The sequence below is a fragment of the Cardiobacterium sp. genome, assembly GCF_057314735.1.
In genome coordinates this window covers 1-57,351 of the sequence record NZ_DBHKZK010000015.1, presented here as the reverse complement: position 1 = coordinate 57,351, position 57,351 = coordinate 1, and the positions used below count along the sequence as shown (strand labels likewise).

Here is a 57,351-nt window from a genome sequence, read left to right as displayed (position 1 = left end):
CGTACTGTCTTCGGCGACGCGCCTTGTCTGAAACTTTCGGTGGATGGCTATACATTGGCTGCCGCATTATGGACGCCATCACCTTCAGCGCTTTGTTTCGCTCATTTCGTAGGGCGTGTGGCGGCATAGTCGCCACGCACGTGGGATTTTGGACATCGGAGAACGCGTGCGTGCCTGCGGCACACAGCCTACAGTCTATGACAAGCGATGCAATGTTTGTTGTTATGCGTCATGTAGTGTGCTTCATAGTGCGAAACGCCCAATATTTTCCCGCAGCGAAGCTAAAGGCGGTGACGGCAGCGGTGACAACAAACCACAGCGGCTGGTAGTACGTTGCGCCAAGCCAATGGATGCCGAGCGCGAACAGGGTCTGGTTCGCGGCGAAGCCGGTGAGTGATACTGCCAGCCAGCGCGGTACGCTGCGACACCAATGGGCACCGCTGCCACGGAAGGTGAGGCGGTAGTGTCCGGCAAAGCTGGCGCAGAAGGCGACAGCGAAGGCGATGATGTTCGCAACGAGCGGGGCGATGCTGCCGTATTCAACGGTGAGCGTCAGTACGGCGAAATGGATGGCGGCGGCAATTGTGCCGACGAGGAGGAAGAATCCTCCCTGTTTGGCGGTGTTGGCAGGCATGGTATTCGAGTTTTGTTGGTGGGTGTTCCAGGAGGGGATGTCAGGGGGACTGTTTGCCATTCATGCTGCGCGGCATTGTAGGTTGGGTTAAGGGCTGTTTACCATTTAGACCCCCCTCCTCCGCAGGGCGAAACCCGCAGCGGGCGGGTTCCGTGCGTAGGGTGTGTGGCGGCGTAGCCGACACGCACGCGGGAATTTGACATCGGCAAACGCGTGCGTGCCTGCGGCACACACTCTACAAACCAATGGTGTAGCTCACAAAATCGTCGCTACGCAACCGCATTGGATTGGGCGTGTTTACGACGGAATGGTAAACAGGCCTTAGCCAAACCTGCGAATGAAATCATCATGTTATAGTCAATTGTGAACAGCCTCTAGGCGCAGCCGATACGCGCGGTTTTTTGGTAGCGGGAAACGGTGCGTGTTTGCGGTACGCTCCCTGCAAACAAATGACGGGTATCGTAAACACGTTATAAATCATATTATTACGAAATTCCGCTATTTTCTGTATCGAGGTAGCGCCAGGCATTCCATTCGTCTTCTGTTAGCCCCAGTGCCTGGTTGAGGCGGGCGAGTGCCTGCGGCTCGTCGGCGGGCAGGCTGGAGAGCCACAGGGTTTCCGCGCCCGTCCAGATGAGGCGTCGCGGCGCGCCGCTGTCGTACAGGAAGCGGGCGATGGCGCTGCACAGGGCTTCGTCCAGTCCGCGCGGCGGCAGGTTGCGGGCGATTTCCCGTGTGTGGCCGCCGCTGGTGAGTTGCAGGCGGATGGCGGTGTTGTCGCCGTCTGCTTCGCAGTTCAGGCGGTAGCTGGCGCGGTCGTCGCCCGCCAGGCGGAGCAGGTCGTCAATGAGGTCGTGCAGCGCGGCGCTGTCCTGTTCGACGTCGGTTTCGATGCAGGCGAGGTTGGCGCTGTAGTGTTCTTCCTGATAGCCGGGGTGGTAGTAGCCTGCTTCCATGACGGCGTTCAGTACGCTTTCGTTATCCACCACGCCCCAGTCGGCGACGGCTGCTGCGAGGTCTTCCGCTGCGGGCGCCTGGGGTGCGAGGATGCCCGCCTGGTGCAGGATGGCGATGGTGTCGCGCAGTGCTGCCATTTCCGCCGGGGTGAGCGGGCGCGGCGGCGCGGAGGCAATGGCGGGATCGGGCGGGTCTATGGCGCTGTCATCAGGCAGGTCGCCGAGATGGTCTTTTTCTTCTGCCGGGTGCAGGATTTGCCAGAGCAGAAGGAGCAGGGCGAGGACGCCAAGGATGGCGGTGAACAGGCCGAACCAGCGCGACCAGTCGCTTTTGACTGCGTAGAGGAACAGGCCGCCGAGGATGAAAAAGAGGATGCCGCCGAGGACGGTTTTGGGGTTTTCGTAGCGTTGCATGGTTGAAGCGGGTTGGTTGGAAGCGGTGATGTTTTGGGTCTCCCAGTCACGGGGAGGCGGGAATTCCCGGCGGGTTCAGTCGTCAAAGGCGATGTAGGCGAGCGGAACGTGGTCGGTGAGCCAGACGCCGTTGTCGCTTTGGTAGAAGGTGTGTCCGTCGCGTTGCATTTGTCCGGCGGCAATGCGCAGCACGGCGGGTTTGCCGTGGCGCTGGCCGACTTTGTGCGCGGTTGCGGCGTCCGGCGAGAGGTGGACGTGGTGGCGTGTGCGTTTGTCGAGGCCGCCGCTTTGGCGGATGGCGGCGAGGGTGGTTTGCGCGGTGCCGTGGTAGAGGGTTTCGGGCGGGATGGCCGGGCTGTATGCGAGGTCAATGGCGATGCTATGTCCCTGGTTGGCGCGGATTTTGCTGCCGCCCGCGTCATAGGCGAAGCGCTGTTTCGGGTCGGTGGCGACGATGTGGTCGAGCAGGGTGCGGTCGAGTGCGGTGCCGTGGGCATTCATTTGGCGGATGAGGGTGGCGATGTCCGCCCAGCCGTGCGCGTCAAGGGTGATGCCGATGCTTTCGGGGTGGTGGCGCAGGACGAAGCTCAGGTGTTTGCTGATGCGGGTGCTGGGATCGGGGTTTTTCATGGGGATGGGCGGGGGTTGGTTATGTCGTTTGGGATGCGGGCGATGGTTGGCGTTTTGGCATTGCTGTGCCGGGTGGGCTTTGTTGTTGTCGACCATGAATGACCGACCTACGCGGGTTGTTTGGCCGCGATGGGAACGGGTGAAACACGCCTCAAGCCTTGCCTCCACAGGGGGAGGAGAATTTTTCTATTGTAATCAGCGCTTAGCCGCCGTTTTGCCCACGCTGGCGCAGGTAGTGATCCGCCAGCGTCAGCGCCAGCATCGCCTCCACGATGGGGCAGGCGCGCAGGGCGACGCAGGGGTCGTGCCGCCCCTTGGTGACGACGTCCACGTCTTGGCCGTTCACGTCGGTGCTGTGGCCGGGGATGAGGATGCTGCTGGTCGGTTTGAAGGCGGCGCGGGCGAGGATGCTTTGTCCGCTGCTGATGCCGCCGAGAATACCGCCCGCGTGGTTGCTCTGGAAGCCGTTTGCGGCGCGGCGTTCGTCGCGGTTTTCGCTGCCGCGTTTTTCGATAACGGCGAAGCCGTCGCCGATTTCCACGCCCTTGACGGCGTTGATACTCATCAGGGCTTTGGCGATGTCGGCGTCGAGGCGGTCGAAGACGGGTTCGCCAAGGCCGGCGGGGACGTTTTCGGCGATAACGGTGATTTCCGCGCCGATGCTGTCGCCTGCGCGGCGGATGTCGGCGAGGTAGCGGTCAAGCAACGCGGTCTGGTGGTCGTTGGGGCAGTTGAACGGGTTTTCGCGGACGTGGCTCCAGTCCACGAAATTGAGGCGGTGTTCGCCAATTTGCGAGACGTAGCTGCGGATTTGCACGCCCGCAAGGTGGGCGAGGATTTGTTTGGCAATCGCGCCAGCGGCGACGCGGATGGCGGTTTCGCGCGCGGACGCGCGTCCGCCGCCGCGATAGTCGCGGATGCCGTATTTGGCGTGGTAGGTGTAGTCGGCGTGGCCGGGGCGGTATTGGTCTTTAATCGCGCCGTAGTCGCGGCTGCGCTGGTCTTCGTTCATGATGAGGAGGCCAATTGGCGTGCCGCTGGTCTTGCCCTCAAAGATGCCGGAGAGGAGTTGCAGGCGGTCGGCTTCCTGGCGCGGGGTGACGTGGCGCGAAGTGCCGGGCTTGCGCCGGTCGAGTTCGGCCTGAATCGCGGCTTCGTCCAGCGGGATGCCTGCCGGGCAGCCGTCGAGGATGCCGCCGATGGCAACGCCGTGGCTTTCACCAAAGGTGGTAAGGATGAGGTTTTGACCGATGCTGTTTCCGCTCATAGGTGGGTTCCTTAAGTATTGGGGTTTTCGTGATTTACATACACTTGAGCGCTCAAGGTGTATGTAAACGGTTTGGGTGATGGTACGCCTGAATCGCGGGTTAATGTTCTTCAGGGGGAATGGGTTTGGCGGGCAGGGTAAAAAAGGCGGTGAGCCAGCCAGCAATGGCGCCCGGTATGCAGAATATGGCACTCATGATTTTGATAAATTCTATATCAATGATTACATCGTAAGATTTTATAACAGAGTTAATGATGTCAAAAATGGTTATCCAGGCTATGCAGGATAAAATACAAATAATCATTGCTACAAGAATACCATTATTTTCCCGGTAAATTTTATTTTTTACGATAATAAAGTCTGCCAGTAAAACGGCAGGTAGTATGATTTGTAGTAGAAGCATTGTGGCATCTTTTTCGGGACTGGCAGGGCTTAAATCATTGAGTATATACATAAGTAAAAATATCGGAATAAATCCAATCAGCAGGGCGACTACGGCAAACAGGATAAATACGCGAATGGACGGGTAGGGTTGGATGGAGGTATTCATAGGGATTCTTTGTCTTCTGAATGGTTTGTTCTGGAGGGCAATGCGATGAGTGAGATGATACGGTTTGGGTGATGGTACGCCTGACGCGGGTTAGCGTTCTTCAGGGGGAACGGGTTTGGCGGGCAGGGTGAAAAAGGTAGTGAGCCAGCCAGCGGGAATCCCCAAAGCAACGACGATTATGATAAAGACATTTGCCAAATCACCGTCTGATTTGCCCCCGTGGTGATTCGCGTACAGGGATAGTACGGCGTAAGCGATGCAAGCGCAGGCTATGCCGGATATTACGCTAATGGCAGTTGCCGTGAGAATACCGTCCGAATCCCGGTAAATTCTGTATTTTGCAATGATTGCGGCTGCCAGCAGGGCAGAAGGGATGATGAGGCAGGCAGGAAGTATCAGCAAGGATTGCGCCAGGTCAGGAATGCCTTGCAGCAGTAATCCCGCAGTCAGGCCGGGAGTTATACCCAGCAGAATGCCGCAAATACTGAATTTCCAGAAAACCGGCCATGCCGGATAAAGGGGGGGGCTGGTCATGGAGATTCTTCGTTTTTTGTATGGCTAGATTTGGCCGGTAATGTGATGAGTGATGTAGTAAATGCGGTAGGTATGGAAGAAATTAATACAATGTATGTATTTTCTATTTTGGAGAAGAATCCTTCCCAACCAAACAAAATGGATGTAATCAGAATTCCTGAAATAATATAGATGAGTGCAGCAATGAATACACCAGCAGCGTTTTTATGTAAGCGCAACAAGACAACCAAAATGCTTGTCAGAATTGCCCCAAGGGATAGCAAGAAAAGTATGCCTGTTATGGATAATGCTAGCAATATGTATCCCCAGGGAGTTAGCAGGAGTGTCATTACACCAATCAGAATACTGCATAAGGTGAATTTCCAGAAAGTCGGCCATGCCGGATAAGGAGGAATTTGTCTGGTCATGGTGATTCTTCGTTTTCTGTATGGTCTTCTTTGGCGGGCAGGGTCATCAGCGCGGTCATCAGTCCGGCGAATGCGCCGAGTCCCATCAGGACAAGCATGATATAAGCGCTTTCCGGGTTGGACAGGTGGCCAATGATGCCAAATGGAATCATGCCGAACAGGCCGAGGATGCCGCAAATTATCATGGACACGAAATAGCTGCTCGCGGAACGATAGAGCTCCAGCGAAGCGATGAACGCACCTGCGAACCAGGACAGCGGGAACACAAGGGCAAGAACCACCATAAAAAACACTGCCCCCCATAAGGGGAATGACAGCAGAAACAAGGCAGGGATACATCCGAACAGTGTGCCGCACATGGTGAAGTTCCGTCGGACGGATTTTCGCGGATAGGGATTTTCTGTTTTCATGTTTCTCTCGATATTTTTTGGAGCGTTTTATTCAAGGCGATTTGCATACAGGGTAGTGTTGCGCCAGGAGCGGGTTTCTTTTTTGGATGGCTATAAACCTGTTTGGCGTATTTGTGTCATGAAGTGAAAAACAGGAAACCATCGATATGCTCCCTTCCTCTCTGGGGGATTCTGGAACAGCTTGCACAGTAAGAAAACCGGGATGGGGGCAGCAAGCGTGAAAAATCGCCATTTTGACTCTTGAGTAATATTGCTCGCCCCCTTCCCGCTGCGGGTACTGGCGTACCCTGCGAGGGAGGGCGGACCGGCGGAATATTGGCAACGGCTGATTTTTGCCACTCTGCTGGTAATCAACATACCTTTCAGGATACTGCCTGTTTTTTCTCCGGTGCGGGCAGTGCCAGCCATGCGGTGAGCAGGCCGCAGCTCAGGGCGTAGGTGATGGCGAGTGCGAGCAGGGTCAGCATTCCGGCGAGGTTCATCAGCGCCGGGTCGTGTTTGGCGACGAGCAAGCCGCAAAGCGCCGCCCCCGCCAGGCTGTAATTGCTGAGGTGGAGCAGTCCGGCGGCGTTTTTCCGGCATTGGAGTTTTTCGTTGAGGATGGCGTTGCTGCTGGCGCAGAAGAAGGGGATGGTCAGCAGGAAGAGGAGGAGGCCGTAGGGGCTATTGTCGGCGATGGCGTGCAGGCGCGGCAGGGTGGCGACTGGCACGAAGGCGGCGAGCGCGCCGAGTGCGGTTCCCCAGGCGATGAGGCGGCCATTGCTGCGTGCGGTCGGCGTGGGATGGTGTTTGTGGTCGGGCAGCGGCAGGGCGATGAGGCCGGTGAAGATGCCGTTGGCGAGGCCGAGCGCAAGCGCGGTTTGCAGCAGGATGCGGTCGCCTGTGCTGCCGTGGAAGATGGCGTGTGCTTTGAAGGGCAGGGTGAGCAGCACGGCGTTGGCGAGGCTGATCAGGGTGGTGAGGGCGAGGCCGCGCCAGTCTTTGCCGGCCTGGATGAGCGGCAGGTGGTAGGCGGTGGCAACGGCGGCCAGTGCCGGCACGATGAGAAAGGCGGCGGCGACGAGCGGGTCGCCGCGAAGGGGCTGGAGGGCGGGGGCGGTGCTGAAGGCGCTGGCGGTGATGGCAAGGCCGATGATGAGGCCGGTGATGGTGTAGCGTCTGGCGGCGGTGGCGGGGTAGGGTCTGTCCATGATTGGCTCCGGTGGGGTAGTGGCGGGATTGTACCGGATTTGCCGGGGCTGTTCGGCGGTGTGCGGGTGGCGGTTGGTGTGTCGGCATTGTTTTGTAGGTCGGGCATTCATGCCCGACGTCTGTGTTGTCGGTCATAAATGGCCGACCTACGTCGGTGGATGAATCAGTATCGGCAATAGTCGTGAGTTCGCTACCCCCTCCCCAGCCCTTTCTCGCACTACGCGCGAGCTGTTCCAGTCCCGCTGCGGGCTTCGCCCTGCAGGGGAGGGGGAAGAACGGTGGGAGATTGGGCGGCGGTTGGCGTATGGTTTGTAGCTATGGCGGGCGTTTCTGGTCGTTGGTGGTGGGGCAAGCCCCACCCTACGGGTTTATATGGACGTCGGCGGTTGTATCGCGGGCGCTACCCCCTCCCCATCCCTCCCCCGGGCCCATGCAAAATGCGGACGCATTTTGCATGGGCCCGCCCGCTGCGCTTCGCTGCGGGGGAGCGGGCAGAGCGGCGGTCGGGTTTTATTCTGTCCAGCCGCCGCCGAGGGCTTTGTAGAGGGCGATCAGTGTCTGGTCGTGTGCCAGTTGGCTGCGGAGGTGGTTGTCGGCGTTCTGGTTGGCGCTGATGCGGGCGCTCAAGGTGTCGGCGAGGGTTTTGTTGCCGTAGCGGTAGAGTTTTTCGGCATCCGTCGCCTGTTTTTCGGCCTCGTCACGCGCTTGGGCGAGCAGGCGGGTTTGGCTGGCGAGCGCGTCGCTCGCCTGGTAGGCGTTATCGACGTCGGCCAAGGCTTGCAGCAGGGTTTGGTCGTATTGCAAGAGCGCGGTTTTCAGGCGGGCGTCGGCGGCGTCAATGTTTGCCTGGACGCGGCCATTGGTGAACAGCGGCACTTGCAGGCTGGCGCCCAAGAGGTCAAGCAGGCCTTTTTGGGTGTCGTGGCTGTCGATGTTGAGCATTCCCTGGCCGAGGAAGTTGAGGGTGAGGCGCGGGTAGAGGTCGGCTTTGGCACTCGCTACTTTGGCGGCGCGGGCATTGATTTCGGCGGCGCGGGCGCGCAGGTCGGGGCGGCGCTCTATCAGGCCTTGCGGGGTTTGGCCGGAGGGCGCTGCGGGCGGGTGGTTCAGCGCGTCGGCAGTGCTTGCGGGCAGGTGGTAGCCCTGCGGGGTTTTGCCCAGGAGGACGGCGATTTTGCGGATTTGCGCGGCGCGTTCGGCTTCGAGGGTGCTGCGCGCGGCACGGGCGGCGGTCAGGTGGCTTTGTGCTTCGGTTTTTTCATATGCGGTGGTGTGCCCGGCGCGGTAGCGGGCATCCACGTAATGCGCGAGTTTTTCGAGGGTGGCGATGTTGGCGTCGGCGAGTTGTTGTCGGGCTTCGAGGGCGCGCGCTTGCAGGTAGGCGTCGGCGACGGCGGCGGCGATTTGTAGTTGCGCGATGTGGGTTTGTTCGGCGCTGGCGAGGGCGGCGTAGCGGGCGGCGTCGGCGTCGCTTTGTTTTTGGCCGAAGAGGTCGGCTTCCCATTTGGCGCTGAGGTTGCTGGCGAGGAGGGTTCTGTGGGTGTTGATTTTGTCGCTGCGCGCCAGCGGGGTGCCGTCGAGGGGGTTGTCGAGGTCGGCGTCGAGGTGGCCGGCGTTTAGTCCCAGGCCGATGGTCGCGCCGCGGTCGGCGTCGGCGAGGTGGGCGGTCGCTTGGGCTTCTTTGAGGCGGCTGCGGGCGATGGCGAGGTCGGGGCTGTTCGCCAGCGCTTCGGCGATGAGTTGGTCGAGGACGGGGTCTTGCCAGTGTTTCCACCAGCGGCGGATGTCGGCGTTGCCGGTCGCGCGGGTGTTTTGTTCGTAGGCGGCGGGGAGGGGGACGCGGCTCGCGGTGGTGATGGTGGTGGTTTGGCAGGCGCTGAGGAGGGTGGCGGTGAGGGTGAGGAGGAGGGGGCGGGGGGGCATGGTTGGTTCCTTTTGTGTTGTTTGTTTGTTTTCAGGCGGGTTTTCAGCGGGGCCTTATCCCCTTTCTGTTACCGCGCGACGTAAATGGGGGAAGGTTTTGGGGGTTCCCGCATCGGGTTTTGCTGTTGTGCCGCTTTGCGGTAAGATGCGGCTTCCACAAATACGAGGAAATTTATGTCTGCTTACGTTGTTTTTATCCGCGATGAAATGAAAGATCAGGCCGCTTATGACCGCTATCTGCAATTGGCTGTGCCCACTCTCGCCCCGTTCGGCGGCGAAATTCTGGTTGCCAATGGTGCGCACGAGGCTTTGGAAGGTGCCGACTTCGACGGTTCGGTGGTATTGCGTTTTCCCGATATGGCATCGGCAAAGGCGTGGTACGACAGCACGGAGTACGGGCAGTTCAAATCTATCCGCCTGGGGGCAACGCTTGGCCGCGCGGTGTTGCTGGAAGGGGTGGATTAAAGCCCGGCAGTTTTCTTCCTGCCATTCGGATCCCTTCCCTTGCTTGCGGGGGAAGGGATTTTTTGTGTACCTGGTTTGGAGGGGGCGTGCGATGGTCATGGTTCAGTTCTGTTGTTCGAGCATTTTGCGGAAGCGGATGAGGGCGAGGCCGAGGAAGAGGATGCCGGCGATGCCCATGATCAGCAGTTGCGGCCAGAGTTCGTGCAACCCCGCGCCGCGGAAGATGACGCTTTGGCTGTAGATGGCGTATTGGGTGCTCGGCCAGTATTCGCTGAGGGCGCGCGCCAGTTCGGGCATGTTGCTGCGTGAGGTGGTCGCGCCCGAAAAGAGGTTCATGATGATGAACAGCGGCAGCATCAGCAGGCTGTATTGTTGCAGGCTCGGCGTCAGGGTCGCGATCATGATGGCCAGGGAGGCGATGGAGAAGAGGTAGGTCGCGGTGCCGAGGAGGTAGTGGCTGAGGCTGCCGTTGATGGGGACGCCGATGAGGCCGTGGACGATGGCAAGGAGCGAGCCGGTGGAGGCGACGAGGATGACGAGGCCGTTGGCAAGGATTTTCGCCAGCATGATTTCGCTGGCGGTGACGGGCATGACGAGCAGGTGTTCGATGGTGCCGTGTTCGCGTTCGCGGATGACCGCCGCGCCGACAAGCAGCAGGAGCAGCAGCAGGATGGCGTTGCCCAGCGCGGTGACGGGCATTTGGTAGGCGTTTTCGGCGTTGGGGTTGTAGCGGGTGCGGATGACGGGTTGTACGGGCGGCGCGGCGGCCGGGGTGTTGAGGGTGGCGCGGATTTCGCGTGTGAAGATTTGGCCGAGGTAGGCGCTGCCGATGCCGCCCTGGTTCATGCGGGTGGCGTCGATGTTGAGCAGGATTTCTGGCGCGCGGTTTTGGAGGAGGTCGCGCTCGAAGTTGGGCGGGATTTCGAGGATGAAGACGTAGTCGCCACGGTTCATGGCGGCGTCTGCTTCGGCGCGTTCGATGGCGACGGGCGCGCGGAAGTAGGGCGGGCGGATGGCGTCGGCAAGGCGGCGGCTGAAGGACGAGCGGTCTTCGTCGATGATGGCGACGGCGGCGTTGCGGATATCGGTGTTGCTTTGCGACATGGCGATGACCATGCCGGTGAACATGTAGGCGATAAGAAGGATGAGGATAGGGTCGGCGAGCAGGCTGCGCAGTTCTTTGCCGATGAGGGTCAAGAGGTTGCGGGTCATTCAGCGCTCCTGTTTTTTGAGGTTGGCGGTGGCGAGCGCGAGCAGGAGCAGGTAGTAGCTGCCGAGGATGAGGTGTTCGCGCACGAGGTCGGGGTAGCCGAGGCCTTTGACGAAGGTGCCGGTGGTGAGGTTGGCATACCACGCCGACGGCAGGATTTTGCCCATGATGTACGCGCCGCCTTGTAGTGAGGAGACGGGGACGAGGAAGCCGGAGAAGCTCATCGCGGGCATGACGGTGCCGACGGCGGTGATGAAGATGGCGGCGACTTGCGAGCGGGTGAAGCAGGAGACGAGCAGGCCGGTGGCGGTGGTGGTGGCGCACATCAGCAGGGTACCGCTGAGGAGCGCGGCCGCCGAGCCGTTGAGCGGTACGCCGAACCAGTAGCGCATCATCAGGTAGAGGATGAGGAAGCTCAGCATGGCGGCGGCGAGGTAGGGCAGTTGTTTGCCCAGCAGAAATTGCAGGCGGCTGGCGGGCGAGGCGTAGAAGTTGGCAATGGAGCCGATTTCGCGTTCGCGCACCACGCCGACCGCCGCCATCATCGCCGGAAAGAGCGACAGCGCCAGCATGAGGACGCCCGGCGCGATGGCGAGGATGCTTTTGAAGTCGGGGTTGTAACGAAAGCGCGGCACGAGTTGGGCGGCGTCCGGCGGCAGACGGATGCCGTGCGCGTGTGCCTGGTCGCGGGCGTAGTCGCCGAGGATGCTCATGATGTAGCCGTTGAGGCTGGCGGCGTTGAAGGATTCGGCGCCGTCGAGGTAGAAGCCGAGTTCGGGGCGGTCGCCGCGCAAGAGGTCGCGGCCAAAGCCGGGCGGGATGTCTATCACCATTTTCGCGGTGCTGCTTTCCAGCGCGGTGTCAATGTCGGCGTCGGTGGCGAGCGGCGGCAGCGCGCGGAAGTTGGCCGAGCCGCTGAAGTATTCGGTGATGGCGCGGCTCTCCGCGCTCTGGTCGTGGTCGCGCACGGCAAAGGCGAGTTGGCCGACGTCAAAAGAGACGCCCCAGGTGACGGCGGTCATGAGGATGACCGGGCCAAAGAGGGCGAAGAAGGTGCGGACGTGGTCGCGCAGGAGTTCTTTGCCTTCGCGGATGGCAAAGGTGCGGATGGTGGCGAGCCAGGGGAGGAAAGAATAACTCCCTCCCTCGCGGGACGCGCCAGCGTCCGCAGCGGGGGAGGGCGGGGGTGGGGGTAATGTTGCGGTGGCTTCAGCGGATGATGTTTCAGGAACGCTGATAGCGTCATTTAAGAAGGAAGCTACGCTGGTTGGTTTGCTGCCCCCACCCCGACCCTCCCCCACGGGGGAAGGGGGCAGTTTGGCGGAGGAAGCAGGCGCGGTTGGCGATTCGTTCGCCGTTGTACCGGATGACGTTTCCACATCAGAGGCGGAAATGCTGGCGCTACCCCCTCCCCATCCCTCCCCCGCTGCGCTTCGTTGCGGGGGAGGGGGTAATTCGGATGACGTTTCAGTATCGGCGGTATGCGGGCGAACCCCACCCCCACCCCCATTCCCTCCCCCACAGGGGGAGGGGGGCAGTTTGGCGGGGAAAGCGGGCGCGGTTGGCGTATGGTCTATGGTGATAGCGGGCAGTTCGCCATCGCTGTTTGGTGAACCTAAAGCGCCTTCTCCCACGGAAAGGCTCCCTCCCTCGCAGGACGCGCCAGCGTCCGCAGCGGGGGAGGGCGGGGGTAGCGATGATGATGTTTCAGCAGATGCGCCTGCTTCCACGGAAAGGCTCCCTCCCCCTGTGGGGGACTGGGACAGCTCGCGCGTAGTGCGAGAAAGTTGGGGTGGGGTTGCTGGCGGTACGCTGGTGAGTGTTTCGCCCGCCGTGTCGTAGGTCGGGCATTCATGCCCGACGTTTTTGATGTCGGCCATCAATGGCCGGCCTGCGTTTGATGACGAATCGGTATCGGCAATAGTCGTGAGGCCGCTACCCCCTCCCCAACCCTTTCTCGCACTACGCGCGAGCTGTTCCAGTCCCGCTGCGCTTCGCTGCGGGGGAGGGGGTAGAACGGCGGGGGATTCGGCACCGGCTGGCGATTCTCCCACGGGAAGACTCCCTCCCTCGCAGGACGCGCCAGCGTCCGCAGCGGGGGAGGGTTGGGGTGGGGGTAGCGATGATGATGTTTCAGCAGATGCGCTTTCTTCCACCGTAAGGCTCCCTCCCCCCGTGGGGGAGGGCTGGGGTGGGGTTACTGGCGGTACGCTGGTGAGTGTTTCGTCCGCCGTGTCGTAGGTCGGGCATTCATGCCCGACGTTTTCGATGTCGGCCATAAATGGCCGATCTACGTCGGTGGATGAATCAGTGTCGGTAATAGTCGTGAGTTCGCTACCCCCACCCCATCCCTCCCCCGCTGCGGGTGCTGGCGCACCCTGCGAGGGAGGGGGTAATTCGAATGACGTTTCGGCATCGGTGGTATGCGGGCGAACCCCACCCCCCCGGTTCCCATGAAAAAGGCTTTCGCCTTTTTCATGGGTGCCCTCCGCCCCTCCCCCACAGGGGGAGGGGGGCAGTTCGGCGGGTGAGGCGGGTGCGGTTGGCATTTCTCCCGCCTTCCCCTTCTGCGCCGCCTCATCCAGCAGCAGATACTGCACAAACGCCTCCTCCAAATTCGGCGCCTGATACTGCGCTACCAGTTCCGCCGGGGTGCCAATCGCCAGTACCCGCCCCTGGTGCATGAAGGAGATGCGGTCGCAGCGCGCCGCTTCGTTCATGAAGTGGGTCGTTACAAAAATGGTGATTTTGTCTTCGCGCGACATCCGCAGCAGGTGCCGCCAGAACATATCCCGCGCCGCCGGATCGACGCCCGATGTGGGTTCGTCCAGTATCAGCACTTCCGGGCGGTGCAGGCAGGCGGCGGCCAGTTGCAGCCGTTGGCGGATGCCGAGCGGCAACGCGGCCGGTTTGACGTCGGCGACGTCTGCCAGGTCAAACTGCGCCAGGGCGTCGGCAATCGCCGCCTTGCCGCGCGCGCCGAGGCGGTAGAGGCGGGCGTGCAGGGCGAGGTTTTGCCGCACGGTGAGCTCTTCGTAAAGCGAGAACGCCTGCGACATGTAGCCGACGCGCATCCGCGTCGCCACGCTGCCCGCATCGACCGGCGCGCCAAGCAGTTCCGCCGTGCCGCTCGTCGCCTGGAGCAGGCCGGTGAGCATTTTCATCGTCGTTGATTTGCCGCAGCCGTTGCTGCCGAGGAAGCCGAAAATTTCGCCCTGCTGGATGGTGAAGCTGACGTCATCCACCGAGGTGAAATCGCCGAAGCGCTTGGTGAGATGGTGCGCCTCAATCGCCGGTGGCAACGACGGGTTGGCGACAAACGGCGTCAAATCCAGTCCGCCCGTACCCTGTTGTTTTTCCGGCGGCAACAGGCGGATGTAGGCTTCTTCGAGGTTGGCGTGTCCGGCCATCACTTCGCGCGTCGGCGCGTTCACCAGCAGCTTGCCCGCGTCCATCGCCCACAGTTGCGCGAACGGCTCCGCTTCTTCGATGTAGGCGGTGGCGACCAGCACCGTCATCCCCGCCGTTTCCCGTTGCAAATCATGCACCAGCGCCCAGAACTGGCGGCGCGACAGCGGATCGACGCCGGTGGTTGGCTCGTCCAGAATCAGCAAATCGGGTGAATGCACCAGCGCGCAGCACAGGCTCGCCTTCTGCTTCATCCCGCCGGAGAGTTTGCCGGTGGCGCGGTCGGGAAAGGGCGCGAGGCCGGTCGCGTCCAACAGCCGCCGGATGCGGGCGCGGCGCTCGCCTGCGGGCAGGCCGAAAAGGCGGGCGTGGAAGTCGATGTTTTCATAGACCGACAGCGTCGGATAGAGATTGCGCCCCAGCCCCTGCGGCATATAGGCGATGCGGTGCGACAGCGCAAGGCGGTCGGCAGGCTTGCGCATATCGCCGCCGAGGACGTGCAACTCGCCCTGTTGCAACTGGCGCACGCCAGCAATCAGACCGAGCAGGGTCGATTTGCCGACGCCGTCCGGGCCGATGAGGCCGACGGTCAGCCCGCGCGGCAGGGTGAGGGAAAGGTCGTTCAGCGCCAGCGTCTTGCCGTAGCGGTGGCTGAGGTGGGAGATGGTGAGGGCGGTCATAAGCAGTTACCGGTTGAGCCAGCGGGCGAGGCGTGGCATGAATAGGTGCAACAGCGCCAGCAGGGCGAGGACGAGCAGCGCCGCGACGCCGCTCCAATGCCATTTCTCCGCCGCCGTCAGCGGGAAATCCTGCGCCAGCGCCCAAAACCCGTAGGGCAGCGCAAGCAGACTGGTGAGGATGCAGGGAATATAGCGCCGCCACAGCGCCCATTGCAGCAGATGGACGAACAAATGCGCGGTAAACGCCACCAGCACGCCGTACCAGAGGCGGTAATCGCCGCTCAGCGCCGCGTAGCACGACAGCAGCGTCAGCAGCACAAACAGCAGGCACACGCTGCAAGTAAAAGGCGCACCGGCCATGCGCTGCATATGCGCGAGCAACGGCGGCGCGAGGCGCGGAAAACGCTGCAACAGTGCGGCACGGTTGGCGTGCAGCCAGGGTTCGGCGCCAATCAGCTCCTCGAAATCGTGCAGCATAAATACCAGCGGCAGCGACAGGGCAAGGACGGGCAGATTCATGGGTTTCTCCGGGTTGTGGTGATTTACATACACGATGAGCGCTTGGGTGTATGTAAAAAGGGAGCTGCGCGGGTTGCTTGCTGCCCCCACCCCGGGTTCCCTTGAAAAAGGCGTTCGCCTTTTTCAAGGGAAGTCCCGCCCCTCCCCCACGGGGGAGGGAGTCTTTCCGTGGAAACAGGTGTTGCGGGTTCCGCAAATAGCGATAGCGCGATACGCCAACCGCCATCCAATCTTCCGCCGTTCTGCCCCCTCCCTCGCAGGACGCGCAGCGTCCGCAGCGGGGGAGGGTTGGGGAGGGGGTAGAGGCATTTCTTTCATATTCGATGGTTGGTTCGTGTATTCCTGAGCTGTTACAAGCATTGCTGGTGCAGCAAAGAGAGAGGGTGGGTGCAGCAAAAACGCAGCGCAGCTTCCGCTTCATGGCGTCCCCTCCAACAATTCCGCCACCGTAACCAGTGCAAAGCCTCGCGCGCGCAGGCCGTCAATCATCAGCGGCAGGGCGGCGCGGTCGGTGGCGCATTCTTCCGCGCAAAACGGATGCAGCAGGATGATGCTGCCGGGGCGGGCGGCGGCGACCGTTTGCGCGGCCATCGCCGCCGCCCCTTGCGCGCGGAAGCGGTCGGCATCCACATCCCACATCACCGTGGTGATACCGCGCTGTTTCAGCGCCCACGGCAGGCCGAGCAGCTTCTTGCCGTAGGGCGGGCGGAAATACGCCTTACCGCGATAGCCCGCGGCGCGGATTTGCGCTTCTGTATCGTCAATCTCGCGCGCGATAAAGGCGGGTGATTTCAGCAGGAAACGCGGGTGCGACCAGGAATGGTTGGCGAGCTGGTGTCCCTCGGCGACGATGCGCCGCGTGAGCTGCGGCTGCGCCGCCATCTGCGCGCCAATGGCGAAAAAGGTACCGCGCACCTGCTTCTCCGCCAGCGTCGCCAGCACCGCTTCGGTGGTCTGCGGCAGCGGTGCGTCGTCAAACGTCAGCGCGACCTGCGCCCGCCCGCCGTCGCCACGACAGACCAGTTCGCCGACAAGCTGAAAACAGCGGCTGTTCATCAGCCAGTAAACCGCCGCCAGCACGGACAGGCAGGCGAGGACGGCAAGGGTTTTGCGATAACGGCGGGGGTTCATGGGTTTCTCCGGGTTGTGGGCGATTTACATACACCTTGAGCGCTCAGGTGTATGTAAATGGGCGGGGTTTCGGGGGTGGATGCGGGAACAAATGCCTGCAATTCCGCCGTTCTACCCCCTCCCCCTGTGGGGGAGGGTTGGGGTGGGATTAGTGGCGGTACGCGCGGTGGTGTTTCGCCTGCCGTGTCGTAGGTCGGGCATTCATGCCCGACATCGTTATCGTTGGCCATATGGGCGACCTGCGTCGGTGGTTGAATGAACATCGGCGGTATGCGGGCTAACCCCACCCCCCGGTTCCCATGAAAAATGCTTTCGCCTTTTTCATGGGTGCCCTCCGCCCCTCCCCCACAGAGGGCGGGGCTTTCTCTCACGGCAACTTCACCTCCAGCGCCAGCGGCCACGGTTGCGCGCTGTCGCGGCGCAGGTAGCCGTCGCCGGTCATGCCGCCCTTGAGCAGGCGGTCATAGCGCCGCGCGACGTCCTTCGGCACGCGCAATTTGACGCGGAACACCAGCTTTTGCCGCTCGCTCATCGTCTCCACCGACTTCGGCGTGAACTGCGCCTGCTCCGCGATAAAGCCAATCTCCGCCGGGAAGACCGCGTCGATGCCGTCCAGCACGATGCGCGCCTCGTCGCCGACGCGCAGCGACGCCATCACCGCGTTCGGCACAAAGACATTCATATAAACGTCTTCCGGGTCGAGCAGGCTGATGACGCGGCTGCCCGCGCCGATGACCGTCCCCGGCTCAACCAGGCGGTACTCCACCCGCGCCGCCGCCGGACTGCGAATCGCCATGTCCGCATCGGCAGAGGCCGCCGTGTCCGCCTGCGCGGTGGCCTGCTTGACCCCCGCCTCGGCCTCGGCCACCGCCGCCTGACCCTGCGCGACCGCCGCCTGCGCTTCCGCCCGCGCCGCCTGCGCCGCCTTCACGCTCGCCACCGCGCGGTCAAAATCCGCCTGCCGCTTGGCCAGCTCCGACGCCGACACCAAATCCTCGCGCCGCATCTGCTTCGCATTGTCCAGCTCCAGCTTCGCCACCTTCTGCTGCTGCCTGTAGGCGGCGATTTCCGCGTCCGCCCGTGCGACCGTTTGCTGCGCCTGCTGTACGCCGGCACGGGCGCGCTGCACCAGCTCGGTGGCGCGCAAGGTCGCCGCCTGCGCTGCCGCCAACTGGCCGCTGCTCTGCGCCGAAGACAATTCCACCAGCACATCGCCGGGCTTTACCGCATCGCCCTCGGCAACACGCACGCGCTCCACCCGCCCCGGATAGAGGCTGGCGACATCGAGGCGGTTCAACTCCAGCCGCCCGTTGGAATGGACAACAAAATTCGGCAACGCCGCCGCCTCCTGGCGGTGATACGCCCACCAGCCGCCCCCGGCAGCCGCCGCGAGCAACACAAGCAATAAAACCTTTCTCATAAACCTCTCCAGTGATTCAAAAAAATGCGGTGCGATGCCACACCGGACTGCCCCCTCCTCCCCCTGTGGGGGAGGGGTTACTCGCGATATGTGCGGTGATATTTCAGGCATTACGCCTTGCACTCCGCATCCGCCACAAACAACACCTCCAGCGCCCAGTCAATGCGCTGCAACAGCGCCGCATCATCCGTCACCTGCGACGAAAACCCCGCCGCGAGAAAATCCGGCAACATCCCCGCCGCCTGCAACTGCGAACCGACCAGGAGCGGCGCCAGCACCGAGCCCATCAAAAACGACGAACGCTGCAACGGCGCGGCAGGCACCAGCAGCCCCTGCCGTTCGGCGCGGTCGAGCAAATCCAGCATCAGCGCGATATGGCGCATCCCGGCATAATCGCTGACAAACTCGCGCACCGCCGGCGCGGCCGCCGCATCGGCAAACACCCGCACAATCCAGTCCAGATGCGCGCGCGCAAAAAAAGCGAGAAAACGCATGGCATCGCGCAAATTCTCGCGCACGCCGCGACCGGGGCGCACCTGCAACTGCAACTCGGCAAAAGCGGCGTCGTATTTGCGCTGCAACACTTCCGCGACAAACGCCTCCTTGCTCGCAAACAAATGATGAAACATCCCCGGACTCAAACCCGCCTCGGCGGCGAGCAGCCGCACCGACAGGCGCTGATAACCGTGGGAAGGATAGAGCCGCATCCCGGCAGCGAGAAAAACCTCGCGCGCCGAATCGGACGGCGATTCAGAAAGGGCAGCAACAGACATCGGGATACCGTTCAGCTGATTGGACAAGTGTCCAAAGTATAAAACAGCCGCTGGACGGGTGTCCAGTCTTGGAATCGCCCAACCAAAAATACGAAAATAGTTATATTGGTCAACCAATCATTGTATTCAACCCCCGCCGGTGGCAAGATAGTGGCGAGAAGCGACCGCTTCCCCCGAAATCCATTCCCGCAACCCGGAGCAGACCATGAAAAAACTCATACTTTCCGCCGCAATCGCCACCGTCAGCCTCGCCGCCGTTGCCAAAGACGACCTGCAATACAGCAAGGCGACCGAACAGGCACTCAAGAGCGGCAAAATCGCCTACTTCATCGAAAGCAAAAAAGGCGCGGGCGAAAAAAACAACGCCGTTTGCGAAGACGGCCTGTTTTACAACGACCACTACCTCGCCGTGTTTGACGGCGCCACCGACAAATCCGGCAAAAGCTACGACGGCAAAAAAGGAGGTCGCGTCAGCCGCGACATCATCCAGGGCGTCTTCCAGAGCCTGCCGCCGAACACCGGAAAAGAAGAAATCCTGAAGCGCATCAACGACGAATACCAAAAATTCTACGCGGCGAACCGCGACATTGACTTCGCCAAAGAGCCACTGTACCGCCCGACGGCGACGCTCATCTGGTACAACCTTGACAGCAACGAACTGGTCGCCATCGGCGACTCCAAGGCGCGCATTGACGGCAAGAATTACAACGACGAAGAAAAACTGGTTGACACCTTAAACAGCGACCTGCGCGTCAAGACCATCAAAACCCTTGGTCTGACCGACGAGCAGGTGCGCGACAACGACGTCGGCCGCTACTACATCCTGCCGCTGTTGCAACGCCAGGCCGAATTTCAGAACAACCCGCAGGCGCCGGAAGCCTTCCAGTTCTGGGCGATTGACGGCTTCCCTATCCCGCCGGAAAAACTGCGCGTGTGGCAATTTGAAAAAGCGCCGCAAACCATCGAACTCAGCTCGGACGGCTACGAAACCTACCCGCCACAGGCGACCATCGACAGCTACGAAACCACGCTGAAAGCGGAGCTGGCGGACGACCCGATGCGCATCAAGCACCCGTCCACCAAGGGCGTGAGCAAGAACAACTACAGCTTCGACGACCGCGCCGTACTGATTTACCAGCGGCAATAGCGCGTCGGTTTCCCCTCCCCCGCAGCAAAGCGCAGCGGGGGAGGGGGTAGCGAACTCACGACTATTACCGCTATGGATTCATCCACTGACGCAGGTCGGCCATTTATGGCCGACATCGAAACGTCGGGCATGAATGCCCGACCTACGGCTATGACTACAAAACATCGGCGGAGAAACGGGCGAACCCCACCCCGGCCCTCCCCCACGGGGGAGGGAGCCGTTCTGCGGCAGATTCAAATAACTGCTGCCGTATCGCATATGGATAGTTATGAAATTATTGCTATTTTCGCAACCGATGAGTTCCCTCCCCCGCAGCGAAGCGCAGCGGGGGAGGGTTAGGGAGGGGGTAGCGAACTCATGATTATTACCGATATGGATTCATCCACTGACGCAGCTCGGCCATTTATGGTCAACATCGAAAACGTCGGGCATGAATGCCCGACCTACGGCTATGACTACAAAACATCGGCGGGGAAACGGGCGAACCCCACGGAGGAGGGGCATATTGGTTGCGGTCGCGGCAATGACTGCCGAATTTGCGACAGGCGCACCCTATGAGTCGGACAATACAATGGTCAAACAAAACTACAAAACTGGTTCACCATTTCTTGCATCAGGCGGATGGCGGTGGCAATATGTCGCCGCTACAGCCGCCACCGCGTTTGGCGTGCGCTATTTTTGGTTTAACACTTCCGCCCATTGCGGCGAACCATCAGGAGTAATCACACATGAAAACCACTTTTCGCTGGTATGGCGAAGGCAATGACACCGTCACCCTCGAACAAATCCGCCAGATTCCGAGCATGACCGGCGTCGTCTGGGCGCTGCACGATCTTGCGGCGGGCGAGGTCTGGCCGGAGACGCGCATCGCTGAAGTCAAGGCGCAGGCAGGCAAATACGGCCTCAATATTGACGTGGTGGAGAGCGTCAATGTGCATGAGGCGATCAAACTCGGCACGCCAGATCGCGAGCAATATATTGAGAACTATAAGGAAAGTCTGCGCAATCTGGGCAAGCACGGGGTGAAGGTCGTTTGCTACAACTTCATGCCGGTGTTTGACTGGATGCGCACCGACCTTTTCCATCCGATGGCTGATGGCGCGACCGCGCTGTTTTACGACGCCTCGGCGATGGAAGGCTTGGATCCCAAAGCCTTGGTGAAAAGCGTGGAAGAAGGCTCGAACGGCTTGACGCTCCCCGGTTGGGAGCCGGAGCGTCTCGCCCATCTAGACAAATTGTTCGACGCTTACAAATCCGTGAGCGAAGACGATTTGCGCCGCAACCTCAAGTATTTCCTCGAAGCCATCATCCCCACCGCCGAGCAGGCGGGTATCAAGATGGGCATTCACCCGGATGATCCACCGTTTTCCATCTTCGGCCTGCCGCGCATCGTCAAGAATTACAGCGACCTCAAGGCGATACTGGAGATGGTCGAGAGCCCCAGCAACGGCCTGACCCTGTGCAGCGGCGCACTCGGCCCGAACCCGGACAACGACATCGTGCAGATGATTCATGACTTCCACGAGCGCATCCCTTTCGCCCACATCCGCAACATCAAGCGCTTCGCCAACGGCGATTTCGTCGAAACCTCGCATTTGAGCAGCGACGGCTCGCTTGACATCGCCGCCATCGTCCGCGCCTATCACGACGTCGGCTTCACCGGCTACTACCGCCCCGACCACGGTCGCCACATTTGGGGCGAACAATGCCGCCCCGGCTACGGCCTCTACGACCGCGCGCTCGGCATCATGTACATTCAGGGCGTGTGGGATATGTGCGAAAAAGCAGCGCGGGGGCAGGCATGAAACTCACCCTGAACGCCCTGCAAAACAAGGCCTGGTGGCAGGAACACGGCTACGAACTGCCGCTGTACGACATCCCGCGCGTGCGCGCCGCCACCCTCGCCACGCCGCGCTGGCTGCACCTCGGCGCGGGCAACATCTTCCGCGCCTTTCTCGCCCATGCGCAGCAGCGCCTGCTCAACCAGCGCGACGCTGAAAGCGGCATCATCGTCGCCGAGGGCTTCGACCCGGAAATCATCGAAAAAGCCTACCGCCCCTGCGACAACCTGAGCATCTACGTCCGCCTCAAGGGCGACCGCACCCTGGACAAAATCGTCCTCGCCAGCGTCATCGAATCGCTGACCATGCGCGACCACTTCGAGCGCCTGCAAGCCATCGCCGCCGCGCCCAGCCTGCAACTGGTCAGCCTGACCATCACCGAAAAAGGCTACGCCATCAAAGACCGCGACGGCGCTTACTACCCCGCCGTCGCCGCTGACTTCAAGGACGGCACCACCCGCCCGCAAAGCTACATCGGCGACATTGTCGCCCTGCTGCACGCGCGCTGGCGCGCAGGTGGCGCGCCGCTCGCGCTGGTCAGCATGGACAACATGTCGCATAACGGCGAAAAACTGCGCGCCGTCATCATGGAATTCGCCCACGCCTGGCAAAGCGCTGGCCACGTCGCGCCCGAATTCGTCGCCTGGCTGGAGAGCACCAAAGTCGCCTTCCCGTGGACGATGATTGACAAAATCACGCCGCGCCCCGACCCCGGCGTCGCCGAACGCCTCAAAGCGGACGGCCTCGACGGCATGGAAGCGGTGATTACCGGCAAAAACACCTATATCGCGCCCTACGTCAACGCCGAAGAACTCGAATACCTCGTCATCGAAGACACCTTCCCCAATGGCCGCCCGCCGCTGGAACAGGCGGGCGTCCTCTTTGCCGACCGCGACACCGTGAACAAAGTGGAGACGATGAAAGTCACCACCTGCTTGAACCCCATCCACACCGCGCTCGCCATCTACGGCTGCCTCCTCGGCTACACCAGCATTCACGCTGAAATGCAGGACGCCGAACTGCTGGCGCTGGCGCGTGCCGTCGGCTACCGCGAAGGGCTGCCGGTGGTCGTCAACCCCGGCATCCTTGACCCGCAAACCTTCATCGACGAAGTGGTGAACGTGCGCCTGCCCAACCCCTACATCCCGGACACGCCGCAGCGCATCGCCACCGATACCTCGCAAAAACTCGCCATCCGCTTCGGCCAGACCATCAAGGCGCACGGCGCGAACGCGGCCGCGCTCACCGCCATCCCGCTGGTGCTGGCGGGCTGGTGCCGCTACCTGCTCGGCGTCGATGACAACGGCCAGCCGTTTGAATGCAGCTCCGACCCGCTGCTCGAAAGCGCACAGGCGAAACTGGCAGGCGTGCGCCTCGGCAGCGACAACCTCGGCAACGTACGCGAACTCCTTGCCGACACCGGCATCTTCGGCGTGGATCTGTACGCCGTCGGCCTCGGCGAGAAAGTGGAGGGCTACCTGCGCGAAATGCTTGCGGGCAACGGCGCGGTCAGGGCGACCTTGCGTAAACATTTAACGTAGGGTGGGGCTTGCCCCACCGCCGCGCCGCCATCGTAACAACCATAGGGTGCGCCTTGGCGCACCGTCCGCAGCAATGGTTTGGGCAATTTCCCTGCACGGGCGGTTACGGGCTTCGCCCTAACCGCCCCTACACGCTAAAACGTCGTAGGGTGGGGCTTGCCCCACCATGATGAACTTACAGCCAGTTCGTAGGTTGGGTTAGCGCGCAGCGCGTAACCCAACGAAACTGAACTACAAACCTCACCCCAAATGTTGGGTTACGGCTTCGCCTAACCCAACCTACACACTAAAACGTCGTAGGGTGGGGGCTTGCCCCACCGCCGCGCCGCCATCGCAAAAAACCATAGGGTGCGCCTTGGCGCACCGTCCGCAGCAATGGTTTGGGCAATTTCCCTGCACGGGCGGTTACGGGCTTCACCCTAACCGCCCCTACACGCTAACCCAACCTACCCATTCTAACGGTGGGTCAAGACCCACCCTACAACCTAAACCCATGAAAACCCTTGCACTTATCGGCGAATGCATGATTGAACTGAACGGCGAGCCGTTCGGCACCATGCGCCAAACCTACGGCGGCGACAGCCTCAACACCGCCACCTACCTCGCCCGCGTCGCCCCGCCCGATGCCGTCCGCGTCCACTACCTCACCGCGCTCGGCGATGACCCGCTCAGCCGTGGCATGAAAGCGCGTTGGCAGGCCGACGGCATCGACACCCGCCACGTCTTGACCGACCCCACGCGCCAACCCGGCCTCTACCTCATCCAGCTTGACGCCGCAGGCGAACGCACCTTCCTCTACTGGCGCAACCAGTCGGCGGCGCGCTACCTGCTGCAACACCCCGACTGGCCGCAGGTGGACGCCGCCCTCGCCGGATTTGATGCCATCTATTTGAGCGGCATCAGCCTCGCCATCCTGCCGCCCGCCGACCGCGACCGCCTCACCGACCGCCTTGCCGCCTGCGCCGCCCAAGGCGTACAAATCGTTTTCGACGGCAACTACCGCCCGGCGCTGTGGCAGAGCCGCGACGAGACCCGCGCCGCCTACGCCCGCCTCTTGCCGCACGTTCACTTGGCGCTGATGACCGATGACGATGAGCGCGCGCTGTGGGAGGACGCTGACGTGGAGGCCACCATCGCCCGCCTGCAAGCGGCAGGCGTGGACAAAATCGTGGTCAAACGCGGCGCTGATGGTGCGCTGTACGCGGCGTGCGACGAACGCATTGCCGTCAAGGGCGAAACCGTCGCGCGCGTGGTGGACACCACCTCGGCCGGCGATGCCTTCAACGCCGGCTTCCTCGCCCGCTATCTGCAAGGTGCGGATGCGGCAGAATGCTGCCGCGCGGGCAACCGCCTCGCCGCCATCGTCATCCAGCACAAAGGCGCTATCATCCCGGCAGAATACTGCCGCCTGGAAGGGTAGGGTGGGGCTTGCCCCACCGTGATGGACTTACTACCGGAAATACGGCAACCATCGCGCGAAAACCGCACCGTTCTGCTCCCTCCCCCTGTGGGAGAGGGGCGGGGTGGGGTTAAGCGATTCAACTCCGCTGCCAAACAAGACCGCCCGAAACCATTACCCCAACAACCAAAACCCCGGAGCCTCCATGAATATCGAAACCCTCACCCCCCGCCTGCAAGCGCTGAAAATCGTCCCGGTCATCGCCCTTGAGCGCGCCGAAGACGCGGTGCCGCTCGGCGCAGCGTTGTTGCAAAGCGGCATTCCTGCCGCCGAAATCACCTTCCGCACCGCCGCCGCCATTGACGCCATCCGCCGCCTGCGCGACGCCCAGCCGGAAATGCTCATCGCCGCCGGTACCGTTCTGAACGCGGCGCAGGCGAAAGCGGCGCAACAGGCGGGCGCGGATTTCATCGTCAGCCCCGGTTTCAACCCGAACACGGTCAAGGCCTGTCAGGACATGGGCATCGCCATCACCCCCGGCATCAACAACCCGATGGCGATTGAAGCGGCGCTGGAGCTGGGCATCCACACCGTCAAATTCTTCCCGGCGGAAGCCAGCGGCGGCCTCAAAATGCTCAAAGCGCTGCTCGCGCCGTATGCGATGCTGCAAGTGATGCCGACCGGCGGCATCGGCGTGAAAAACATCCGCGATTATCTCGCGCTGCCGAACGTCATCGCCTGCGGCGGCTCGTGGATGGTGGAAAAATCACTGCTCGCCGCGCAAAACTGGGACGAGGTCGCCCGCCTCTCGCGTGAGGCGGTGGCACTGGTGCAGGCGGCGTAAGGCATCCACCGGTGGGGTGGCGATAAAATGCCCATATCACCCCCACAACCGGAGAACCCGCCATGAAAAAAAAACCTGCTCCTTCTCGCCCTCGGCGCGACCACGCTGGCGCACGCCACCAACGAAGACGCGGCACAAACTGCGCAAACCTTCGCGCAGGCACTCATTGACGGCGACAGCGCCGCAGCCGCCGCGCTGCTTGCCATCCCGCCCGGCACCGCCGACAGCGCCCGTTACCGCAGCGCCATGCAACAATGCCTCGCGCAAATCCTCACCGCACAGCCGCTGCCCGCCCGCCGCATCATCGCGCACGACGTGCAGCACGACGGCAACGATTACACCGTCACCCTGCACGTCGAAACGCCGCAGGGGCGGGACAGCATGGGCGTCCCGCTTGCCCGCGATGCCGGCGGCTGGCGCGTTGCCCTGAGTGCCACCGACCTGGGCTGCAACCCGGATGCCAGCGGCTTTCCCGACCCGGCAAGCGCCGCCACCGCCTATCTCCAGACGCTCAACGGCTACGACTACGGCACGCCGCGCATCGGAGCCGTGCATTACCGCGACGATAAAAGCGCCGCCGAAGTCATCCTCAGCGGCAAGGGACACGCCGTTGTCCCCAACCCGGTAGAAGAACCCTACCGCATCGCACTCCAGACCTGGCGGCGCGGCGAACAGTGGATTGTGGACGAAAGCTGCGCCGGTCATTGCGTCCGCCCGCTGCCGCTGGCAGGGCAATAACGCTTGGCGGCGGTAACGGAAAATCTCCTTCTCCCGCTACGGCGGAGGGGATAATGAGACGATAAAGTATTTGATAGCGACACGTTTTGCGCGCGTGTATCAACTCGTAGGGTGAATGCCGAAGCTATCCGGTTGTTGGCTGAGGCGTAGCGCAATCCGTAATTTGCCGCCATCCCGCCCCAAAAAAACCGCCATCGCTGGCGGTTTTTTTGGGGTGCTACTGCGCGGGCGGGATGTTGATAGGCAGGCTTTGAAAGAGGTAGCCGTCAAATTCGGGCGCGTCCACGTCGGATAGCATCAGCAGGGTTTCGCGCACGTTTTCCAGGTGTTGCCACATCGCATGGCGCGCGGCGACCGGGTCTTTGCGTTTCAAGGCGTTCAAGATAACGCGGTGGTCTTCCAGCCAGCGCTGCCAGTAGGTGGTGTGGGTGATGTGGCGGTGCAGTTGTTCCCACATCGGGCTGGCGCGGCGCTGGAGCCAGAGGCGGTTGACGCTCTCGGCGAGAACGCTGTTTTGCGTCGCCTGGGCGACGCGCAGGTGGAATTGTTCGTCGCTGCTGTAGTCGGTGATGCCGTCGCGTACTTCCTGTTCCTGGATTTGCAGGATGCGTTGCAGTGCTTCGATGTCGGCTTTGGTGACGGTCAGCGCCGCCACTTCGGCGATGCTGCTTTCCAGTACTTGCCGCGCCTGCATCAGCTCAAACGGGCCGATGTCGCTGTCGTCGGTTTTCGCCGCGCCATCGTCGGGCAGGCGGACGATATAGACACCCGACCCCTGCCGCACTTCGACCAGTCCCTGGATTTCCAGCATGATCAGCGCTTCGCGCAGCAGCGCGCGGCTGACGTCAAGCTGTTCGGCAAGTTGGCGTTCGGCGGGCATTTTGTCGCCGACGGCGAAGCCGCCACGCCGGATGATTTGTCGCAGTTCGGCGGCGACTTCGGGGTAGCGGCGGCTGGTAACGATTTGGCTCATGGTTAGTGGGGTATGGAGGTTCAGCGTGCAGGTTATGCCGTCTGAAGGGCGGGGGCAAGGGGGCAGGGCAGGGGCAAGCCACGGAAAACCCGCTCGCGCGGGCTGCGGGGGCGGGTTGGGGTTTTGTGTGAGTTATTCGTTGTGGGTCGGTTGGGTGATTTACATACACTTGAGCGCTCATGGTGTATGTAAACGGTACAGGGGGCGCGGTGGGGCAAGCCCCACCCTGCGTTGTATCCGCTTATTTCGGCGCTTTTTCTTTGATGCGTTTGATGAGGTCGGCGGCCTGCGGTGAGGCTTTGGCCGCTTCGTCGTGCATCGGCAGGACTTTTGCGGCAAAGGCGGCGGTGTCCACGTCTTCCACGAAGGTTACGCCCAGTTTTTCTTTGGCTTCTTTGATGACTTTTTCGGTGTTTTCCGCCCACAGTTGTTTTTGCAGCATCATGGATTCGCGCGCGGCTTTTTTGATGGCTTGTTGTTGTTCCGGGGTGAGTTTGTCCCAGTCTTTGGTGCTCATGACGAGGACGTCCGGGATCATGGTGTGGCGGTCGTAGCTGTAATATTTGGCGACTTCGCCGTGGCGGTTATCGACCAGCGCCGATTCGTTGTTTTCGGCGCCGTCAACCACGCCTTGTTGCAGGGCGGTGTAGAGTTCGCCAAAGGCGATGGGCGTCGGGTTGGCGCCGAGCAGTTCAACCATTTTGACGGCGGTCGGGCTGGGCTGGACGCGGATTTTCATGCCTTTGAGGTCGTCCGGGGTTTTGATGGCTTTGCCCGCGTAGAAGGAGCGGCTGCCCGCGTCGTAGTAGGTGATGCCGATGAAGCCTTTGTCTTTGGAGGCGTTCAGGATTTCTTCGCCGATGTCGCTGGTGAGGACGTCGTAAAAGTGGTCTTGGTTTTTGAAGATGTAGGGCTGGTTGAAGACGCTGTAGAGCGGCTCGAATGCTTCCAGTTCGGCGGCGTTGCTTTTGGCGAGTGCCAAGCCGCCGCTTTGTACGAGTTCGACGGATTCGCGTTGTGTGCCGAGTTGGGCGTTGGGGTAGATGCGGATTTTGACTTCGCCGTTGGTGTATTCCTTCACTTTGTCGGCAAAGGCCTGCATCGCTTTGTGGACGGGGATGTCCTTGCTTTGGTTATGGCTCAGTTTGAGGGTGACGGCGGCTTGTGCGCCCAGCGCCAGGGTGGCGACGGCGGCAGCCAGTAGTGCTTTTTTGAGGTTTTTCATGTGAAGCTCCGTTAAGATATGGGGATTCAAGGTGATGAGGCTATCTTGCCTTTCTTCTCGACCAATGTCAATAATTGGTTGACCGATTATCTGGCGCTGGTTAAACTGCGCTTGTCGCCCGCTTGTAACTGTTGGTGACAACGGGTTGCGGCGGGCGGTTCGCTGCGCTGGAGGCGGTTATTCCGCTTTGGGTGCAGTCGCTACGCGGATGGTTTGCTGCCCCCACCCTCCGGTTCCCATGAAAAAGGCTTTCGCCTTTTTCATGGGTGCCCTCCGCCCCTCCCCCACAGGGGGAGGGGGTGCTGCCTTTTTCCTTTTCTTTTGCTGGAGTTTGTCATGTCTGATTCGCCGTCTTTGTTGCCGCGTTCGCGGCTGGATGTGCTCGCGTTGTGGGTGCAACGGGTTAACGGGTTTGTCTTGACCGTGCTGGCGTTTGCGCTGGTTGCGTGTGTGGTGTGGCAGGTGGCGTCGCGCTATGTCACCAGCACGCCCAGCACCAGCACCGATGAGCTGGCGCGTTTTATGTTCATGTGGATTGGCTTGCTCGGTGCGGCGCAGGCGTCGGCGACGAAGCAGCATCTGGCGATTGATTTGTTGGCGATGCGGCTCAAGGGCGTGGCGAAGCGCACGCTCAATGTGGTGATTGAGCTGTGCATTATTGTGTTTGCGGCGCTGGTGATGGTTTATGGCGGCTCGCTGCTGACGGCGAAGACGTTTGCCAATGCGCAGGTGACGCCCGCGTTGCAGGTGCCGATGGGTTATGTCTATTTGGTGGTGCCGCTGGCCGGGGCGCTGCTGGTGTTTTTTGCACTGGTGGCGATTGTCGATGCGTTGCGCGCGGAGGAATGAGCCATGTCTGTTGAGCTGTTGAGTATCCTCGTTCTTTTTGGCGTCTTTTTCCTGCTGATGTTTTTGAGCGTGCCGGTGTCGGTCTCCATCGGCCTCGCCACGATTGCGACGGTGCTGTTGTCGCTGCCGTTTGACAATGCGATGTTCGTCACCGCGCAGAAGATGATTACCGCGCTGGACAGTTTCGCCCTGCTGGCGCTGCCGTTTTTTATCCTCGCCGGGAATATCATGAACCGGGGCGGTATCGCGATGCGGCTTATCAATCTGGCGTTGGTTCTCGCAGGACGACTGCCCGGCGCGCTGGCGCACTGCAACGTCATCGCCAATATGCTGTTTGGCTCGATTTCCGGCTCGGCGGTCGCGGCTGCGGCGGCGGTCGGCGGCACGATGGGCGAGATGCAGCGCAAGGCGGGTTATGACCCCGGCTATGCGGCGGCGGTCAATATCGCTTCCTGCCCGACCGGGCTGCTGATTCCGCCGAGCAATACTTTCATTGTGTATTCCACCATTTCCGGCGGTACTTCGGTCGCGGCGCTGTTCCTCGCCGGATATTTGCCCGGCATCCTGATGGGGCTGGGCATCATGGTCGTCGCCGGTATCATCGCTTACCGCAAGAAATTGCCGGTGAACGAGCGCGTGCCGCTGAACGTCGCCGTCGGCGCGTTTTTGCAGGCGATTCTGCCGCTGTCGCTGATTGTTATCGTCATCGGCGGTATCGTCAAAGGCACCTTCACCGCCACCGAAGGCTCGGCGATTGCCGTGGTCTATGCGCTCTTCCTCGCCGTGGTTGTTTACCGCGAAATCAAGCTGAAAGACCTGCCGAAAATCTTTTTGGATTCCATGGTGACCAACGCCATCGTCATGCTGCTCATCGGCTGCTCCTCCGGCATGAGCTGGGCGATGGCCAACGCCGACATCCCCGGCATCATCGAAGACGCCATCCTCGCCCTCTCGCAAAACAAGGTCATCATCCTGCTGACGATTAACCTGATTTTGCTCATCGTCGGCTTCTTCATGGACATGACCCCCGCCATCCTCATCTTCACCCCGATCTTCCTGCCCATCGCCGAATCGCTCGGCGTGGACCCGGTGCATTTCGGCGTGATGATGACCTTCAACCTCTGCATGGGCATCGTCACCCCGCCGGTGGGCAGTTGCCTCTTCGTCGGCTGCTCGGTCGGCAAAGTGCGGCTGGCGCAAGTCATCCCCTATATGCTGCCGATGTACATCGCGATGATCATCACCCTGCTGCTCGTCACCTTCATCCCGCAAATCTCGCTCTTCCTGCCGCAACTGCTAATGGGCTACGGAGGCTAAACCATGCAAACCCTCAAAAACTGGACGCTTGACCACGAAAACCCGGACGGCATCACCCTTGCCGTCGAAGACCGCCACCTGCTGCACATAATCACGCTGGAAGACGACATCTGGCGCGTCTGGCTGCAAAAAAACGGCGAAACCGCACTTGACCGCAGCTGGCTCATCTCGCCGCCGGACGCACCCAACGGTGAAACCGGCCGCCCGCGCGACAGCCGCGCCGGATTCACCTGCCCGCCCGTTACCATCAGCGAAACCGCCGACGGCCTCACCGTCAGCGGCAGCCGCCTGCGTCTGCACATCCGCCGCCCGCTGCAACTCGTTTGGGAAGCGCTGCAAGACGGCGACTGGCAGCCACTCGCCGCCGATCGTCCGACCGGCGCCTACGAACTCGGCCGCCGCCGCGACACCATCGCCCACTACCTGACGCACGACCCGCGCGACCGCATCTACGGCCTCGGCGAAAAAGCCGGAACCGTTGACCGCAGCGGCAAAAAATACGAGATGCGCAGCCTCGACGCGCTCGGCTACAACGCCGAAACCACCGACCCGCTCTACAAACACTGGCCGTACTACCAAGTACGCAGCGCGGCGGGGGCGCACTACGGCGTGTTCTACGACAACCTCAACACCGCCCGCTTCAACATGGGCAACGAAATCGACAACTACCACCCGCGCTACCGCAGCTACCACGCCGAAGGCGGCGACCTCGACTACTACCTCATCCACGGCGCCAGCATCGCCGCCATCACCAAACGCTTCCTGCACCTCACCGGCAAAAACACCTTCCCGCCCAAATGGAGCCTCGGCTACTCCGGCTCCACCATGAGCTACACCGACGCCCCCGACGCGCAGCACCAATTACAACAATTCATCGCGCTCTGCCGCGAGCACGCCATCCCCTGCGACAGTTTCCAGCTCTCCTCCGGCTACACCACCATCGGCAACAAACGCTACGTCTTCCACTGGAACCACGACAAAATCCCCGACCCGAAAGCACTCGCCCAAACCTTCCGCGACGCGGGCATCCGCCTGGCCGCCAACATCAAACCCTGCCTGCTGCACGACCACCCGCGTTACCGCGAAGCCGCCGCAAAAAACCTCTTCGTACAAGACAGCGACAGCGGCGCGCCGGAAACCTCCATGTTCTGGGACGCCGAAGGCTCGCACCTCGACTTCACCAACCCGGCGACCGGCGTCTGGTGGCGCGACAACGTAAAAACCCAACTGCTCGACATTGGTATCTGTTCAACCTGGAACGACAACAACGAATACGAAATCTGGGACGGCGACGCACGCTGCCACGGCTTCGGCACACCGATTGCCATCCGCCACATCCGCCCGCTGATGCCCCTCCTCATGATGCAAAACTCCTGGCGGGCGCAGCGCGAACACAACCCGCTCGAACGCCCCTACCTCATCTCGCGCAGCGGCTGCCCCGGCCTACAACGCTACGTCCAGACCTGGAGCGGCGACAACCGCACCAGCTGGCACACCCTCAAATGGAACATCCGCATGGCAGCGGGTATGAGCCTCTCCGGCATGTACCACATCGGCCACGACATCGGCGGCTTCGCCGGCCCCAAACCCGACGCCGAACTCTTCCTGCGCTGGATCCAAAGCGCGCTGCTCCTGCCGCGCTTTACCATCCACTCCTGGAACGACGACCACAGCGTAAACGAACCGTGGATGCACCCCGCCATCACCGCCGCCGTGCGCGACGCCATCCGCCTGCGCTACCGCCTCATCCCCTACCTCTACACCCTGCTGTGGCAGGCGGCAACCCAAGACGAAGCCATCGTCCGCCCCACCTTCCTCGACCACGAACACGACGAACGCACCTACGCCGACACCGACGACTACCTGATCGGCCGCGACCTCCTCGTCAGCCCCGTCACCGCGCCCGGCGTGCGCGCCCGCGACATCTACCTGCCGGACAACACCCTCGGCTGGTACGACTACCACAGCGGCGAGTACCACAGCGGCGGCCAGACCCTGCACATACAAACCCCGCTCGAACAACTACAACTCTACGTGCGCGCGGGCAGCATCATCGCCGAAGGCGCGCTAATGCACGCCGACAGCCCCGCTGCCGATACCGAACGCACCCTGCGCCTCTACCCGGCCAAAGGCAACGAAAAAAGCGAAGGCACCCTCTACGACGACAACGGCACCGCGACAGACGGCGAACACTGGCAACTACACTGGCGCCTGCACGGCCACGGCGACGAACTCTACCTGCGCCTCGACACGAGCGGCGACTACCAACCGGCCTACCTCGACAACCTGCGCGTCACCCTGCCGCCGAATGAGACCCGCCGCCTCATCATCAGCGGCAACCTCGCCGTACAACAAACGTAGCGTAGGGCTTGCCCCCCTACCCTTCCCTAAAAACCCCGGAGCCTCCCATGCAAACCTTCCTCACCGACGACTTCCTCCTGCACAACGACACCGCGCGCGTCCTCTACCACGACCACGCCAAACACCAACCCATCTACGACTACCACTGCCACCTGCCACCGGCGGACATCGCCGCGAACCGAGCGTTCGCCGACCTGACCGCCATCTGGCTCGAAGGCGACCACTACAAATGGCGCGGCCTGCGCACCCTCGGCATCGCCGAACGCCTCATCACCGGCAACGCCAGCCCGCGTGAAAAATTCCAAACCTACGCCGAAGCCGTGCCGCACTTCATCGGCAACCCGCTCTACCACTGGACGCACCTCGAACTCAAGCGCCCCTTCGGCATCACCACCCTCCTCAACGGCGACACCGCACAAAGCGTCTGGGACGAAGCCAACGCCCGCCTCGCCGAACCCGCCTTCACCGCGCGCGGCATCCTCGAACAAATGAACGTCAAAATGGTCGGCACCACCGACGACCCGGTGGACGACCTCGCGCATCACGCCGCCATCGCCGCCGACCCGACCTTTAACATCGCCATCCGTCCCAGCTTCCGCCCGGACAAAGCGCTGAAAATCGAACACGGCGACTACCTCAACTACCTGCAAAAACTCGAAGCCGCAAGCGGCTACACCATCCGCCGTTTCCACGACCTGACCGCCGCACTCGCGCAACGCCTCGACCACTTCGCCGCGCACGGCTGCATCGCCGCCGACCACGGCCTCGAAATCCTGCGCTACGCCGCCGTCCCCGACGAACAAACGCTGGATGCCATCCTCGCCTTGCGCTTCAACGACAAACCGCTGACCGACAACCAAATCGCCCGCTTCCAGACCGCGCTGCTCGTCTGGCTCGGCCGCGAATACTACCGCCGCGGCTGGGTCATGCAACTGCACATCGGCCCTATCCGCAACAACAACAGCCGCATGTACGCCCGCCTCGGCGCCGACAGCGGCTACGACTCCATCGGCGACCACCCCATTGCCGACAACCTCGCCGCCCTCTTGGACGCGATGGACAAGACCAACGAACTGCCGAAAACCATCCTCTACACCATCAACCCGCGCGACAACGCCCTGCTCGCCACCATGTGCGGCAACTACCAGGGCGAAGGCGTGCGCGGCAAAGTGCAATACGGCTCCGGCTGGTGGTTCAACGACCAAAAAGACGGCATGATCGAACAACTGACCACGCACGCGCAGATGGGCATCCTCTCCACCTTCGTCGGCATGCTCACCGACAGCCGCAGCTTCCTCTCCTACACCCGCCACGAATACTTCCGCCGCATCCTCTGCAACCTCATCGGCGGCTGGGTTGAGGCAGGCGAAGCGCCGCGCGACCTCAAACTGCTCGGCACGATGGTAGAAAACATCTGCTACGGCAACGCCGCCCGGTATTTTGACCAATAGGGCAGGGCGCCTGCGCACACCCGAACCGCCGCATTGCGGCGGTTTTTTGCTTGCGCGCCGCGCAGCGGTCGGCGTTAAGATAGCCGCCCTTTCATTTTGGAGACTTGCATGAACACCGTCGTCGTTATCCCCGCCCGTTATGGCTCAACCCGCCTGCCCGCCAAGCCGCTGCGGCTGATTGCGGGCGTGCCGATGGTGGTGCGCACCGCGCGGCAGGCGGTTGCCAGCGGTTTTCCGGTGTGGGTCGCCTTTGATGACGCCCGCATCGGCGCCTTGCTGGAAGGCGAGGCGGCGGTGCAGGGCATTTTGACCCGCGCCGATCATGAGAACGGCACCGAGCGGCTGTGCGAGGTCGCCGGGCGCCGCGGCTGGGCGGATGACACTATTGTCGTCAATGTGCAGGGCGACGAGCCGCTGTTACCGCCCGCGCTGATTGACGAGGTGGCGGCGGCGCTGGCGGCGCGACCGGAGGCGGCGGTGGCGACGCTTGCCGCGCCGTTTGACGCGCAGCACTCGCCTGCGGCGGCGACCACGGTCAAGGTCGTCTGCGACCAGGCCGGGCTGGCGCTGTATTTCAGTCGCGCCGCGATTCCCTATGTGCGCGATGCCGACGGCGTTTCCGGCGCGTTTCCTTATTTGCGCCATATCGGCATTTATGCGTATCGCGTCTCAGCCTTGAAACGCTATCCGCAGCTGGCGCCGACGCCGCTGGAGCAGGCGGAGAAGCTGGAGCAGTTGCGCTTTTTGGAACACGGCCTGCGCATTGCCGTCGGTGTGGTGAAGGAAGCGCCGCCGCCGGGGGTGGATTGTGAGGCGGATTTGCAGCGGGTGGAGGCGTTTTTGCGCGGCGTGTAGGGGGCGTTTATAGTCAGGTTTCCTCTTTCGTGTATGTATAGCGGAATAAACTTGAAACAACCCGAATTCAAGCCCTGTGTAGTGAACGGAAGCAAGGCAACGCGCCGATATGCTCCCTCTCCCCGTGGGACTGGAACAGCTCGCGCAGCGAGAGAGGGCTGGGGTGAGGGTAGCAAACGTGAAAAATAGACTTTTGATTCCATCAATCTTATTGCTTACCCCCACCCCGACCCTCCCCCGCTGCCACGCCCTGCAGGGGAGGGGGAATTCGGCGTAGCAATGCAAATTTGTGTGTATAACCGGGATTTTGAACAGGCTCTTACATACAGCTGAGCGCTCTTGGTGTATGTAAATAGATGTAGGGTGGGGCTTGCCCCACCATGGTGCAGGTCGGGCATTTGCCCTGCTTGCGATTTTGAGGTTTTTGTCGTGAAGCGGTATTGGTTTTTTGGCGGTGGGGCAAGCTCCACCCTACGTTTTTATTTCAGTCAGTTTTTATGAGCGAGCAGCAATCCCGGCTTTTTGATCCGAAGATTTTTTTGAGTCATGTGGCGACGTTGCCGGGCGTTTATCAGATGCGCGATGCCGACGGCAAGGTGCTGTATGTCGGCAAGGCGAAGAATTTGCGCAACCGGCTTTCCAGTTATTTTCGTGACAACGGCATGAGCGCGAAGACGCGCGCCTTGATGAAGCAGGTGGTCGATATTGATACGACGATTACCCATACGGAAACGGAAGCGCTGATTCTGGAGAATAATTTGATCAAAACGCATTTGCCGCGTTTCAATATTCTGCTGCGCGATGATAAATCTTATCCGTATATTGTCTTGTCGGCGCATGAGTTTCCGCGCCTTTCGCTGCATCGCGGCGCGCGCAAACAGGGCGAGTTTTTCGGGCCGTTTCCGAATGTGCAGGCGGCGCGTTATTCGCTGGAGGTGCTCGCCAAGGTATTCCGTGTGCGTCAATGTGAGGACAGTTTTTTTGCCGCGCGCAGCCGTCCCTGTTTGCAGTATCAGATTGAGCGCTGTTATGCGCCGTGTGTGGGCTATATTGACAAGAAAGCCTATGCGGAGACGGTGGCGCATACCCGCGATTTTTTGAATGGCCGCAGCGAGGTGTTGTTGCAGGAATTGACGGCAAAGATGGAGGCGGCGGCGGAGGCGCGCGCGTATGAGCAGGCGGCGCTGTTGCGCGATCAGTTGGTGCAGTTGCGCAAGATTACCGAGAAGCAGCATATGGTCGCGGGCGAGGCGGATGCGGATGTGCTGGCGGTGGCGACGGCTTATGGCGAGGCGTGCGTGCAGGTGCTGTTTTTCCGCGACGGGCATAATGTGAGTTCGCAGGCGTTTTTTCCGAAGTTGCCGGAGGAGGCGCCGGAGGCGGAGATTCTCGCCGCGTTTATTGCGCAGTTTTATCATGAGCGAAGCGCGCCGCCGCAGCTCGTGATTAGTCATGCGCTGGAGGACGGCGCGACGATTGCCGCCTGGCTCGGCGAGAAGAGCGGGCGCAAGGTGTCGCTCAATGCCAAGCCGCGTGAGGCACGGCGCAAGTGGCTGGAGATGGCGGAGGAGAATGCGAAATTGAGCCTGGGGCTGCGCCTTTCCGGCAAACTGACGATGCAGCAGCGGTTTGCCGCGCTGGCCGAGGCGTTTGCCTGGCCGGATGTGCCGGAACGGCTGGAGTGTATTGACATCAGCCATACGCAGGGCGAGGCGACGGTGGCGTCGTGCGTGGTCTTTGACCGCCGGGGCGCGCTGAAAAGCGATTACCGCCGCTACAATATCCGCGAGGTGACGGCAGGCGATGATTATGCCGCCATCCGCCAGACGGTCAGCCGCCGTTTTGAGCGCATTCAGAAGGAAGACGGCGTGTTGCCGGATGTGCTGTTTATTGATGGCGGCAAGGGGCAGTTGCGGCAGGCGGTGGAGGTGTTCAACGAGCTGGGCATCAGCGGCGTGCATCTGGTCGGCGTCGCCAAGGGGCAGGGACGCAAGGCGGGACTGGAGCAGTTCTGGTTTCCGCATGAGGAGGTGCCGCGCTATTTGCCGTCGGACAGTCAGGCGATGCAGCTCATTGTGCAAATCCGCGACGAGGCACACCGCTTCGCCATCACCGGCCACCGCGCCGGACGGGCGAAAAACAGCAAGCGCTCGCTGCTGGAACAAATCCCCGGCGTGGGTGCCAAACGCCGGCAGGCGCTGCTAAAATACTTTGGCGGTCTGGCGCAAATCCGCCGCGCGGGCGTTGAGGATCTGGCGAAGGTGCCGGGCGTCAGCGAGGCGCTGGCGAAGGAAATTTATGCTGTTTTACACGAGGGATAAGCGATGAATGCCACTTTCAAAAAATTCTTCAGCGGTTGGGCGATGAAACTCACCATTCTGCGGGTGGCGCTCATTCCCCTGTTTATCATCACCTACTATTTCCACCCGGAAAGCTGGCAGCAATGGCTGGCGCTGTGGATTTATACCGTCGCCTGTATCAGCGATTTTCTCGACGGCTGGCTGGCGCGCCATCTCAAGGAAGAAAGCGCATTCGGCGCCTTCCTCGACCCGGTGGCGGACAAACTGATGGTCGCCGCCGTGCTGATTGTCCTCGTCCAGCAAAACCCGCACGTCTGGCTGATGCTGTGCGCGCTGATTGTCATTGGCCGCGAAATCTGGATATCCGCGCTGCGCGAATGGATGAGCGGCATCGGCCATCGCGGCGTGGTCGCGGTCGCCAAAATCGGCAAATGGAAAACCACCGTGCAAATGTTCTCGATGGGCTTCCTCATCTTCCGCGAGCCGTGGCTCGGCCTGCCCATCTGGCGTATCGGCCAGGTGTTGCTCATCATCGCCGCCATCCTCACCATCGCCTCGATGTGGCAATACACCGCCGCCGCCTACCGCTACTTCCGCGAAGCGATGACCCCGGCGGCACAAAGCCCGAACGTGTAGAATGCCGCGCGAATCCCCCCGGAACACCCCATGAATCCCACCCTCATCAGTCAGCGCTTTCGCGGTTTCCTGCCCGTAGTCATTGACGTCGAAACCGGCGGCTTTGACGCCAAAAAAGACGCGCTGCTCGAAATCGCGGCGGTGCTGGTCAACTTCGACGACAACAACCGCCTCTGCCGCACCCACACCATCCACTACCACATCCACCCCTTTCCCGGCGCGAACATCGACCCCGAAGCGCTGAAAATCACCGGCATCGACCCCTACCACCCGCTGCGCCCGGCGTATCAGGAAGACAAGGCCGCCGAGCGCTTCTTCGACGAAATCCGCGCCTACCAAAAACAACAAGAATGCACGCGCTCCATCCTCGTCGGCCACAACGCCACCTTCGACCTCGGCTTCATCAACGCCTTTGCCGAACGCACCGACTACAAACGCAACCCCTTTCACCCCTTCAGCGTCCTCGACACCGTATCATTGGGCGCGCTCGCCTACGGTCAGACCGTGCTGGCGCGCATCGCCCGCCAGGGCGGCTTTGACTACGACAGCGAAAAAGCGCACGGCGCCAAATACGACGCAGAACTCACCGCCGACATCTTCTGCCACATCATCAACACCTGGGCAGAAAAAATCGGCTACAGCTGGCCCGCCAGCGAGGAACAACTATGAACGACATCGCAACCCTGACCCCGCCGAAAGGCTGGAAAGTGCTGAACGACAGCCAAAAACAACAATTCATCAACGAACACCTCGGCGGCGTGGACGACATCATCGCCATCGCCGTGCCGGATGGTGGCGACGGCAGCGTCTTCGCCCAACTGAGCTACCGCCCGGCGGGCTACGTTGATGACAACATCCCCATTGACCCGACCCGCATCCGCCAGGGCATCAGTGAAGACCTTGACATCCTCAACCAGGAAAGCGGCCTCACCGGCAGCGAAGCGGTGCGCTGGAAAAGTTTCGCGCCCGCGCCCAAATACGACAACGCCAGCCGCTGCGTTGAATACGGCGTTGAGCTCAACATCGGCCAAGACCCCGCGCTCAACCTCTACAAAATGTGCCTGGTGCGCAACGGCGCGCTCGTCCTGACGCTGGTCGGCAAGCCCGGCGACGGTCTCAGCCTGCAAGGCTGGCGCGTCACCCCGCAAGACAGCCTGCGCTACGAACGCTTTGACCCGAAAAGCGACCCGCGCGCCGAAGGCACCATTATCAACCTGCTGCTGATGAACCGCTTTATCTGACAAGCAGAAAAAGAAAAAAGCCGGAAACCTTCCGGCTTTTTTCATGCGTGGCAACAATGGGCGGGCTAACCTTTCAGGCCAAACGTCACCCGCAACCAGCCAATACGGCGCACACCTTCATAACACAAATACGAAAAGACAAACGTCAGTGTCAGCAGCAACAAATAATACTGCGAATTGGATAATCCCGGATCATCCAGCATCCAGCCGAGCATAATCACCAGCGGGTGATGCACCAAATAAATGACGATGGCGGAATTAATCAAATAGCGCACCACACGATTCGCCTCGCGTTGCACATGATAAAAATACCAAAACAACAAAAAGGCGATAGCGCCGGAGGACACCATCTGATTCAGCCGCTGCAAAATCATGCCTTCCGTATCCGGCGGGAAAGGCTCATAAAAATGCAGACCGTTCACATAAGTCAGTGCGGTGGTGGCCAATGCCAACAAGGCAAGCCCCCACAAGGCGCGATGACTGATTTTGTCGAGAATATCCTGATGAAAATAGAGCAGGGAGCCGGCGAAATAAAACGGATAATACTGCACGCCATGCAGCACAAAGAAATTATATAAAGTGCTGATGTCGCCACCCAAATTCCATGATTCCCCATTCCAGTAAATCAATGCGGCGTATCCCAGCCAGCCAATCGTGACCACCAGCAGGCAGGGCAACAGTCCCATGCGGGCAAACACCCCGCGCGGCAGCAACATATCTATCGTGGCAAATACCATCAGGCAAATCAAAAACCAGCCGTGCATGACCCAGCGCCACAAATCATAATGCGCCCACTGATAATCCATAAAAATACTGCCGAAGGCCTGCAACACAAAATTGACGCCGAGACAGCCAAGCAGCAGCGGCACCAATACTCGTTTCAGTCGCGCCCGCCAAAAAACCTGCTTGTCCTTGCGTGTCAGCGTCATTTGCGCGAGAAAACCGGAGACCATAAAAAAAGCCTCCATACGGAACAAATGCTCAGGATAAATCGACGCATAAAGCGCCATGCTCTGATGATACGGACTGGCATAGACAAACGCCGCAAATGGCGACAACACCGCCGCCGCGTGCCAAAACACGCCAATCAGCATCAGCGCCGCGCGCAACTCGTCCAGCCCGTGAAAATAGCGCGGCGCGGGGGCGGCAATGGGGGCGATTACAGTCTTGATAACCCTACTCCGGTAGCAGAAAACGGCGCCATTATTCACAAAGCACAAACAAATGGAAACTTACCTTTTCAAAACCCGCCAGGCCGCGCCGTTGCTATACCCAAAGCGGGTCAAATAAGCTAAAATTGCAGCCAGGCCCAACAACATAAAGGAAACTGTCATGTTACATGAATACCGCGACCTGATTGCCGAACTGCGCCAAAGTGACAACCACTTTGCCCGCCTGTTCAACGAGCACAACGCCCTCGACGAAGAAATCAACCGCATGGAAAGCGATGCTGCCGTCTCGGCGAACAGCCATCAGGACATCGAGTCGAAAAAACGCGAAAAACTCGCGCTGAAAGACAAAATCTACGACTACCTGCGCAAAATCGAAGCCGAACGCCGCAGCTAAGCGCACAACCCGAAAAAGCCCCGTGCCAACGGGGCTTTAATTTTGCCCGCCATGAAAACGCTTACCCTTGACATTGACGGCTTCGACTACAACGCCCGCGGCGTTGCGCGATGCGACGGCAAAACCACCTTTGTCAGCGGCGCCCTGCCCGGCGAGCGCGTTGTCGCCCGCATTACCGCCGACAAAAAACGCTTTCTCGAAGCCGAAACCGTACAAATTCTTACCCCCTCGCCCGACCGCATCGTTCCCGCCTGCACCCATTACGACGACTGCGGCGGTTGCGCGCTGCAACACGCGAGCGATACCGCGCAACATCGCCTCAAAGAAAGCGTCTGGCTGGAGCAACTCGCCCGCATCGGCAAAACCGCGCCGACGCGCGCCCTGCCCGCCATCAGCGGCGAGCCCTGGCATTACCGCTCGCGTGCCCGCCTCGCCTGGGACGATGCCCGCCAGGTGCTTGGCTTCCGCGGTCGCGCCTCGGCGCGCGTGGTCAATATTGAGCGTTGCCTCACCCTGCCGCAGGCGATTTCTGCCCGTCTGCCCGACATCCGCGCCCTGTGCCGCCAACTCGCGCAACAGACCGCCATTCACGGCGTGGATATTAGCGAAGGCGACGGCGTGACCGTGTTGCGCATCCGCCTGCAAGACGCCATTGGCGACCGCCTCGTCGCCGCAACTGCCGCCCGCTGGAACGAAACTGCAGCGCAACCGTGGCAAATCTGGCTGCAAAGCGGGCGCGACCGCGTCACCAAACATCCCGCCGCCGCGCCGCCACTTGCCTACGCCTTGCCCGCTTACGACCTCACCCTGCCTTACGCGCCGGACGATTTCACCCAGGTGAACAAGGCACTCAACCGCGAACTGGTCGCCATCGCGCTCGCCGCACTGGACTTCCAGCCAGGCGAACGGGTGCTGGATTTCTTCTGCGGCCTCGGCAATTTCAGCCTGCCGCTCGCACAAAGCGGCGCGGAAGTGCTGGGGCTGGAAGGCGTGGAGGAAATGGTTGCGCGTGCGAATGCCAACGCCGCCGCACAGGGGCTTGCCGACCGCTGCCAGTTCCGTCGCGCCGACCTCTTTGCCGTCACGCCAAAACAACTGCAAGGGTGGGGCAGGGCAGGGCGCTGGTTGCTGGACCCGCCGCGTGCCGGGGCGCAGGCGCTATGCGCAGCGCTGGACACGAAACACGCACCGGCGCGCATCGTTTACGTTTCCTGCAATCCCGGCACCCTCGCCCGCGACGCCGCCATCCTCACCCAAAAAGGCTACCGCATGGAAAGTGGCCGGCTGCTGCATATGTTCGCGCAGACGGCGCACGTGGAAAGTCTCGCGGTGTTTGTGCGTGACTAGTTCGCCGCGTCATGGTCAGCCCGGATGTTGTTCCGCTGCTTGCAACGCTTCTGCCGCTTCCATCCACGCCGCCTCCGCCGCATCGAGCGCTTTTTGCGTCTCGCTTTGTGCGGCAAGGGTTTCTTTGAGCTTTTCTTTGTTCTCCGCTTCGTACAGGGCGGGGTCGGCAAGGGCGGCTTTGTGTTGCTCCAGCGCCGCTTCCAGTTTGGCGATGGTTTTTTCTTGTGCTTCTACCGCCTGTTTCAGCGGGCGCAGGCGTTGCCGCTGTTCGGCTTCGCGCCGTTTTTGTTCCTGGCGGCTGTCGCCACTGTTGGCGGGGGATGCGGCGCTGTTGTTCACCGCCTGGCGGCTGGCATTGAGGTAGCGGTGGTAGTCTTCGAGGTCGCCGTCAAACGGCTGCAGTTTGCCGTCGGCGACAAGGCGGAATTCGTCGCAGGCGACGCGCAGCAGGCTGCGGTCGTGCGAGATGATGAGCATCGCCCCGTCGTAGTTTTGTAGCGCCAGCGTCAGCGCGTCGCGCATTGCCAGATCCAAGTGGTTGGTCGGTTCGTCCAGCAGCAAGAGGTTGGGGCGCTGGGCGATGATGAGCGCCAGCGCCAGGCGGGCTTTTTCGCCGCCGGAGTATTGGCCGACCGGGGCGCTCGCTTTGTCGCCGTGGAAGCCGTAGCCGCCGAGGCGGTTGCGGTGCTGTTGTTCGCTTTCTTGCGGCAGGATGCGTTGCAGATGCCAGAGGGGGTCGTGTTCGCCGCGCAGGGCATCGAGCTGGTGCTGGGTAAAGTAGCCGATGCGCGTGTTTTTGTGCGCTTCGATGCTGCCGGAGAGCGGCGCCAGTTCGCCCGCCAGCGCTTTCATCAGGGTACTTTTGCCCGCGCCGTTGCGGCCAAGGATGCCGATGCGCGCGTCGGCGGCGATGCGCAGGGTGATTTCCTGCAGGATGGTTTTGTCGCCGTAGCCGAGGCGGGCTTTTTGCGCGATGAGTGCCGGGTTGGGGTGGTTTTCGGCGGGCTGGAAGGCGAGCTGGTAATCGGTTTCGGGCGGCGGTGGCGGCGCGGCGTCGAGTTTTTCCAGCGCTTTCAGGCGGCTTTGTGCCTGGCGCGCCTTGGTCGCCTTGGCACGGAAGCGGTCGATGTAGCTTTGCAGGTGGGCGCGCTGCCGTGCCTGTTTTTGGTATTGGGCGTCGGCTTGCAGGCGCTGTTCGTAGTTTTGTCGTTCGTAATCGCTGTAGTTGCCCGTGTAGCTTTGCAGTTGGCGGTTTTCGATGTGGAGGATGCGGGTGCAGAGGGCATCGAGAAATTCGCGGTCGTGGGCGATGATGATTTGTGTCGCCGGGTGGGTTTTGAGGTAGTCCTGCAACCAGATGATAGCGTCAAGGTCGAGGTGGTTGGTGGGTTCGTCTAACAGCAGCAGCTCCGCCGGGGCGATGAGGGCGCGGGCGAGGTTGAGCCGCATCCGCCAGCCGCCGGAGTAGCTGGCAACGGCGCGGTGTTGCTCGTCCGGCGGGAAGCCGAGGCCGTCCAAGAGTTCGGCGGCGCGGGCTGGCTGGGCGTAGCCGTCGCAGGCGGCGAACTGGTCGTGCGCCCGCGCGATGGCGTGACCGTCGCCGCTGGCTTCGGCTTGGGCAATCGCAGCGAGTGCTGCCTGATAGGGCGCGTGTCCGGCGAGGACGTAGTCCAGCGCGCTGTCGGGCAGCGACGGCGTTTCCTGGGCGACGCTGGCGATGCGCCAGTCCGGCGGCAGGCGGTAGTCGCCGCTGTCGGCGTCGATTTCGTGGCGCAAGAGCGCGAGCAGGGTCGATTTGCCGCTGCCGTTGCGCCCGGTGAGGCCGACGCGCTGACCGGGGTGGATACGGGCGTCGGCGTTTTCGATGAGGTTCACGCCGTTGCGCGAGAGGGTGATGTGCTGGAGTTCGAGCATGGGAGACGGTTTGGAAAAAGAAAAGGATTGAATGCGCGGGCATTCAATCCTGTATAGAGTCAAGTATTGATGTTATGAATTATGGCACAAACGGAGCACGTTTTTTGGCACCAAAAGAGCCAATGAATTCCTTGACATCCGGATTGGAGGTGTTTTTTCCGTAAATACCTCCCATTTCGGTTGCTTCATCACCATAGAAACTGCCTGAGGTAACAACCTGATTATCAGAAGAACCACTAAAACGGTTGCCGATGATATCGGCAGAGAGGCGAACAGGATCGGTTCTGCCGGGCAAGTTAATTTCACCGGTCAGTTTTTTTGCGGATGAGAAATCGACTTTCATCAAGGCCGTTCCTTTCAGGAATTCTTTACGCGCGACGTCATAATGGACGGCAGTACCACCGTAGTCAAAGGTGCCGGTAGTTGGCATATTGGTGGTCAAGGCGTTTGCACGGGTGTCACGGGTAAATGCACGGGCATTGCCATTAGCCTTGTCAACAATAACACCAAAAATCAGGTTGCCAAATTGGTTACCAATCATTTTCCGGTAAGCGCCATCATTATTTTCATAATAGTCTCCTGAACCTGGCGGAACATTGGGAGGTAGTAGTGTTATGATTTTTCCGTTAAATTCTATTTCATTATAAGATGGCGATCTGTTGTTATTGCCGCCGTTATTACCGCCGTTGTTGTTTCCTCCGTTATTATTGCCGCCATTATTGTTGCCGCCGTTGTTGTTTCCTCCGTTATTATTGCCGCCGTTGTTGTTTCCCCCGTTGTTGTTTCCCCCGTTGTTATTGCCGCCCTGGGGATTGCCATTGCTGTCGCTAATGCCGTGGCTGCCGTCGGTATCGGTGGGGTCAATCCAGTGCTGGTATTGCAGGCCGGGGGACGGGCCGCGCAGCGGTTTTTCGCCGTTCGGGTCGGAAGGGTTGTTGCTGTTGTTGTCATCGCTGCCGCCGCAGGCGGTGAGCAGGCCACCCAGGATGGCCAGCGCCAGTAAATTCCTGTTTTTCATTGTGAACTCCGTGTGTTCGTTGGTTTGCTGTATTCAGGACGTACCGTTCATTACGGAACGGTACACATTCTAGCATCGCCTGCTTTTGTTGGGGATTTTTTCACCCGGCGCGGGGGGCAGAACCTGTTCAATATTTGGGGGAATCGCAAAACGTGAAAAACAAATGTCAATTCATCAAAAATATCGCCCACCCCCACACTAACCCTCCCCCGCTGCGGGCTTCGCCCTGCGGGGGAGGGGACAATCCGGCGCAACCATTCAAATTTGTGCGGATGACCGGGATTTTGAACGGGGGTTCAGTCTTTTTCCAGTTCGTAGATGAGGTCAACGGCGCGGTCTTGTGCCTGTGCGCTCGCTTCGATGTTGAGGTGGTCGGTGAACTGGTAGCGGGCGATGAATTCGGTGACGCCTGTGAAGAAGTTGCTTTTCAGGCCGACGTACATGTCTTTGCCGAGGTATTTGCCCGCTTTCAGGCCGCTGACGCCGAGGTCGAAGACGTCCAGCCCGGTTTCTTTGCCGATGTTGCCGCCGGGGAGGATGCCGCCCAGCGACAGGCTGGCGGCGGTTTGCAGCAGCGCTTCGTTGTCCATCGTCCCGTCCGGCGCGCGGCCAAAGAGGAGGTAGGAGAGGATGGCGGAGTCGGGCATTTTTGGCGTCGAGGTGAGTTTGAGCTGCAGCCGCTCCACGCTGCCGGTGACGGCGGCGCCGACTTTGATGTTTTTGCGGTCGATGTCGCGCAGCGCGAGGATGTCGATGGTCGGATTGGTGATGCTGCCGCCGCCAAAGGTCGCCTTGCCGCGTTTGATGTCCAGCTCCTGGCCGTAGAGTTCATACACGCCGCTCGCCACTTCGATGGCACCACGCGCGGCCAGCGGGCGGTTTGGCCGCTCGATGATGGTGATGCCGCCTTTGAGGCGGATGTTGACGTCTTTGTTTTTGAAATAGACTTTGTCGCCGAGGATGACTTCGATGTTGGCGTTAAGCGGTACCGGCGGTTCGACCGCCGCCAGCGGCTTTTTTTTGGTTTCTTCGTTGAGGATGACGACGTCGTCGGAGATTTCTACGCCGCCGCTCATGTCGGGGACGGAGATGTTGGCTTTCGGCACGGTGATTTTGCCCTGGACGTTGATGCCGCTCGCCGGGTCGATGGTGATGCGGAAGTCGGGCGAGATGCTGACCATCATGGTTTTGGCATCCGCTATCAGCATGTTTTTTCCCGCCAGGCGCAGGTCAAGCCGGGTCGGGGCGAGGTGGAGCACGCCGCTGGCGTCAAGGTTGCCGTCCGGGGTGCCGATGGCGCCGTTGATGTCGATTTGCCCGCTGCGGTGCGCCGAGAGGCGGAGGCGGATGTTTTTCAGTTCGGTCGCGTATTGCGGGATTTTGATGAGGCCGCCGTCCAGTTGGAGCTCGCCGCTGGCGATGGGGGCTTTGGCGGTGCCGCCGATTTGCAGGGTGCCGTTGACGCGGCCACGCATTTCGCTCGCTTTGGGGACGAAGTTGCGGTATTTGCCGATGTCCGGGATGTTTATTTTGATTTCACCGGCAAGTGCCTGTTTTTGGTAGTCGGTGATGAGGGCGCGGCCATTGATGGTGCCGCTGTCGCCGAGGTCGATGGCGAGGGTGTTTTCGGCCTGGCGGTCGGTGAAGCGGCTGCGCAGTTGTGCGGTTTTCAGGGTGAGGTTGAGTGGCGGTTGGCCTTTGAGCTGGATGTTGAGGGTGCCGGGGGTGAGGTGCAGTTCGCTGTTGCCGCGCAGTTGGCCGTTCGCGGCGCGGGTGATTTTGCCTTCACCTTGCAGGGTGGTGTTGAGGCGGATGTTGGCGGGGATGAGTTTGCCGAAGCTCTTCGGGTCAAGGGTGGTGATGCGGTAGTCGAGTTCGGTTTGTTGGTCGTGTTTGAGGTTGAGGCAGAGGCCGCTGTACTGGTCGGCGAGACAGAAGTCGCGCAGGGTGATTTGTTTGGGCGCGATGTGCAGCGCGCTGCGTTGGCGCAGCCGCCACTGCATTTGGTAGCCGCTCACGTCCAGGTTGGTGATGTCGCCTTTCCAGGTGTCTGGGGCGCTGAAGCCGCCGCTGGCGGCGAGTTGCAGGTTGGCGTCGCCGCCCGTGGTGCGCAGGTTGAGGCTGTGGCGGTCGTAACTGCCGTCGCTGCTGAGGGTGATGTTTTTCCAGTTTTGTCCCGCGCTTTGTACGCCTTGCAGTTCGATATGGTTGGCAAAGCGCCCGCCTTTTTTCAGGCTGGTGGCGAGGCTCGCTTGCAGGCTGGTGATTTTGTGGTCGGCGTAGGCGAGGTTTTTGCCCGTGAGTTGTCCCTGGATTTCCGGCGCTTGCAGGCTGCCGCTGATTTTGCCTTTGCCCGTCAGGCTGCCTTTGAGCGGCGGGTAGTAGGCGGCGAGGTTTTTGCTGTCGAGGTCGTAGTCAAGGGCGATGGTTTTGTCGTCGAGTTTGCCGCTGGCGACGAGGCGGTCGTTGCCCGCCTTGAGTTCGAGCGCCTTTATGTCGAGTTTGTCGCCGTCGAGGGTGATGTTGCCGTGGCCGCTGAGCGGCTGTTTTTGCCAGCGGCCTTTGAGGTTGGCGATGTCGGCGCTGAGTTGGACTTTGCCGTTTTTGACGCTGCCCGCGCTGGCAAGCTGTGCGCTGAGTTCGGCGTCCAGCATTTTCAGCAGTTCCCATTGGTTGGGGTGGAGGTTTTTGGCATCTATTTTGGCGTTCCAGCTGACGTGCGGTAGCCAGCCGCTTTCGCCGGTGAGGTGCAGGCTGCCTTGCAGGCTGTGGATGTCGAGGGTGATGTCGCGGATGTTGTGCAGCGGGTCGAGGGTGCCGCCGCCTTTGAGGGTGAGCGCCGGGAAGTGTTTGCCGCGCGCGTCGCCTTCGATGGTGACGGCGAGGCGGTCGGGTTTGCCTTTGCCGCTGGCGTTGCCTTGTTTGGAGGCGACGATGGGGTTTTTCGGGTCGCCGACGCGCAGGTTTTTCCAGCGGAGGGTGCCGTCCAGTTGCGGCTGGAGCAGGTTGCCGCTGATGTGGATGTCGCTGTTGATGTCGCCGCCGATGATGGGCAGCAGGCGGTCGAGCGCCGGGGCGGCGATGTGCAGGTCAAGCGCGGCGCTGGCGGCGTCGGCGTTGCCGTTGGCACGGACGCTGTTGCCCGCCAGTTGTAGTTGCAGGTCGTGGAGGTTCAGTTTGCCCGCGCCGTAGTCAAGGCTGCCCTGGCCGCTGACGGGTTGTTTTTGCCAGTGGCCGCTGAGGCGGTCGATGGCGAGGTGCGCCTGGCCGTCGCCACCGTGGGTCTGGATGTGGCCGTCCAGTTGCAGGTCGAGGTCGGGTCGCCAGTTTTTGCCGTTGATGTTGGCGATGTCGAGGGTGCCGCGCCAGGCGGGCGTGCCGCTGAAATTGGCGTCGCCGTGGAAGCGGGCGCTGCCGCCGAGGGTGGCAAGGGTGAGGTCGAGGTTGGTGAGTTTGCCGTCGCCGTAGTCGCTGTTGAGGGTGAGTTGCGCGGGCGGCAGGTCTTTGCCGGCAAAGGCGGCTTGCAGTTCGCCGTGCAGCGCGCTGAGGCCGCCTTTGAGGCTGAGGTTGCCGCTCGCGCTTTGGTATTCGTGCTGGTTGTAGTCGAGGTTTTGCCAGGCGAGGCTGGCGTTGAGTTGTTGCAAGTCGGGGCTGAGGTCGCCGTCAAGCTGGATGTCGCCGCTGATGGCGCCTTTGAGGGTGAGGCGCAGTTGTGGTTTGAGCAGGCTTTGTTGCCAGCGCAGTTGCAGGTTTTGTGCGGGCGGGAGCAGCGGGGTGTCGGCGTCAAGGGCAAGGGTGAGCGGGTAGTCGCCACGGGTTTCGGCGCTGCCGTCGAGGCTCGCTTTGCCTTTGTCGCTGTCGAGGGTGCCTTGCAGGGTGAGGCGGCTGTCGCGGTAGTCGGCGTCGAGCGCGGCGTGGTGGATGTGGATGAGCGGTTGGCCGTTTTGTTGCAGGGCGATGTTGTCGAGGGTGATGTTGTGCAGCGCGAGGGCGACGGGCAGGTCGATGGTCGGCAGTGCGCCGGGCGGGGTGCTGTCGCGCGGCGGTTCGGCAGTATCGCTCGCGGGCGGCAGGGTGATTTGCGCGTCTTTGAGCTGGAGCGCGTCGAGGTTGATGTCGCCGGAGAGCAGGTCGCGCGCGCGCAGGTTGAGGCGGAGTTCGGCGGCGCGGATGTCGAGGCCGTCGCCGTGGAGGTGCAGGTTGTGCCAGCGCTGTTCGCCGAGGAGGCGGCCTTCGAGCGTGTCGTATTCGAGGGTGTAGGGGGTGAGGTGGTTAATCAGGCCGGGCAGGCGGTGGTAGCCGTTGTCGCTGCCCAGCAGCCAGTAGAGCGTGCCGCCCGCGATGAGGGCGAGGATGAGGGTGGCGAGGAACAGCCATTTGAGGGTTTTGTACAGGCCGCGCGCCAGTCGCGCGGGCTTCACAGGTCAAGCTCCGCGCCGATGCTGATGTGCAGCCGCACTTTGTCGCCGTATTTTTTGTCGAAACCGTGTGCGACGTCGAGTTTGATCGGGCCGACCGGGGATTGCCAATGTACGCCCGCGCCCGCGCCCACTTTGATTTTCGGGTCGTGGATGTAGGCGTCGCCCGCGTCAACAAAGGCCGCCGCCGCCCATTCGGGCTTGAAGTAGTATTCGTATTCGAGGCTGCCGACGGCAAGGTAGCGGCCGCCGATGTTGTTGCCGCCCGCGTCGCGGGTGCCGATGTTTTCAAAGGTGTAGCCACGGATGGTGCGGTCGCCGCCGGCGAAGTAGCGCATACTTGGCGGGATGCGGTCGAAGTCGTTGGTCCAGGTGCCGCCGAGGGCGGCGCGGCTGACGAGGCGGCTTTTTTCGCCCAGGGTTTGCAGGTAGCGCGCGTCGAGGTTGGTTTGCACGACGTTGACGTCGGAGAGCAGTGCTTTGCTCGCCCCCAGCACGCCGAAGCGGAACTGGTAGCCGTCTTTGGGGTTGAGGCGGTTTTTGGTGGAGGTGTAGGTCCACTGCGCCTGCGGGTAGAGGAGCAGGGTTTTGCCGTCGGTGAGGCCGATGGTGAATTTTTCCCAGGCGGTGACGAGGCCGTAGCGGTGCTCCCAGTCGCCGGTGCGGTAGTTGTAGCCGCCTTCGCCGAAGATGCGGCGGCTGTCGTAGGTGTCGCGCTTGATGTGGCCGCCGAGGCGGAGGTAGTAGTAGTCGCTCGCCGGGTTCGCCGCCGGGATGCGGTAGAGGGTGTCAAGGCTGCTCGCTTTGGTGGAGGCGTAGAGTTTGCTGCTGAACTGGTGGCCACGGTCGTTGACCCAGCGGCGGTCAAATTCAAATTTGCCGCGCACGCCGCTGTCGGTGGAGTAGCCGACGCCGAGGACGTAGTGTTTGTTTTCGTCCATCGTCAGTTGGCCTTTGATGGGCACGGTTTTGCGCTCGCGGTCGGGTTCGTCGCCAAGCAGCGCTTCAGCGAAGTAGCCGCTGCCTTGTAAATCCTGTTGCAGGGTGGCGACGTCGGAGGAGAGGTAGGGTTGGCCGGGTTTGAACTGGACGAAGCGTTGCAAGAGGTCGGGTGAGAGCGGCACGTCGTTGAATTCGACGTTTTCAAAGGTGTAGCGCGTGCCGCTGTCGTAGATGAGCGCGACGTCGGCAGTGTTGGTGTCGGGATTGACCTGAACACTGTGCTCGCGGAAGGCGCCGTCAAAGTAGCCGCGCGCGCTGGCGAGCGCGGCAAAGCGTGCCTTGTAGGTTTCGTAGGTGTTGTGGTCGAGCGTCGAGCCGGATTTGAGCGGGTTGTCGGCGAGCAGTTCGCGGAATTTTTCGTCGCGTTCGGCTTCGCCCGTCACCTGGATGTTCACCTGGCCGAGGCGGGTCGGTTCGTTTTGGTGCACGGTGTAGATGACGCTGAGGCCGTCGGCGGCGTCTTCAAGGCGCACGTCCACCTGGGTGTGGTAGTAGCCGAAGGGCTGTTGCGAGCGGCGGATTTCTTCGCGCCCGTTTTCGATGAGGTACTGGACGTAGTCGGGCTGGTCGATTTTTTCGCCCGCGACTTTTTCCAGCGAGAGATAGACTTTGGCGTTGTCGCGCTGGGTGCTGTTCTGGATGCCACGGATGTCAATGTTACGGATGGTTTTGCCTTCGAGGCGGGCAGCGCTCACCGCCTGCGCCGGGGCGGGTTTGGGCGCAGTTTTTGCTGCGGGTTTGGCGACGGTGGCGGCTTTGGGCGCCGCTTTGGCGGGAGCGCGTTTGACCGCCGCAGCGGCCGGTTTGGCAGCGGTGTTTTTTTTGTCTGCGCCGGTGGCGGTCAGGTGCAGGCTGAGCAGGGCGAGGCAGAGTGCGGTTAGCAGCGGTTTGTGGTGCATGGTGTCATCCCGGTTGGAGTTGTCGCCAGCGCAGGCCGAGCGCGAGCAGGACAGCGAGGTAGCTCATGCCGCCTACGCCAACCAGCAGCAGCAGGTCGCGCAGGCGCATGAAGGCGGTTTTGCCGAGCCAGTCGGCCACGTCGCCTTGCAGGTAGAGGAGGATGGATGCGAGCGCGGCATTGGCAAGCAGCACGCGCAGGAAGAACCAGAGCGAGGCGGTTTTCAGGCGGATGCCGTCGCGGCGGAGGAAGTAGAGAAGCAGGCTCATGTTGGCGAGCGCGGCGATGCTGCTGGCGGCGGCAAGGCCGACGTGGGCGAGGTAATGGCTCAGGACGAGGGCGCAGGCGATGTTGAGCAGCATCGCGCTGATGCCCGCCTTGACCGGGGTTTTGCTGTCGTGGCGGGCGTAGAAAGCGGGGGCAAGGACTTTCACCATGATGTGAAAGAGTGCGCCGATGCCGTAGGCGCGCAGGCTAAGGGTGGTCATGACGACGTAGTGCGCGTCAAAGCGGCCACCGTAGAGGAGTCCGGCGATGATGGACGGCGCGAGGACAATCAGGCCGACGGCGGCAGCGCTGCCGACAAGGAATCCCCAGCGCAACGCCCAGTCCAGCGTGCGCACAAACTGTCCGTCATCGGCGGCGGCACGCAGTGCGCTCAGGCGCGGCAGGATGACGGTTCCGAGGGCAACGCCAATCAGGCCGACCGGCAGTTCAACCAGGCGGTCGGAGTAATAGAGCCAGGAGATGCTGCCCGTGACCAGCCACGAGGCGAGATAGGTGTTAATCAGCACGGTCAGTTGGCCGACGGAGGAACCGAACAGCGTCGGCAACATCAGTTTGAGGATGCGGCGCACGCCGCTGTGTTGCCAACCCCAGCGTGGGCGCAGCAGCATCCCGCATTTATAGAGAAACGGCAGTTGCAGTGCCAGTTGCGCCACGCCGCCCAAAAACACCGCCCAAGCGAGCTCCATGCCATACAGTCCTTCGGCAGGCGCGCCGTGGTAATGCCGCCAGCAGGCGGCTGTAATCAGGGTGATATTGAGCAGCACCGGGGTCAGCGCCGGAATGCCGAACTGGCCGAAGGTGTTAAGCACGCCGCCCGCCATCGCCGTCAGCGAAATCAGCAGGATGTAGGGAAACATGATGCGCAGCATATCGCTGGCGAGGATGAACTGGTCGGGGCGCTCGCCGAGGCCGCTCGCCACCAGGGTGATAATCGCGCCGGAAAATAGCACGCCAACGGCGGTAATCGCCAGCAAAATGCCGAGCAGGGTGCCGCTGGTATGGCGCAACAAATCCTTCAGTTGCTCCGGGTGTTCGGTGCGGGTGGCGGAGAAGACAGGGACGAAAGCGTTGGCAAAACTGCCTTCGGCGAAAAAGCGGCGCAGCGTGTTGGGAATGCGCAGCGCGGCGTAAAAGGCATCGGTAACGGCGACGTCAAAATAGCGCGCGACCAGCATATCGCGCACCAGTCCGAGGACGCGCGAGAGTAGCGTCATCGCGGCGAACACGGCAGACGAACGACCGAGCGAGGCCATCAGCACCAGCCCAGACGCGCACACAACGCGCCAATCAAATCGGCACGGTTCATACTGTAAAAATGCAGCGATGGCACGCCTTCGGCAATCAGCCGCTCACAAATACCGGCGACCACATCGGCGCCATAATCGCAGAGCGCGGGCAAATCATCCTGCAACGCCTCCAACCGCTTGCGCAGCCAGCGCGGGATTTCCGCACCGCAGGCGTCCGAAAACCGGCTCAATTGGGTGAAATTGCTGATGGGCATAATGCCCGGCACAATCGGAATATCAATACCGAGCGCCAGCGCATCATCGCGGAAACGCAAAAACGCCTCGACATTAAAAAAATACTGGGTGACGGCATCGGTCGCGCCCGCCTGCACCTTCTCGTGAAAAGCACGCAAATCCTCGGCGGGCGTATGCGCGCGCGGATGCACCTCAGGATAGGCGGCGACAAAAATCCGCGCTTTCTCGCCCCACAACTCGCGCACATAAGCGACCAAATGTTTGGCGGTCGAAAAACCCGCATTCTCAAATGCACCGGAAGGCATATCGCCGCGCAATGCCATCAGCCGGTAAATCCCCAACTGCTGATATTCATCGAGCAGCGCGTGAATCTCCGCCTCGGTGGAAGCAACACAAGTCAAATGCGGCATCACCGGTGGGCCATTCTCCGCGACCAGCCGCGCCACCAGATTCATCGTGCGGTCGCGCGTACTGCCGCCCGCGCCGTAAGTCACCGAATAATACTCGCACTGCAAATACGAAAGCTCACGGCGCACCGCCGCCAACTTTTCCGCGCCCTCCGGCGTCGCCGTCGGAAAAAACTCGCAACTGAGCGGAACCCTGCCAACAGACACAAAACACTCCTTAAGAATTAACGCTTGAACTTGGCCGGTTTGATATAAAGAATCAAATTATCCTTGACCTTATAATCGCGCCCGTTCACATCACTAAAACGATAAAAACCCTTGGCATCCTTTTTCGGAGAACTCGTGGCATAAAGCACATCGCCCGCCATCATCTTCACCTCATAAAGACGCTGCTCGCTGCGAAACAGGGAACAACCCTGCAACAGGAGCGGAAACAACACAAAAAACAACAATCTGTTCATGAAACAAAGCCTGACCGGAAAAGAAAATTACGGCGGCGCAGTATAGCAGAGCGGCTCCGCCGCGTGTAGCGCGGGCGCGACGCGCCGGAAAATGAAAAAATGGTATAATCCGCGCACCAAAAACCTTAAAAAACAGAGAGACTACATGGCAGAAAACCACACCACCGCGACCGCTTTCAGCAGCCTGCCCATCCATGCGGCCATACAAGAAGCGCTGGAAGACAACCGCCTCACCCACACCACGCCGATACAAGAAAAAACCCTGCCGCTGACCTTAAGCGGCCACGACGTGATGGGACTGGCGCAGACCGGAACCGGCAAAACCGCTGCCTTCCTCATCTCCCTCTACCACTACCTGCTCACCAACCCCGTCCACCCCAAAGCCAAAGGGCCGTGGGCAATCGTGCTGGCACCGACGCGCGAGCTCGCCGTACAAATCAAAAAAGACGCCGACCAAATCGGCGCCTACACCGGGCTGAACAGCCTTGCCATCTACGGCGGCGTCAGCATGGAACACCAGCGCAACCTGCTCGAAAACGCGCCGATAGACATCATCATCGGCACACCGGGGCGCATCATCGACCTTTACAAACAAAAAGTCATCCGCCTGAAAAACATCGAAGTATGCGTACTGGACGAAGCCGACCGGATGTTTGACCTCGGCTTCATCGACGACGTGCGCTACCTCCTGCGGCAAATGCCGCCCGCGCACGAACGCCTGAACCTTTTGTTCTCGGCGACGATGGCACAAAAAGTGCAGGAACTCGCCTACGAATACTTCAACGCGCCGGAAACCGTCAGCATCGAAAGCGAACACGCCACCGCCGACAACATCACCCAAATCCTCTACCACACCGCGCGCCACGAAAAAACGCCGCTGCTTATCGGCCTTTTGAACCGCGACAAACCGGCGCGCAGCATGATCTTCCTCAACACCAAACGCGACCTTGAGCGCCTCTCCATCGTGCTGGAAGCGAACGGCTACCCCAACGCCGCCCTCTCCGGCGACATCCCGCAGAAAAAACGCGAAAAAATCATCAAGGACTTCCAGAGCGGCGCGGTAAACATCGTCGTTGCGACCGACGTCGCCGCGCGCGGCCTGCACATCCCGGACATCACCCACGTCTTCAACTACGATCTGCCGCAAGTCGCCGAAGACTACGTCCACCGCATCGGCCGCACCGCCCGCGCGGGCGCCTCCGGCACCGCCATCAGCTTCGCCTGCGAAGAATACGTTTACTCGCTGCCGGAAATCGAACACTACATCCACAACAAACTGCCGGTGACACCGCTGGACGAAGACCTGCTCGCCGACGTCATCCCGCCGAGCGACGAGGCGCTGCAAGCGCTCAACGAACAAAAAGCCGAACGCTTCGCGCGCAACGGCAACCGCCAGCCACGCGGCAACAAACCGGAAAGCCACCGCCGCCGAACCCCGCGCCACAAAGGCGGCAACTACGAACCCAACGGCAATCAGTAAGCTGTTACCCAAAAAGAAGAACCGCGCCGAAGCGCGGTTTTTTATGGCAATCCTCACAAAGCCCGGTCAGGCGGGCGCCTTGTCTGAAACTTTCGGTGGACGGCTATAGTAAAAACAGCGTTGCCAGGCCGAGAAAGATGAGGAAACCACCGGAATCGGTGACGGCGGTAATCATCACCGAGCTGCCTAGCGCCGGGTCTTTGCCGAATTTCTCCATCATCACCGGGATGAGTACGCCGACGGTCGCCGCCAGCAGCAGGTTGAGCGTCATCGCCGCCACCATGACGAGGCCGATGCCGACGCTGCCGTAGAGTATCCAGGAAATCAGCCCCATCACGCTGCCCCAGATGACGCCGTTGACCAGCGCCACGCCGATTTCTTTTTTCAGCAAACGTCCGGCTTGTGCGGTGGAAAGCTGCCCCATTGCCAGCGCGCGCACGATCATGGTGATGGTCTGGTTGCCGGAATTGCCGCCAATACCGGCGACGATCGGCATCAGCGCGGCCAGCGCCACGATTTTTTCTATTGAACCGGAAAAGACGCCGATGACGCGGCTGGCGACGAAGGCAGTGCAGAGGTTGATGGCGAGCCACACCCAGCGGTTTTTCACCGAATCCCACACCGGCGCGAACAGGTCTTCTTCTTCCTGCAAACCGGCCATGTTGCGCATATCGGCGTCGGATTCTTCGCGGATGACGTCCACGATTTCGTCAATAGTAATGCGGCCAATGAGGTGCTTTTCGCCATCGACCACCGGCGCGGTGACGAGGTCGTAGCGCTCGAACGCCTGCGCCGCTTCCTCAACGTCATCTTCCGGGGAGAAGCGCACCACGTCTTTTTTGATCATCACGTCTTCGACGCGGTCGTCCGGGTCGGACACCAGCAGCTTGCGGATGGGCAGCACGCCGCGCAGCACGTCTTCTTCATCGACGACGAAGATTTTGTCGGTGTGATCCGGCAAGCTGTCGAAGCGGCGCAGGTAGCGCAGCACCACTTCGCAGGTGACATCGGCGCGGATGCTGACCATCTCGAAGTCCATGATGGCGCCGACCTGGTGATCGTCGTAGGAACGCGCCGCATCGACCTGCGCCCGCTCCTCGGCATCGCGCGCGCTCAAGGCTTCATCGACGATTTCCTGCGGCAGGTCGTCGGCAAGCTCCGCCAGTTCGTCCGCATCCAGATCATCGACGGCGGCGAGCAGCTCTTCGCGGTCCATCGCGTCAATCAGGCTTTCGCGCACCGCGTCCGAAACTTCCAGCAAGACTTCGCCGTCTTCTTCCGGCGTTGCCAGATGCCAGACCAGCATCCGCTCTTCCTGCGGCAGCGATTCGAGGATGTCGGCGACGTCCGCCGGGTGCAGCTCTTCCAGCAGCAGGCGCAGGTCGGCGAATGCTAGCCGCTGCGCGGGGTCGTCCGGCTCACCGCCCGCCATGATGTGTTCAGCGGCGGGCATCAGGTCATGCACCAGGCGGTGAATCAGCTCGATATCGGCGGAGGGGCGTTCGCGCAGGGCTGCGTCGGGGGCGGTGTCTTCGGTCATGGTCGTTCTCCTTGCGCTTGGGCGTACATAAAAAGGAGGCGGATTTTACACGCTTTGCATGGGGGCAGGGCAGGGCGGCTATAAATAGCGAGCGGCTTCGGTTGTAGGGTGGGGCTTGCCCCACCGTTAAAGCCGCGTGTTCCGTCATGGTGGGTCAAGGCCCATCCTGCTATTTACATACACGATAGCGGGGATCGTGTATGTAAATAGCAGCTTATGCCGACAGCACCGCTTCGCCGCTGAAGGCGTCGAGGTTGTCGGCGTGGTCGCCGTTGGTTTCGATCCAGGCGC

The 57,351-nt window shown here is 61.3% G+C and carries 45 protein-coding genes and 2 pseudogenes; 19 read left to right on the top strand and 28 right to left on the bottom strand.

Features of this window, described 5'->3' with window-relative positions; all coding sequences use genetic code 11:
- Positions 1–229: 229 nt before the first annotated feature.
- The 10 genes from ACO54Z_RS01835 to ACO54Z_RS01790 all read right to left on the bottom strand — a co-directional run bounded on the left by ACO54Z_RS01835 (position 230) and on the right by ACO54Z_RS01790 (position 8,916).
- Positions 230–694, bottom strand: a complete 465-nt coding sequence (locus ACO54Z_RS01835) for a GtrA family protein (RefSeq protein ID WP_485995479.1) — start codon at positions 692–694, stop codon at positions 230–232.
- A gap of 425 nt (positions 695–1,119) precedes the next feature.
- Positions 1,120–2,004: a hypothetical protein gene (locus tag ACO54Z_RS01830; protein ID WP_485995478.1), complete on the bottom strand. Its 885-nt coding sequence runs from the start codon at positions 2,002–2,004 to the stop codon at positions 1,120–1,122.
- Between the two features lie 75 nt (positions 2,005–2,079).
- Positions 2,080–2,634 (bottom strand): RNA 2'-phosphotransferase, encoded by a 555-nt coding sequence (locus ACO54Z_RS01825; protein ID WP_485995477.1) that lies wholly within the window; start codon positions 2,632–2,634, stop codon positions 2,080–2,082.
- A 202-nt stretch (positions 2,635–2,836) separates the two neighbouring features.
- Positions 2,837–3,901: a chorismate synthase gene (gene aroC / locus ACO54Z_RS01820; RefSeq protein ID WP_485995476.1), complete on the bottom strand. Its 1,065-nt coding sequence runs from the start codon at positions 3,899–3,901 to the stop codon at positions 2,837–2,839.
- Positions 3,902–4,001: 100 nt separating this feature from the next.
- Positions 4,002–4,451 (bottom strand): hypothetical protein, encoded by a 450-nt coding sequence (locus ACO54Z_RS01815; RefSeq protein WP_485995475.1) that lies wholly within the window; start codon positions 4,449–4,451, stop codon positions 4,002–4,004.
- Between the two features lie 90 nt (positions 4,452–4,541).
- Positions 4,542–4,985: a hypothetical protein gene (locus ACO54Z_RS01810; RefSeq protein ID WP_485995474.1), complete on the bottom strand. Its 444-nt coding sequence runs from the start codon at positions 4,983–4,985 to the stop codon at positions 4,542–4,544.
- Positions 4,982–5,392, bottom strand: a complete 411-nt coding sequence (locus ACO54Z_RS01805; protein WP_485995473.1) for a hypothetical protein — start codon at positions 5,390–5,392, stop codon at positions 4,982–4,984. The genes ACO54Z_RS01810 and ACO54Z_RS01805 overlap by 4 nt, the downstream gene beginning before the upstream one ends.
- Positions 5,389–5,802 carry a hypothetical protein gene (locus ACO54Z_RS01800; RefSeq protein WP_485995472.1) on the bottom strand — a complete coding sequence of 138 codons (414 nt, stop codon included), beginning with the start codon at positions 5,800–5,802 and terminating at the stop codon, positions 5,389–5,391. The genes ACO54Z_RS01805 and ACO54Z_RS01800 overlap by 4 nt, the downstream gene beginning before the upstream one ends.
- Before the next feature lie 362 nt (positions 5,803–6,164).
- The gene (locus ACO54Z_RS01795) at positions 6,165–6,992 is read right to left on the bottom strand and encodes a hypothetical protein (protein WP_485995471.1); all 828 of its coding nucleotides are present in this window, start codon (positions 6,990–6,992) and stop codon (positions 6,165–6,167) included.
- 511 nt (positions 6,993–7,503) lie between these two features.
- Positions 7,504–8,916, bottom strand: coding sequence for an efflux transporter outer membrane subunit (locus ACO54Z_RS01790; RefSeq protein WP_485995470.1), 1,413 nt, complete (start codon positions 8,914–8,916; stop codon positions 7,504–7,506).
- A gap of 174 nt (positions 8,917–9,090) precedes the next feature.
- Here ACO54Z_RS01790 and ACO54Z_RS01785 point away from each other — a divergent pair, with 174 nt between their 5' ends.
- Positions 9,091–9,381 carry a DUF1330 domain-containing protein gene (locus tag ACO54Z_RS01785; RefSeq protein WP_048714919.1) on the top strand — a complete coding sequence of 97 codons (291 nt, stop codon included), beginning with the start codon at positions 9,091–9,093 and terminating at the stop codon, positions 9,379–9,381.
- Between the two features lie 102 nt (positions 9,382–9,483).
- On the opposite strand, the gene ACO54Z_RS01780 is transcribed toward ACO54Z_RS01785, so the two are convergent.
- The 7 genes and pseudogenes from ACO54Z_RS01780 to ACO54Z_RS01750 all read right to left on the bottom strand — a co-directional run bounded on the left by ACO54Z_RS01780 (position 9,484) and on the right by ACO54Z_RS01750 (position 18,522).
- The gene (locus ACO54Z_RS01780) at positions 9,484–10,593 is read right to left on the bottom strand and encodes an ABC transporter permease (RefSeq protein ID WP_485995469.1); all 1,110 of its coding nucleotides are present in this window, start codon (positions 10,591–10,593) and stop codon (positions 9,484–9,486) included.
- Positions 10,594–11,634 (bottom strand): annotated as a pseudogene (locus tag ACO54Z_RS01775) (ABC transporter permease); the annotation flags it as partial.
- A gap of 1,545 nt (positions 11,635–13,179) precedes the next feature.
- A pseudogene (locus tag ACO54Z_RS01770) lies at positions 13,180–14,679 on the bottom strand (ATP-binding cassette domain-containing protein); the annotation flags it as partial.
- A gap of 6 nt (positions 14,680–14,685) precedes the next feature.
- On the bottom strand, positions 14,686–15,198 hold the full coding sequence (locus ACO54Z_RS01765; protein ID WP_485995468.1) for an HXXEE domain-containing protein: 513 nt from the start codon (positions 15,196–15,198) through the stop codon (positions 14,686–14,688).
- A gap of 417 nt (positions 15,199–15,615) precedes the next feature.
- Complete coding sequence (locus ACO54Z_RS01760) at positions 15,616–16,329, bottom strand: polysaccharide deacetylase family protein (protein ID WP_485995467.1); 714 nt, start codon at positions 16,327–16,329, stop codon at positions 15,616–15,618.
- Positions 16,330–16,696: 367 nt separating this feature from the next.
- Positions 16,697–17,749 (bottom strand): HlyD family secretion protein, encoded by a 1,053-nt coding sequence (locus ACO54Z_RS01755; RefSeq protein ID WP_485995466.1) that lies wholly within the window; start codon positions 17,747–17,749, stop codon positions 16,697–16,699.
- Between the two features lie 110 nt (positions 17,750–17,859).
- The gene (locus tag ACO54Z_RS01750) at positions 17,860–18,522 is read right to left on the bottom strand and encodes a TetR/AcrR family transcriptional regulator (protein WP_485995465.1); all 663 of its coding nucleotides are present in this window, start codon (positions 18,520–18,522) and stop codon (positions 17,860–17,862) included.
- 205 nt (positions 18,523–18,727) lie between these two features.
- Here ACO54Z_RS01750 and ACO54Z_RS01745 point away from each other — a divergent pair, with 205 nt between their 5' ends.
- The 6 genes from ACO54Z_RS01745 (at position 18,728) to ACO54Z_RS01720 (ending at position 26,032) form a co-directional block, all read left to right on the top strand.
- The gene (locus ACO54Z_RS01745; RefSeq protein WP_485995464.1) at positions 18,728–19,669 is read left to right on the top strand and encodes a hypothetical protein; all 942 of its coding nucleotides are present in this window, start codon (positions 18,728–18,730) and stop codon (positions 19,667–19,669) included.
- 728 nt (positions 19,670–20,397) lie between these two features.
- Complete coding sequence (gene uxuA, locus ACO54Z_RS01740; RefSeq protein ID WP_485995463.1) at positions 20,398–21,474, top strand: mannonate dehydratase; 1,077 nt, start codon at positions 20,398–20,400, stop codon at positions 21,472–21,474.
- Positions 21,471–23,051, top strand: a complete 1,581-nt coding sequence (locus tag ACO54Z_RS01735; protein ID WP_485995462.1) for a mannitol dehydrogenase family protein — start codon at positions 21,471–21,473, stop codon at positions 23,049–23,051. Before uxuA ends, ACO54Z_RS01735 begins: the two co-directional genes overlap by 4 nt.
- Before the next feature lie 493 nt (positions 23,052–23,544).
- Positions 23,545–24,471 carry a sugar kinase gene (locus ACO54Z_RS01730; RefSeq protein WP_485995461.1) on the top strand — a complete coding sequence of 309 codons (927 nt, stop codon included), beginning with the start codon at positions 23,545–23,547 and terminating at the stop codon, positions 24,469–24,471.
- A 184-nt stretch (positions 24,472–24,655) separates the two neighbouring features.
- Complete coding sequence (locus ACO54Z_RS01725; protein WP_485995460.1) at positions 24,656–25,294, top strand: bifunctional 4-hydroxy-2-oxoglutarate aldolase/2-dehydro-3-deoxy-phosphogluconate aldolase; 639 nt, start codon at positions 24,656–24,658, stop codon at positions 25,292–25,294.
- Between the two features lie 246 nt (positions 25,295–25,540).
- Positions 25,541–26,032: a hypothetical protein gene (locus ACO54Z_RS01720; protein WP_485995459.1), complete on the top strand. Its 492-nt coding sequence runs from the start codon at positions 25,541–25,543 to the stop codon at positions 26,030–26,032.
- A gap of 217 nt (positions 26,033–26,249) precedes the next feature.
- Here ACO54Z_RS01720 and ACO54Z_RS01715 read toward each other — a convergent pair whose 3' ends face one another.
- Positions 26,250–27,005, bottom strand: coding sequence for an FCD domain-containing protein (locus ACO54Z_RS01715; protein ID WP_485995458.1), 756 nt, complete (start codon positions 27,003–27,005; stop codon positions 26,250–26,252).
- 241 nt (positions 27,006–27,246) lie between these two features.
- Positions 27,247–28,230: a TRAP transporter substrate-binding protein gene (locus ACO54Z_RS01710; protein ID WP_485995457.1), complete on the bottom strand. Its 984-nt coding sequence runs from the start codon at positions 28,228–28,230 to the stop codon at positions 27,247–27,249.
- 336 nt (positions 28,231–28,566) lie between these two features.
- Here ACO54Z_RS01710 and ACO54Z_RS01705 point away from each other — a divergent pair, with 336 nt between their 5' ends.
- The 9 genes from ACO54Z_RS01705 to ACO54Z_RS01665 all read left to right on the top strand — a co-directional run bounded on the left by ACO54Z_RS01705 (position 28,567) and on the right by ACO54Z_RS01665 (position 39,240).
- A complete protein-coding gene (locus ACO54Z_RS01705; protein WP_485995456.1) occupies positions 28,567–29,079 on the top strand; it encodes a TRAP transporter small permease in 513 nt (170 codons plus the stop codon).
- A gap of 3 nt (positions 29,080–29,082) precedes the next feature.
- Positions 29,083–30,396 (top strand): TRAP transporter large permease, encoded by a 1,314-nt coding sequence (locus ACO54Z_RS01700; protein WP_485995455.1) that lies wholly within the window; start codon positions 29,083–29,085, stop codon positions 30,394–30,396.
- A gap of 3 nt (positions 30,397–30,399) precedes the next feature.
- Positions 30,400–32,757, top strand: a complete 2,358-nt coding sequence (locus tag ACO54Z_RS01695) for a glycoside hydrolase family 31 protein (RefSeq protein ID WP_485995454.1) — start codon at positions 30,400–30,402, stop codon at positions 32,755–32,757.
- A gap of 47 nt (positions 32,758–32,804) precedes the next feature.
- Entirely contained in the window at positions 32,805–34,208 is a 1,404-nt protein-coding gene (gene uxaC / locus ACO54Z_RS01690; protein WP_485995453.1) for a glucuronate isomerase, read from the top strand.
- Between the two features lie 108 nt (positions 34,209–34,316).
- Positions 34,317–35,063 carry a 3-deoxy-manno-octulosonate cytidylyltransferase gene (gene kdsB, locus ACO54Z_RS01685; RefSeq protein WP_485995452.1) on the top strand — a complete coding sequence of 249 codons (747 nt, stop codon included), beginning with the start codon at positions 34,317–34,319 and terminating at the stop codon, positions 35,061–35,063.
- Positions 35,064–35,560: 497 nt separating this feature from the next.
- Entirely contained in the window at positions 35,561–37,384 is a 1,824-nt protein-coding gene (uvrC, locus tag ACO54Z_RS01680; protein WP_485995451.1) for an excinuclease ABC subunit UvrC, read from the top strand.
- Positions 37,385–37,387: 3 nt separating this feature from the next.
- Positions 37,388–37,999: a CDP-diacylglycerol--glycerol-3-phosphate 3-phosphatidyltransferase gene (pgsA, locus tag ACO54Z_RS01675; RefSeq protein ID WP_485995450.1), complete on the top strand. Its 612-nt coding sequence runs from the start codon at positions 37,388–37,390 to the stop codon at positions 37,997–37,999.
- 30 nt (positions 38,000–38,029) lie between these two features.
- Positions 38,030–38,668 (top strand): ribonuclease T, encoded by a 639-nt coding sequence (rnt, locus tag ACO54Z_RS01670; RefSeq protein ID WP_485995449.1) that lies wholly within the window; start codon positions 38,030–38,032, stop codon positions 38,666–38,668.
- On the top strand, positions 38,665–39,240 hold the full coding sequence (locus ACO54Z_RS01665; RefSeq protein ID WP_298080172.1) for a DUF2167 domain-containing protein: 576 nt from the start codon (positions 38,665–38,667) through the stop codon (positions 39,238–39,240). Before rnt ends, ACO54Z_RS01665 begins: the two co-directional genes overlap by 4 nt.
- 65 nt (positions 39,241–39,305) lie before the next feature.
- Here the strand turns inward: ACO54Z_RS01665 and ACO54Z_RS01660 are convergent, their stop codons facing one another.
- Positions 39,306–40,451 (bottom strand): acyltransferase family protein, encoded by a 1,146-nt coding sequence (locus tag ACO54Z_RS01660; protein ID WP_485995448.1) that lies wholly within the window; start codon positions 40,449–40,451, stop codon positions 39,306–39,308.
- Between the two features lie 121 nt (positions 40,452–40,572).
- On the opposite strand from ACO54Z_RS01660, the gene ACO54Z_RS01655 reads away from it, so the two are divergent.
- A complete protein-coding gene (locus tag ACO54Z_RS01655) occupies positions 40,573–40,806 on the top strand; it encodes an HP1242/YdcH family protein (protein WP_485995447.1) in 234 nt (77 codons plus the stop codon).
- A 51-nt stretch (positions 40,807–40,857) separates the two neighbouring features.
- Positions 40,858–42,153 carry a TRAM domain-containing protein gene (locus tag ACO54Z_RS01650; protein WP_485995446.1) on the top strand — a complete coding sequence of 432 codons (1,296 nt, stop codon included), beginning with the start codon at positions 40,858–40,860 and terminating at the stop codon, positions 42,151–42,153.
- A gap of 15 nt (positions 42,154–42,168) precedes the next feature.
- Here the strand turns inward: ACO54Z_RS01650 and ACO54Z_RS01645 are convergent, their stop codons facing one another.
- The 7 genes from ACO54Z_RS01645 to ACO54Z_RS01615 all read right to left on the bottom strand — a co-directional run bounded on the left by ACO54Z_RS01645 (position 42,169) and on the right by ACO54Z_RS01615 (position 54,040).
- On the bottom strand, positions 42,169–44,067 hold the full coding sequence (locus ACO54Z_RS01645) for an ATP-binding cassette domain-containing protein (protein WP_485995445.1): 1,899 nt from the start codon (positions 44,065–44,067) through the stop codon (positions 42,169–42,171).
- A gap of 79 nt (positions 44,068–44,146) precedes the next feature.
- Complete coding sequence (locus ACO54Z_RS01640; RefSeq protein WP_485995444.1) at positions 44,147–45,085, bottom strand: transferrin-binding protein-like solute binding protein; 939 nt, start codon at positions 45,083–45,085, stop codon at positions 44,147–44,149.
- 296 nt (positions 45,086–45,381) lie between these two features.
- Positions 45,382–49,506 (bottom strand): translocation/assembly module TamB domain-containing protein, encoded by a 4,125-nt coding sequence (locus tag ACO54Z_RS01635; protein ID WP_485995443.1) that lies wholly within the window; start codon positions 49,504–49,506, stop codon positions 45,382–45,384.
- Positions 49,503–51,404, bottom strand: a complete 1,902-nt coding sequence (locus ACO54Z_RS01630; RefSeq protein WP_485995442.1) for an autotransporter assembly complex protein TamA — start codon at positions 51,402–51,404, stop codon at positions 49,503–49,505. Before ACO54Z_RS01630 ends, ACO54Z_RS01635 begins: the two co-directional genes overlap by 4 nt.
- A 4-nt stretch (positions 51,405–51,408) precedes the next feature.
- The gene (murJ, locus tag ACO54Z_RS01625; RefSeq protein WP_485995441.1) at positions 51,409–52,968 is read right to left on the bottom strand and encodes a murein biosynthesis integral membrane protein MurJ; all 1,560 of its coding nucleotides are present in this window, start codon (positions 52,966–52,968) and stop codon (positions 51,409–51,411) included.
- A complete protein-coding gene (gene metF, locus ACO54Z_RS01620; RefSeq protein ID WP_485995440.1) occupies positions 52,944–53,786 on the bottom strand; it encodes a methylenetetrahydrofolate reductase [NAD(P)H] in 843 nt (280 codons plus the stop codon). Before metF ends, murJ begins: the two co-directional genes overlap by 25 nt.
- Positions 53,787–53,803: 17 nt before the next feature.
- Entirely contained in the window at positions 53,804–54,040 is a 237-nt protein-coding gene (locus ACO54Z_RS01615; protein ID WP_298078690.1) for a hypothetical protein, read from the bottom strand.
- A gap of 145 nt (positions 54,041–54,185) precedes the next feature.
- On the opposite strand from ACO54Z_RS01615, the gene ACO54Z_RS01610 reads away from it, so the two are divergent.
- Complete coding sequence (locus tag ACO54Z_RS01610; protein WP_485995439.1) at positions 54,186–55,520, top strand: DEAD/DEAH box helicase; 1,335 nt, start codon at positions 54,186–54,188, stop codon at positions 55,518–55,520.
- Between the two features lie 103 nt (positions 55,521–55,623).
- On the opposite strand, the gene mgtE is transcribed toward ACO54Z_RS01610, so the two are convergent.
- Entirely contained in the window at positions 55,624–57,060 is a 1,437-nt protein-coding gene (gene mgtE, locus ACO54Z_RS01605) for a magnesium transporter (protein WP_485995438.1), read from the bottom strand.
- Positions 57,061–57,351 lie beyond the last annotated feature (291 nt).

What these genes read in the sequence shown, in the direction of transcription:
- ACO54Z_RS01640 (WP_485995444.1), bottom strand. Translation starts at nt 45,085, where the DNA reads ATGAAAAACAGGAATTTACTGGCGCTGGCCATCCTGGGTGGCCTGCTC.
- ACO54Z_RS01610 (WP_485995439.1), top strand. Translation starts at nt 54,186, where the DNA reads ATGGCAGAAAACCACACCACCGCGACCGCTTTCAGCAGCCTGCCCATC.
- ACO54Z_RS01790 (WP_485995470.1), bottom strand. Translation starts at nt 8,916, where the DNA reads ATGCCCCCCCGCCCCCTCCTCCTCACCCTCACCGCCACCCTCCTCAGC.
- ACO54Z_RS01830 (WP_485995478.1), bottom strand. Translation starts at nt 2,004, where the DNA reads ATGCAACGCTACGAAAACCCCAAAACCGTCCTCGGCGGCATCCTCTTT.
- ACO54Z_RS01645 (WP_485995445.1), bottom strand. Translation starts at nt 44,067, where the DNA reads ATGCTCGAACTCCAGCACATCACCCTCTCGCGCAACGGCGTGAACCTC.
- uvrC (WP_485995451.1), top strand. Translation starts at nt 35,561, where the DNA reads ATGAGCGAGCAGCAATCCCGGCTTTTTGATCCGAAGATTTTTTTGAGT.
- ACO54Z_RS01765 (WP_485995468.1), bottom strand. Translation starts at nt 15,198, where the DNA reads ATGAATCTGCCCGTCCTTGCCCTGTCGCTGCCGCTGGTATTTATGCTG.
- ACO54Z_RS01720 (WP_485995459.1), top strand. Translation starts at nt 25,541, where the DNA reads ATGCAACAATGCCTCGCGCAAATCCTCACCGCACAGCCGCTGCCCGCC.
- ACO54Z_RS01735 (WP_485995462.1), top strand. Translation starts at nt 21,471, where the DNA reads ATGAAACTCACCCTGAACGCCCTGCAAAACAAGGCCTGGTGGCAGGAA.
- ACO54Z_RS01780 (WP_485995469.1), bottom strand. Translation starts at nt 10,593, where the DNA reads ATGACCCGCAACCTCTTGACCCTCATCGGCAAAGAACTGCGCAGCCTG.
- ACO54Z_RS01615 (WP_298078690.1), bottom strand. Translation starts at nt 54,040, where the DNA reads ATGAACAGATTGTTGTTTTTTGTGTTGTTTCCGCTCCTGTTGCAGGGT.
- ACO54Z_RS01700 (WP_485995455.1), top strand. Translation starts at nt 29,083, where the DNA reads ATGTCTGTTGAGCTGTTGAGTATCCTCGTTCTTTTTGGCGTCTTTTTC.
- ACO54Z_RS01785 (WP_048714919.1), top strand. Translation starts at nt 9,091, where the DNA reads ATGTCTGCTTACGTTGTTTTTATCCGCGATGAAATGAAAGATCAGGCC.
- uxaC (WP_485995453.1), top strand. Translation starts at nt 32,805, where the DNA reads ATGCAAACCTTCCTCACCGACGACTTCCTCCTGCACAACGACACCGCG.
- ACO54Z_RS01755 (WP_485995466.1), bottom strand. Translation starts at nt 17,749, where the DNA reads ATGAGAAAGGTTTTATTGCTTGTGTTGCTCGCGGCGGCTGCCGGGGGC.
- kdsB (WP_485995452.1), top strand. Translation starts at nt 34,317, where the DNA reads ATGAACACCGTCGTCGTTATCCCCGCCCGTTATGGCTCAACCCGCCTG.
- ACO54Z_RS01750 (WP_485995465.1), bottom strand. Translation starts at nt 18,522, where the DNA reads ATGTCTGTTGCTGCCCTTTCTGAATCGCCGTCCGATTCGGCGCGCGAG.
- ACO54Z_RS01705 (WP_485995456.1), top strand. Translation starts at nt 28,567, where the DNA reads ATGTCTGATTCGCCGTCTTTGTTGCCGCGTTCGCGGCTGGATGTGCTC.
- ACO54Z_RS01715 (WP_485995458.1), bottom strand. Translation starts at nt 27,005, where the DNA reads ATGAGCCAAATCGTTACCAGCCGCCGCTACCCCGAAGTCGCCGCCGAA.
- ACO54Z_RS01795 (WP_485995471.1), bottom strand. Translation starts at nt 6,992, where the DNA reads ATGGACAGACCCTACCCCGCCACCGCCGCCAGACGCTACACCATCACC.
- mgtE (WP_485995438.1), bottom strand. Translation starts at nt 57,060, where the DNA reads ATGACCGAAGACACCGCCCCCGACGCAGCCCTGCGCGAACGCCCCTCC.
- pgsA (WP_485995450.1), top strand. Translation starts at nt 37,388, where the DNA reads ATGAATGCCACTTTCAAAAAATTCTTCAGCGGTTGGGCGATGAAACTC.
- ACO54Z_RS01800 (WP_485995472.1), bottom strand. Translation starts at nt 5,802, where the DNA reads ATGAAAACAGAAAATCCCTATCCGCGAAAATCCGTCCGACGGAACTTC.
- ACO54Z_RS01695 (WP_485995454.1), top strand. Translation starts at nt 30,400, where the DNA reads ATGCAAACCCTCAAAAACTGGACGCTTGACCACGAAAACCCGGACGGC.
- ACO54Z_RS01710 (WP_485995457.1), bottom strand. Translation starts at nt 28,230, where the DNA reads ATGAAAAACCTCAAAAAAGCACTACTGGCTGCCGCCGTCGCCACCCTG.
- ACO54Z_RS01825 (WP_485995477.1), bottom strand. Translation starts at nt 2,634, where the DNA reads ATGAAAAACCCCGATCCCAGCACCCGCATCAGCAAACACCTGAGCTTC.
- uxuA (WP_485995463.1), top strand. Translation starts at nt 20,398, where the DNA reads ATGAAAACCACTTTTCGCTGGTATGGCGAAGGCAATGACACCGTCACC.
- ACO54Z_RS01810 (WP_485995474.1), bottom strand. Translation starts at nt 4,985, where the DNA reads ATGACCAGCCCCCCCCTTTATCCGGCATGGCCGGTTTTCTGGAAATTC.
- ACO54Z_RS01665 (WP_298080172.1), top strand. Translation starts at nt 38,665, where the DNA reads ATGAACGACATCGCAACCCTGACCCCGCCGAAAGGCTGGAAAGTGCTG.
- aroC (WP_485995476.1), bottom strand. Translation starts at nt 3,901, where the DNA reads ATGAGCGGAAACAGCATCGGTCAAAACCTCATCCTTACCACCTTTGGT.
- ACO54Z_RS01760 (WP_485995467.1), bottom strand. Translation starts at nt 16,329, where the DNA reads ATGAACCCCCGCCGTTATCGCAAAACCCTTGCCGTCCTCGCCTGCCTG.
- ACO54Z_RS01725 (WP_485995460.1), top strand. Translation starts at nt 24,656, where the DNA reads ATGAATATCGAAACCCTCACCCCCCGCCTGCAAGCGCTGAAAATCGTC.
- rnt (WP_485995449.1), top strand. Translation starts at nt 38,030, where the DNA reads ATGAATCCCACCCTCATCAGTCAGCGCTTTCGCGGTTTCCTGCCCGTA.
- ACO54Z_RS01815 (WP_485995475.1), bottom strand. Translation starts at nt 4,451, where the DNA reads ATGAATACCTCCATCCAACCCTACCCGTCCATTCGCGTATTTATCCTG.
- ACO54Z_RS01655 (WP_485995447.1), top strand. Translation starts at nt 40,573, where the DNA reads ATGTTACATGAATACCGCGACCTGATTGCCGAACTGCGCCAAAGTGAC.
- ACO54Z_RS01650 (WP_485995446.1), top strand. Translation starts at nt 40,858, where the DNA reads ATGAAAACGCTTACCCTTGACATTGACGGCTTCGACTACAACGCCCGC.
- ACO54Z_RS01745 (WP_485995464.1), top strand. Translation starts at nt 18,728, where the DNA reads ATGAAAAAACTCATACTTTCCGCCGCAATCGCCACCGTCAGCCTCGCC.
- ACO54Z_RS01730 (WP_485995461.1), top strand. Translation starts at nt 23,545, where the DNA reads ATGAAAACCCTTGCACTTATCGGCGAATGCATGATTGAACTGAACGGC.
- ACO54Z_RS01805 (WP_485995473.1), bottom strand. Translation starts at nt 5,392, where the DNA reads ATGACCAGACAAATTCCTCCTTATCCGGCATGGCCGACTTTCTGGAAA.
- ACO54Z_RS01835 (WP_485995479.1), bottom strand. Translation starts at nt 694, where the DNA reads ATGGCAAACAGTCCCCCTGACATCCCCTCCTGGAACACCCACCAACAA.
- ACO54Z_RS01630 (WP_485995442.1), bottom strand. Translation starts at nt 51,404, where the DNA reads ATGCACCACAAACCGCTGCTAACCGCACTCTGCCTCGCCCTGCTCAGC.